Here is a 57671-nt window from a genome sequence, read left to right as displayed (position 1 = left end):
AACATTTTAGAAAAGTTTATAAAGTATAATAAAAGAAAAATATTTTAAGAAAAATGGGTTCAAAAGTAATACTTTTTTAAACTAATAAAATCAACAGTATAATAAAACAAACCATCATCTAATAGTAATTATTCTTTAAAACAAATATAAGTATGATTAAGTAAAAAAATATGAAATTTTAATAATTAATATTAAAAATAAAGAAAAATTATAAATTATTACTTTTACCCCTATATGTTAATAAATAATACTAAAAGTAATAAAAAAATTTGGTTTGAAAATTCATACTTCATTTATAAATAAAATGAATTAAAGAATAATATAATATGCAAGTTGTAGCAGATGTTGGAGGAATACCTGGTAAAGATTGTAACGGTTTTTGCAAATACTGTTACTTCAGAAAGGTTAAAGATATTAAAGTATTTGGCTGTGCTCACTGTTTACCTAATAAAATTGGCTGTGAAAGATGTAGTAAAGGAGTAGCTGAATCCCAAGGAGCATTTAAAACCCCATTTGAAGTTATGAATCAGGTTCAAAGTGCTCTGATGATGAATAGGGGAGGCGGTGAAATTTCCGCATATATAAGCGGTGGAGGAGACATAAGCTGTTATCCTTACCTTGAAAGCCTTACTGCTAATTTGAATCAATTTTCAATACCGTCAATATTAGGGTATACATGCGGCAAAGGGATAACTGACAGTTCAACTGCTACAAACTTAATAAATAATGGAGTTAAGGAAGTTTCATTTACTATTTTTGCTTCAGATCCTGTGCTTAGAAAACAATGGGTAAAAGACCCAAATCCACAGGAAGCCCTTAAATCCTGTCAAATATTTTGTGAAAACATTGACCTAACAGGTGCTGCAGTAATAATACCTGGAGTCAATGACGGAGACGTATTACGGGAAACATGCAACTCATTAGAACAATGGGGTGCAAAAGGAATGCTTTTAATGAGATTTGCAAATACATTTAATGAAGGTCTGATATTAGGCAACGAACCAATCATAAAAGGCATTGAATCACAACCTGTTGAAGAGTTTTCCGAGTTGGTTAAACAAATCAATAAAGAATATAAATTCAGAGTAAGCGGAACCCCAGTATGCGATCCTGAAACTGGAGGGCCATTTGCAATCGCCAGTCCTGAAAATGAAATATTTCTACAGTTTATTAAACCTATTACCGGTGAGGCCACAATCATTACATCCAAAATTGCTGAACCTTATATCTCAAAAATATTTTCAAAACTGGAAACCGGAGACAATGTCAATGTTGTTGCCTGTGAAAAGGAAATTGCATGTTTAATTACAAAAGAAGACTTGGAAAAATTGGATTTAAGCGACATAAAAGAAGCAGTAATCATACCTGGACGTTCATTTGTCCATCAATTAGATGCTGAGAGAATTTTAAGCTCAGACGGCGTTGAAAGAATTGTTGGTCGTGGCCCTGACACATTAACAGTTGATGGTGAACTAAGTATTGATATGACTGACGAAAATGTTATAGAAAGAGAGTTAGAACAATTCAACGATTTAGTGGATGCCGTGAATTTCTTTGGAATGAGAATAATGAAATAAAAAAAAGATTAGTTTGAATCCTCTACAAGAGAACTCTCACTGTTAATTTTAACTAAGATATAATCATACATGAATGATTTTTTTATCTCAGCAAGTTCAGATAGTTTTTTGCCGTCAATAATGACATTTCCAATTACATCTGCATATTTGTCATAATTTAGTTTTACACGAACACCATCCAGTTGTGAAGTTACTGGTGTCGGAGAAATTACATCTTTAATTTCTTTAACTTGATTTTCAATTGCATTTTTTACAACAATAGATGGGACTAACGGTGGGTCAAGAGCCATTTCACGTTTTTTGTCATTTAATATTTGTTCTATAGTTTCAACCAAATTATCTAATGCACGTATATCCGGACCTCTTCTAAGTCTTCTAGGAATCCTGCCGAGACCTCCGACATATGCATCTGCGCCTGGAAGTTCATCTGAAGACATGTAAGGTGATCCGGTAACAATTACAGGTATGTCAATAGTATCATATAAGAACGCTTTTTCTTTAATGCAATTTTCAAAACTGCCTAATGCAAAAATAGCTATGTCATGTTCTTCTATTAAACTTTTTTCTTCTTCAGTGATACCTGCTGTACCTTTACCATCTCCCCTTGCAAGACCAATCATGTTATCTTTTGCACCGAATTCACGCAGATATTCGGAAATATCGCATGCCGCATGAGGCAAATGGTGTCTTGCAAGAGTTGGTGAAACAATAGCTATTTCAGAACCGGCCATAGGAGCAACAGATATTTTACCTAATAATTCAGAAGATTTCTTTTCAATTTTATCAACATCTTCCAGTGGAACAGCCATATTTAAAACTAATTCCATTTGTTGAATGCTGTCCTGGAGAATAAAACCTCCCAAATCTTCAATTAACTCTTTAATCTCTTCACTTTTGTGAACTCCGCCAGTAAATATTAATGTTTCATACATATAAACAACTCTTTAAAAATGCAATTTTATTATGATTAAAGTTTTAAATCCTATATTATATTAAACTTTCTAAAATGGCATATCTGACTTCCACTTTTTCAAATGGATTTTTAGAAATGCAGTTATGAGAAGATATTTCTACAAGATTTTCACTTTCTTTAACATCCTCTTTTAAATAATCAGGATAGATTACATAGTCATAGTTTTCTTGCACTATATTGAACCCAACATCTTCAACTATGTCTCTTAAAAATTTAGAATAAACCTTAACATTCACATCCCTTTTAAAATTAAAATTCAAATATTTTTTTGAAAGTTCATAATCATTAAAAAAAGCCAGCACATCCTCATCTGACAGCTCTTTTTCATTAATTTTAGAAACTTTTTTAATGCTTTCAAAAATCTGTGATGGAGTGTTGATTTTTATAGGCACACAATCCATTTCCACATTGCTTTCAGATAGTGCAATAGCCAAATCCCCTTCTTCTTCATCAGGAAACTTATTAACAATATACTCTGAGATTCCTGCCAGTTTTACGATTTCTTCACACATAGGTGTTGTGATAATTTTCATACTATATATTATATATTAACATATAATATAAATTACATCATGAAGGTCACATTAAGTTTAGAGACAACTGTCAGTGAAGACATTTCCATAATGGTTGATGCACTCAGGGCAAGTACAACAATAACATTGGCACTTAACAATTTTGAAAAAATCGTACCATGTTTCACACCAGAACAGGCTTTTAATCTAAAAAAAGAATTAGGTGGTGTTTTGGCCGGAGAAAGAAACGGCATGAAAATTGAAGGCTTTGATATTGGAAACTCCCCGATACTTGCCGAGGAATATGAAAGTGATGAAAACACCATGATTTTAACAACAAGCAACGGCACTAGAATTTTAGAAAATATGAATTCTACAGTTCTTGTGGGATCACTTGTAAACGCAAAATCCGTTGGTGAAAAATCCGTAAAAATGTCTAAAAATCATATTGATGTGGTCATGGCTGGTGTAAAAGGAGAATTTGCCCTTGAAGATTTTTTGGCATCCGGTGAAATTCTCTATTGGATTTGTGAAAATTTAGAGGAATATGAACTAAACGACATTGCAAAAGCGGCAATAATGGCCAGCAGAGACGAGGAATATGTAAAAAAAGGATTTCATAATTCCCGCTCTGGAAAACGCCTGACTTCATTAGGATATGTGCAGGATATCGATTGCTGCTGTAAAAAAAATATTACTGATAATGTGGCTTTGTATTCAAATAACCAATTAACCTTAATTAAAGATTAAATTTATATATTTAGATTTCATAATAATTAGATAATATAATAATAAAAGAAGTGTTTTTATTGAAAAGAGAATGTTTAACTATAATAGGTACTGCACATGTATCATCAGACAGTGTTGATGAAGTTAAGGATGCTATTTATGAACAACACCCGGAAGTAGTAGCTATTGAACTGGATAGAGGACGATACATACGCCTTAAAAACGAAATGGCAGGAATTGTAGAAGACGATAAAATTTCAGTTACACAGATAATTAAAGACAATAAAGTAGGATTATTTTTCACAACAACACTTCTTAGTTACTTCCAATCCAAAATTGGAGAAGATGTTGATGTAAAGCCGGGCTCTGAAATGGTGGGAGCTATCGAAGCATGCGAAGACTTACAGATTCCAATTGCACTTATAGACAGAGACATATCCACCACATTGCAAAGAGCATTAAACAAAATGGGCTTTATGGAAAAAGCTAAATTCATGTTTGGATTGCTGGCTTCAGTTTTAGGATTTGGTGATGAAGAAGATGTGGACATTGAAGAGTTAAAAAATCCCGAAAATCTTGACGATTTAATGGAAATGTTTAAAGACGAAGCCCCAAGCGTCCATGAAGTATTAGTTCATGAAAGAGACGCTTATCTTGCAGGAAAAATACTTCAAATACCCCAAGATCATGTAATTGCTGTTGTGGGTGCAGGTCACAGGCCAGGAATTGAAAGATACTTGGATAATCCTGAAACATTACCTCCACTAAGCGAATTGGAAAAAATTGAAGGAAAAAAAGGAATTCCATGGCTTAAAATTATTTTGGCTTTAATTCCGATAATGTTTGTGGTGATATTTTTTCTGGCATATATTAATGGGATAAATATTGTCGGAAACTTCTATGACTTTATTATCATCAGTATGATAATGGGATTCCTAGGGTCAATACTTTCAGGTTCAAAAATTCAATCTGCAATTGTTGGAGGAGTAGTTGCACCATTAACCATTATCCACCCATTGCTTGCTGCAGGATGGTTTTCAGGACTGACCGAAGCAAAATACAGGAAAGTAAGGCAAAGTGACATAAAGAATTTAGCTAAAATCGAAGGATTTAGAGATTTATGGAACAATAACATATTCAGGATACTTTTAGTGGTTGTTGGAACTAATTTAGGCGTCAGCATAGCTACTTTAGTAATTTTACCGTCACAGGTTTTCATGCCGTTAATCTTTAAATTATTTGGTGCATAGTGAAAATTTTATATAACATATTGATAATATAATAATTACTTATTAATTTTAAATGGAAAAAATATCATGTATCTTATATTTCGATGCGACTGCGGTCGTGTATTGTATGCAAAAAAAGGAGTGGCAACTCGTAAATGTGTTTGTGGAAAAACACTGAAAGTCAAATCAAGAAGAATATTTAAACGAGTTGAGACCAGAGAAGATGCATCCTATGCCGTCCAGCAAATGCAAGATGAGATATATGGAAACACTGACTTTAAACGAGCCAGTGAATTATAAGTTTTAATTGGTTTGTTAAAAATGATTGGAACGACACTCGAGATAATTATAATATTAATTTTAATAATATTTACAGGATACCTGTCAATGGCCGAACTGGCTGTTGTATCCATAAGAAAAGCAAAAATGCAAAAATACTTAGACGAAGGAAATAAAAATGCACAAATTGTTTTTGATTTATTAGAAGACCCTAATGAATTTTTATCCACAGTTCAAATTGGAATATCCTTAATTGGTGTTTTAACTGGGGCTTTTGGAGGAGTAACTTTAGCAGAACCCCTTTCCAAATTAATTTCTTTTGTACCTTACAGCGAACCGATAAGTGTAGCAATCGTTGTTATCGTTACAACTTATTTGACATTAGTTGTGGGAGAAATCGTGCCAAAAGTAATTGCTTTAAATGAACCGGAAAAAGTTTCTCTTAAAGTTGCAAAAAGTATGGTGATTCTTTCAAAAGTTTGTAAACCAGTCAGTTTCATTCTCGCAAAATCAAGTAGTTTTCTTTTATGGGTGCTGAGAATTGAAAACAAAAACGATGATTTGGTTACTGAAGAAGAAATCGAATTGATGATTAGAGAAGGAAGAGAAGACGGAACTATTGAAAAAGAAGAAGAAGACATTATCAAAAGGGTTTTCAAACTAGATGATCAAAAAGTCGAAAGTATAATGACCCCTCGTAACGAAATCATCTGGATTGATTTGGAAGATGAAAGAGAAATCAACAAAATAAAAATCATTGAAAGTAAAAGATCAATCTTCCCAATAGCTAAAGGAGAATTAGATGATTTCATAGGAGTTGTCCAAGCAAAGGACATTCTTTCAGTACTGTTTAGTGATGAAAAATTTGATGTGCATAAAATTGTAAAAGAACCTTTGGTTGTCTCTGAACATATGGAAACATTAGAATTATTAAGAGAATTCAAAGAAAATCAAGGATATGTTCACATGTCTCTCGTTGTGGATGAATTCGGATGTGTTGAAGGATTAATTACTTTAAACGATTTACTTGAAGGAATTGTAGGAGACATTCCAGGCATAGATGAGGAAGATGAACCTCAAGCAATCCAAAGGGATGACGGAACCTGGCTAATTGACGGCAGATACAATATTGATGAATTTAAAAAGTTATTTGATTTTAAAGGAAATCTGCCTGATGAAGAGGAAGACAACTACACCACTTTAGCAGGATTTATATTAAGTATAAGTGGTAAAATCCCTGATGAAGAAGACAAATATGAATGTGGAAGATTCATTTTTGAAATCGTGGATATTGACGGTCACCAAATTGATAAGGTTCTTGTTACAGACTTAGGACCTCAAGAAGAATTTTTGGAGGAATAAAATGGACGCTTCGATAATAATCCAAGTAGTGTTATTAATCATAGGATTTGTATTTTTAATTAAAGGGTCTGACTTTTTTGTTGATGGTGCAAGCAGTATTGCATCCCTTTTAAAAATTCCTACCATAATTGTTGGTTTAACAATTGTTGCATTTGGAACAAGTGCCCCTGAAGCCGCTGTTTCAATCACATCTTCATTAACCGGAAATAATGCAATGGCAGTAAGTAACGTAATTGGAAGTAACTTATTTAACATTTTAATGGTTATTGGAGTTTCAGCATTACTCGGCGATTTATTAATGGAAAAAAGTGTTTTGAATAAAGATTTGCCTTTTTTAGTTGCAATAACAATATTATTTGCAGCATTTATATTGATTGGATGGAATATTACAAACATCGAAGGTATAATTCTGTTAATTATTTTAATAGCATACGTATTATACCTCATTCGTTCATCTAAAAAATCAGCTAATGCAAATAAAGTTGAAAAAGCAAAATTATCTCTTCCAAAAAGTATAATTTTCATAGTTGTCGGACTTGCTGGAATCATACTCGGTGGAGATTTGGTTGTAAATAGTGCATCAGATATAGCAATGGCACTTGGAATGAGTGAAACATTGGTAGGTTTAACCATTGTAGCAATAGGTACCTCTTTACCAGAACTTGTAACTTCACTTACTGCTTTAAAGAAAGGAGAAAATCAGTTAGTTATAGGTAATGTTATTGGATCAAACATCTTTAACATATTATTCGTATTGGGTGCAAGCAGTGCAATTAGTGCAATACCATTGGACTCAAGTTTGTTAATTGATGTAGTATTTATGCTTGCAGTAACAATATTATGTTTCATATTCGGAAAAACACAAGAAAAATATGATAAGAAAGAAGGAATTATACTTGTTGCATTATTCATCGTGTATATGGCCTTCGCAATTTTGAGAAATTAAATCTTTTAACTCACAGGCCTTGCAAACCTTTGATGAAGTAGGCTCACCGCAAACTTCACATTCATTAAGGCTTGTGACAATATCATTTTCAAAAGTCAATATCTTTTGGAATGATTCCATCACATTATTTTTTATTCCAGGATATTTATCCTCATTAACATTTAAAAACTCTTTAATTTTAGCTCTCAATGACAAATGAGAATATGGACATTCATCAAGATGAATATTAATGTCGTTTAATACAGTCCACATTCCAACTTCCTTTTCGGGAGTATTCCACAGTGGTTTAATTCTTGGAACTAACTTGGGATGAATTACATCAAGTTCAGGACCAAATTTTGAAAATTTAATTGTATCTCCCCTTGCAAAACTCATTAAAAATGATTGAATTTCATCATCCAGATTGTGTCCAGTTGCAATTTTAACTGCACCCAATTCATAAGCTGTTTTATTTAAAATATTTCTTCTGAAAACACCACATGGAATGCAAGCGCTTTTAAAATCTTGATAGACATCATCTAAACAGAATCCCTCATCATCTTTAAAGGATTTTTGAACAAGTTCAACACCCAAGTCTTTTGCATTTTGAACAGCGGAATCGATGCCGTGCTGCCTATAACCTTCAATACCTTCATCAACACTGATAGCCACCAAATCAAAATCCACATAATTTTGATAATTTTTTAGCGCATGCAATGTTAACACACTATCCTTACCCCCGGACAATGCAACGGCTATAAGCTCATTTTCCTTAACTAATTGATAATCAGAGATAAGATTATTGATTCTTGTAAAAATCTTTTTATTAAATTCATCTTTGTTTAATTTTACCATTACTAAATTAATTTATACGAAGATAAATAAATAATTTTACTAGGTGAAAAAAAATGATTACATGTGATTTTGCAATATTACCTGTTGGAACTGAAACTACCGAATGTAAAGACTATGTAACCGCTGCAGTTCAATCCATTAAGGATTCAGGATTAAGTTACCAATTAACAGGAATGGGAACACAAATAGAAGCTGAAAATCTAGAAGAATTATATTCTGCAATAGCTGCCGCACAAGAGGCAATTTTTGAACTTGGAATAGGTAGGGTTTATACTGTGATAAAAGTTGATGACCGAAGAGATCTAGAAAATAGGACTTTAGATGCAAAAGTAGATACAGTTAATCAAATGCTTAAATAAACTATTACTTTACACCAATTACATGTACAGTGTAAATATAAAATAAGTTAAACAAAAAAAATAATTAAAAAAATAAAAATAGAATAAAATTATTCTATTTGATTTGAAGCTGTTTTGACTGCTTCAATAACTAAGTCCAAATCTTCTTTGGTAAGTGACGGATGAACTGGAAGTGAAATAACATTATCTGCAGCGAGTTCTGCATTAGGACAATTTCCTTCAATTTCTAATGATTTGTAAACAGGTTGATTATACAGTGGAATTGGATAATGAATACCTGTTCCCACACCGCAATCGTTTATGATATCAACCCAATCATCACGGTCTCCTTTTTCAACTCTAATTGTGTATTGATGATAAACATGTTTTGATCCATCAGCGCAGTAAGGAGTGATTACGCCATCAACATCTTTTAATCCATTGTTTAGATAATCTGCATTTTCAATTCTTTTATCATTGAAACCATCAATTTTATCTAATTGTGCAAGACCTATTGCCGCTGCGATATCGGTCATTCTAAAATTGTATCCGATTTCATCATGGTGATATCTGATACTGGCTCCATGTGCCCTAAATACTCTGGCATTTTCAGCCAGTTCTTCATCATCGGTTGTGATTATTCCACCTTCAGAAGTTGTCATGTTTTTTGTTGGGTAAAAACTAAAACAGGACATGTCTCCTAAGCTTCCTACTTTACCACCATTGGATGTTGCTCCATGAGCTTGAGCTGCATCTTCAATAACAATTAACCCATATTTTTCAGCAATTTCATTAATTCTATCCATATTTGCAGCCTGACCATATAACTGAACAGGTAAAATTGCTTTAGTATTTTCTGAAATCAATTTTTCAATTGAATCCGGATCAATAGTGTAAGTTTTTAAATCGATATCTGCAAAAATAGGTTTAGCACCAGTGTATACAATTGAATTTCCGCTTGCAATAAATGTAAATGGAGTTGTAATGACTTCATCGCCCTCGCCAATTCCACAGGAAAGCAGTGCAGTATGCAATGCAGCAGTTCCTGAGTTCACAGCAATACCGTACTCTGCACCTACCCAATCAGCAAAACGTTGTTCAAACTCTTCCACTTTTGGACCTTGAGCAATCATACCTGATTTTAGCACTTCAACTACATTTTCTATTTCTTCATCTCCAATTATAGGTTTAGCAATCGGAACTTTTATATCTGACACAGTTATCACCAATTAGATTTAAATTTACTATACTAATATTTAAATCTAATAATATTTAAAACATTACTTAATTATTAAAAACAATCAAGAGTGAAATTAATGGATGAATATAAAATAAAAACTATTGAAGAAGGATTAACAAAAATCGAATTTCCAGAATTTGATAAAGTTTCATCTGACGCACCAGTATTTTACAACCCCAATATGGAATTAAACAGAGATTTATCAATACTTGCAATACAGGTATTTCAAAGACAAGAGCAAAGAGAAATAAATATCTGCGACCTATTTGGAGGAAGTGGAATTCGGGGAATTCGTTATAAAAATGAAATTGAAGGTGTTGGAAACGTTTCAATAAACGATATTAGTGAAACTGCAAATTTTTATGAAAAACATAACATTGAATTAAACAATTTGGAAGATATTGAAGTTTTCCAACATGATGCAAGCATGTTTTTAAGGATGAAAAGAGGGGAATTCGATGTTATAGATATTGATCCATTTGGAACACCATCACCCTTTTTAGATTCAGCAGGATACTGTGCCCGTAGAAATTCATTGTTATGCGTAACTGCTACAGATACTTCTGCACTCTGCGGAACATATAAAGAGCCCTGCATACGCAAATACAATGCAAAACCATATAAAAGTGAATATTGTCACGAAACAGGCATTAGAATCCTAGCAGGATTTGTTGCATTAACTCTTGCAAAATACGGAAAATACATTGAAGTGAAGCTATCACACAGCACCGAACATTATATGAGGTTATATTTATATGTCAAAAAAGGTCCGAAAAAAACTGATGAATGTTTAAAAAATATTGGATACATTAGCCATTGTAAACATTGTCTCCACAGACAAACAAGCAAAGGAATTGCCGGACCAATTGATGAAATCTGTCCAGTATGTGGTGAAAAATTAATTCATGCAGGACCGTTATGGTTAGGAAACCTTCAAGATGGAGAATTTATTGAAAACATGATTAAAGAGATTGACAATAAAAAGATCAATAGTGAAAAGAAAGCATTGAAACTTTTAAACAGTTGCCTTGAAGAAGCTGATGCTCCAGCAACATTTTATGAAATCCACAAACTATGCAAATCATTAACCATTAGTGCTCCTAAATTAGATTTAATATTTGATGAAATTAAAAAAGAAGGATTTTTAGCCATCAAAACACATTTTAATCCATTAGGAATCAAAAGTGATGCAACGATTTCAGATATAAAAAATATTTTACTTAAATTATGTAAATAACAATTTAATTAATAAAATCTATTCAAATATACCTAAAATAAACATAAAATGATTTAACGATTGTTAAAAGATATACCTCATTAAAAAAAAATTGGTTAAAATTTACATAAACAATATTCCATTCTTAATTTTTAGAATAAAAATTTAAAAAAAAATATACAAATAATCAATACTTTTAAATATTATAAAAAATTATTATTATAATAATAAGTTTAAATAATATAGATTTTTTCTATATAAAATATTCAAAATAGGAGAATAAATAATGGTAAAAACTAAAGATAATGTTATCAAACTAGATGACACCGATATCAACATCCTTAAAATTATCAATGAGGACGTGAGAACATCCTATAGGCAAATTTCACGAAGTTTAGACGTGTCTGTAGGTACTGTACACAACCGTATTGACAAAATGGTTAAATCAGGAGTAATCAAAAAGTTTTCCCCTGTAATTGACCACGAAAAACTCGGATTTGTTTTAACTACAATTATTGGAGTTAGAGTAAAAGGTGGAAAACTCAAAAATTGGGAAGAAAAAACATTCTTCAATAAAAACGTTGTTGGAATTTACGACGTTACCGGCGAATATGACGCATTTTTAATTGCTAAATTCAGAAATACCAATGAATTAAATTCATTCATTAAAGAACTATTAAAAGACCCAATTATAGAAAGAACCTACACCCAAACCGTTTTAGATGTTATTAAAGAAGACATGGGATCTTCAAACATCTTATAAAAATTTTTAAAAATGCAGTAAAATACTTACTGCACATCACTCTTTTTTTGTTAATTTTCAAAATTAATCTAAAAAAATATATTTCATATAACTTTTTTGACATTGTACAAAAAACGAATATTTGTCTAAATTTTATTACATATTTATATAATTTTAAATAAATTAAACAAAATAACATTGCCTGAACATCACAGAATTATTTTTTAATAAAAAATATGGGAAAATAATAACTTTACAAAAATTAATTTTTAACTATAACTTAAAGATGACCCACATTGTAAGAAAATCCCGAACATTTTAAAAAAAAATAGCGAACATGATACTCATTGATTAAATCAATACCCTCTAAAAAATACAAATCAACAATATTTAATCTGTAAAAATCAGTTTCCATTAAAAAACATGCCTCAATTGTACAATTAATAAATAAATATAAATATATAAATAAAAGGACATGATAAATATATAATGTTCAAACAAAATTTTCGAGGTAATTAAATTGGCTGTATGCTTACCCGACACACAAGATGACACTCCAAAGATACCTATTAAATTAACTAGAGTAGGTGTTACAGGAGTTAAAAAACTATTACAATTAGAAAGAGCAAATAAAAGACCTATAATATTATTGCCTACATTTGATGCATTTGTAGATTTACCAAATGATCAAAAAGGTGTACACATGTCCAGAAATCCAGAAGCAATAAGTGAAGTTCTTGAAACTGTTGCTAATGGAAATACCATAGATGTTGAATCATTATGTGCTGAAATTGTTGAATGCATGATGAAAAAGCACGAATACGCAAAGCGTGTTGAAATATCTATGACTACCGATTTTATGTTTATGAAAGAGTCCCCAGTGACTAAAAATAAAACCCAAGAAATGGCAAAATTAAAAGCCAAAGCAATTGGTTTTAGAGATGATGACGGAAATGTCAGCATCAAAAAAAGTATTGGTGCTGAAGTCATTGGAATGACCGTTTGTCCATGTGCACAAGAATCTGTAAGAGAATCTGATAAAATTAAATTATTAGAATTTTTAGATGAAGAAACTACACAAAAAGTATTAGATACTGTTACTTTTGCTTCACACAACCAAAGGGGAGTTGGAACATTGTTTATTGAAGTTCCGGAAGATAAAGTTGTCAAAGCAGAAGATTTAATTGAAATAATTGAGCAATCAATGAGTTCACCAGTATGTGAATTACTTAAAAGACCTGATGAAAATGCAACCGTAATGAATGCGCACAAAAAACCAGTATTTGTTGAAGATTGCGTTAGAAACATGATGGAAAGCATTGCTAAAAAGTACTCTGATTTCCCTGATGATACATTAATTACATCACGTCAGGAAAACCAGGAAAGTATTCACAGACACAACGCATTTGCGGAAAAAGTTACCACAATGGGCGAACTTAAAGCTGAATTGAATATTAAATAGGATCTGATTTAATGAAAAAAACTTATGAACTTGCAGGTAAAGTAATGGGCTTTTTTGATGCTTTTAAAGGTTCAAGGCCTGCAATTGATAATGAAAGAATATTAATCGTTAGAGGCAGATCAAGAAAAGTCTTGCCGCTTAATGAATTTTCATCAAAACTTAATGAAATTGGGGAAATTTTAGAAGGAACCGAATTAGAACCAACTTCTGAAAAAATTGATGAAATTTTAAAAACTGGAGACAAAAATATCAAAGAAAGTGAAACAACTACAAATGACGTAGATACTAATGGATTCATGAGAATGAAAGAGGAATTGGAATCTATGGGCCTTGTAGTAGAATATAAAGTGTTTGAAGTTCCGAACTTTGATATTATTATAGCTATTTGGGAAGATAAAAATGAAATTCCACCACTTTATGTGGAAGTGACCGTATCTGAACATTAGTAGTGTGAAAAATGAAAATTAAAACCAAAGAGGATATTCTCCAAATATTAAATGCAACTGATAGCGAAATTATTAATTTCATGTTAGAAACTGCAAAATATCGGGAGAATAATCTTATTACTTATTCTAAAAATATTTTTATACCATTGACCGAAATCTGTAGGAATGATTGCGGATACTGTAATTTTAAAAAGAATCCGGATGATCCTCAAGCAATTATTCTCAAAACCAAAGAAGAAATTTTAGCAGATTTAAAGGAAGCTGAAAAATATGGCTGCAAAGAGGCTTTATTTACCTTTGGTGAAGATGCAGATGAAGAAGAAATAGTCAAACTAAAACTTAAGGAATACGGTTACTCAAAAATGAGTGATTATGTTTATGACATCTGTAAGATGACATTAGATGAAACCACTCTTCTGCCCCATACTAACGGAGGCAACTTTAGCTTTGAAGATTTGAAAAAGTTAAAAGAAGTGAATGCATCCATGGGACTGATGCTTGAAAATTCATCAAAAAGGTTAATGGAACTGCCTGCACACAAGAAAAGCCCTGGAAAAAATCCTGAGTTAAGAATAGAAACTATTTCAAATGCTGGAAAACTGAAAATTCCATATACAACAGGAATATTAATTGGAATTGGAGAAACAAAAGAAGAAATAGCAGATTCTTTGTTAACAATTAAAGATATTTACGATACCTATGGACATATTCAGGAAGTAATTATACAGAATTTTACACCAATTCCTGGAATTGAAATGGAAGATTGGAAAGAACCTAGCTTTTTGGATATGATACGAACAGTTATTGCAGGTACTTTGCTGTTCAAGGATACTGATGTCAGTATTCAAGTTCCTCCAAATCTAAACAATGACACAGCGCAGATATTTTTATTATGCGGTGCTGACGATTGGGGAGGAGTATCACCCGTCAGTCCGGATTATGTTAATATTACATCCCCATGGCCAGGTATTGATGAACTTAGGTCTTTGACTGAAGATGCAGGATTTGAATTAACAGAACGTTTATGTGTTTATGACAAATACATTAACAGTGAATGGTTAAATGACTTGCTTTTAGACAGCATTTCTAATTTATCCTTGCATCAATAACAACATGTTCCACACCAGGAGCATATTTTTTTATTTTATTTATTTTCAATAATTCCACATCACGATTGCCGGCCTGGGCTTGAATTCTTTCAATCGGCCGTGTCTCCATTAATTTTTCAGGAACTGTTTCATGATAATGAATAACTCCTCCTTTGTTTAAGCTGTCAATAGCTACATTCAGATAATGATGAGTTGTCTTTACATACCCCATAATAATTCTGTCTGCTTTTAGTTTTGGTGTTTCAACCATACAATCACCTAAAATTGGAGTTATATTGTTAACCTTGTTTAATTTAATATTTTCACATAGATAATAGTATGAATTGGGATTGATTTCTATGGAGTAAATTTCTTTAGCATTCGCATGAACACCAATAGGTATTGAAAAATATCCAATGCCTGCAAACATATCGATAACAGTTTCATCATCTTCAACAAGTTTGGCGATTCTTAACCGTTCATTGTTATTTCCTTTTGACCACATTACTTTAGATAAATCTAATTTGAACAAACACCCGTTTTCCTTATTGATTGTTTCGGTTTCATCACCATAAAGAACCTTATAGACAGGTTCCCGTTTTGTGCCCTGGATATGATCTATTTCCATTATTGTTTTAACATTATGTTTTAGGGACAATTCTTCAAAATCACTGCCTGAATATTTTTTATCTATGATTAGGATATCTCCAATTTTTTTATATTTCATTTTCTCACCTTTTGAAAGAAAAGTTTATATATGCAAATAGATAATATTAATATTGTTAGTTTATACTAATTATTGATTCTGATTTTAAATAAAAATTAATAGAGATATTAATTTGAATTTTAATATATTACCTACCAAAGTAGTTGAAATAAGAAAAATATTTTAAATACTTATATGAGGTGTTTTAAATGGATGACAAAATACTAGAAGGTACAACAACCGTCGGAATTACTTGTAAAGATGGAGTTGTATTTGCAAGCGAAAGAAGAGCTAGTATGGGAAATTTAGTAGCTCACAAAGTCGCAGAAAAAATATTTAAAATTGACGATCATATTGTAACAACCATAGCTGGTTCTGTTGGAGATGCACAAAGTTTAATGAAAGTTATTGAAGCTGAAGTATCATTATATCAGATGAGAAACAATGACAAAATTAGTGTTAAAGCTGCAGCATCCCTGACAGCAAATATATTACGTTCAGGACCTATGTATGTGCAAACATTACTTGGTGGAATGGACGGAGATAAACCATCTCTCTACTCTTTAGACCCTGCAGGAGGTATGATTGAAGACACATACATTTCCACAGGTTCAGGATCCATTGTTGCATATGGAGTTCTTGAAGACAGATTTAGAGATGATTTAACAACTGACGAAGGAATTGAAATAGCTATAAGAGCTATCAGAGCCGCTGCTGAACGTGACACTTACTCCGGAAACGGATATTTAGTTGCAAAAGTAGACAAAGATGGCTTTGAAATGTTAGACAATGAAAAAATTAAAGAAGTTTTGGATAAGATATAAAGCAAAAGACTAATTTTTCATAACTAACTATTTTTTTATATAATAATGTGTAGATAGTTTATGAAATTACCTGATTATAGCTTAATGCTTTTCATAAACTATAATAATACACATAACTTTTTTTGAAGGGATTATATGACTTCAGATATTTTAGAAAATATTAAAAAAGAGATTTTGCAAAAACTACCAAACGAAATTCAGGTTTCCAAAGTAGAATTTGAAGGACCTGAAGTAGTAGTTTACACCAAAAATCCAGAAATTATAACTGAAAACGGTGACTTGATAAGGTCACTTGCAAAAGAACTAAGAAAAAGAATAATTATCAGATCTGATAAAAGTGCATTACTCGAACCTGAAAAAACTATAGACAAGGTTCATGAAATAGTTCCAGACGGTGCTGAAATCACAGACATTTATTTTGATACAGTTACTGGAGAAGTTGTAATAACCGCCAAAAAACCAGGACTTGTAATTGGAAAATATGGAGTTACTTCCAGAAATATTGTAAAAAATACAGGATGGGCTCCTAAAATCTTAAGAACTCCTCCAATTAGTTCAGATATTATTGGAAAAATCAGGACTGTGCAAAAAAACAGCAGTAAAGAAAGGAAAAAAATGTTACAACGCCTTGGACGTCAAATTCACCAAGGAAGCAAATATCCAAATGATTGGGCAAGAGTAACTTCCATGGGCGGATTCAAAGAAGTGGGACGTTCATCAATGCTTTTACAAACACCAAATAGCCGTGTTTTATTAGATTGCGGAGTTAATGTAGCAGCATCAGATAATAAAAATGCATTCCCTTATTTAAATGCGCCGGAGTTTTCAATTGAAGAATTGGACGCAGTTATTATTTCTCACGCTCACTTAGATCACTGCGGATTTGTACCATACCTGTTCCATTACGGATATGATGGTCCTGTTTATTGTACAACTCCAACCAGAGATTTAACCACATTACTGCAGTTTGACCACCTGGATATCGCTCACAGAGAAGGCAATCCTTTACCATTTACATCAAAACATGTCAAACAAGCAATTAAAAATACCATCACATTAGATTACGGAGAGGTAACAGACATCTCCCCAGACATTAGATTAACATTACACAATGCAGGACACATTCTTGGGTCTGCAATATCCCATATGCACATAGGTGACGGAGCACACAATCTCGTCTACACAGGTGATTTCAAGTACGAACCATCAAGATTACTTGAACCTGCAACAATCAGATTCCCACGTGCTGAAACAGTAATTATGGAAAGTACTTATGGTGGAAGAGAAGACATTCAGCCATCCAGAAACAATGCTGAAAAAGAAATGATGAAAACCATCTACAAAACACTCAAACGTGGTGGAAAAGTATTAGTTCCAGTATTTGCTGTAGGAAGAGCACAGGAACTTATGGTAGTATTAGAAGAATACATGAGACATGGACTAATCGAAGAAGTTCCTATCTATATTGACGGAATGATTTGGGAAGCAACTGCAATCCATACTGCAAGACCTGAATACTTAAGCAAAGATTTAAGAGACCAAATATTCCACATGGGAAGAAACCCATTTGTATCCGATATGTTTGAAAAAGTTCAAAATATTGATCAAAGAAAAGAAATAGTTGAAAGTAAACAGCCTGCAATAATTTTATCCACTTCAGGAATGTTAACTGGAGGAAACTCCGTTGAATACTTCAAATGGTTATGTGAAGATGAGAAAAATACATTAATCTTTGTAGGATATCAGTCTGAAGGTTCAATGGGAAGAAGAGTTCAAAAAGGTTGGAAAGAAATTCCTCTTGAAGATGATGATGGTAGAACTAGACAATTCTGTGTAAGAATGCAAGTTAAAACCATTAACGGATTCAGTGGACACTCAAACAGAAGACAATTAATGGAATATGTAAAAAGACTCAATCCTAGACCTGAAAAAGTCATTACATGTCACGGAGACCCTTATAAAACAGTTGATTTAGCTTCATCAATCCATAGAAGTTATAAAATTGAAACTAAAACTCCGATTAATTTAGACTGTGTGAGAATTCATTAATATATTATATATAGTAATTAAAACAAAATATTACTATAAACTACAATGTTGTATATATTTACAACATTAATTTATTTTATTTTAATTTAATAGGTGTTAATATGGTTACTTATTCAGAATCTGGTGTTGACATAGACCTTGAAGCTGTTACAGTTTCAAAATTAGCAGATAAACTTAAATCAACATTATCATGTAGAGACATAATTACAGACAGCGGACATTATGCAGCTTTAGTTAAATTAGGTGACAAAGCCATTGCAATGAGTACTGATGGTGTAGGAAGTAAAATTTTAATTGCAGAAATGATGAATAAATATGACACCGTAGGTATTGATTGTATTGCCATGGTTGTTAATGACATCCTATGTGTGGGCGCAGAACCTATTGCATTGGTTGATTATCTCGCTGTTGAAAAGCCAGACCCTGAAAGAGCTTCTGAAATTGCAGAAGGTCTTGTCAAAGGTGCTGAAGAATCTAAAATAGCTATCATTGGTGGTGAAACAGCATCACTTCCAGGAATTATTAAAGATTTTGACCTTGCAGGAACCGGTATTGGATTCGTTGATATTGATAAAATCATTACCGGTGAAAATATAGAACCTGGAAACGTTTTAATAGGTATTGAAAGTAATGGAATCCACTCAAACGGATACAGCTTAGCAAGAAAAGCACTATTTGATGATGCCGGATTTAGTGTTGATGATAAAATGCCAAATTCTGACACTACAATTGGTGAAGAGCTAATTAGACCAACTGAACTTTATGTTAAACCTATTGTGGCATTATTTGAAAAAGAATATAAACTCAATGGACTTGCTCATATTACCGGAGGAGGTTTTACCAATCTCAGACGTTTGAAAAAAGGTGTCGGATATGATATTACCGACCTTCCGGAAGTCCCAGAAATTTTTAAACTAATTTACCAACAAGACGTGGACATCAAAGAGATGTATAAAGTTTTCAATATGGGTGTCGGTTTTGTTGTAATTTGTGAAGAAGATGAAGCTGAAAAAATTATGAATACTTTAAAAGAATACTGTAATTGCCAAATTATCGGTAAAGTAACAGATGACGAAAAAATCACTGTTAAAGCTTTTGAAGGATCTGAAATTGAATACTGATTAGAAAAGTAAGAGGTGTGAATAAATGAAGATAATGAAAGATAACGAAATAGCTCTTGTAAAAGAAATATTAAAAAGATTAGGAGCTAGTGAAGAAGACCAGGAATTAGTAGCGGAAGCTACAATTGATGCGGATTTAAAAGGATTTACCTCTCATGGTCTTGGTAGATTCCCACAATACTTAATTAGTATCGAAGCAGGAACAATTAATTTAGAAGATAACATTACTATTGAAAAAGAAACTCCTGCCATTGCATTAATAAATGGTAATAGTGGATTTGGACAAGCTGTTTCATATAAAGCAATGAAATTAGCAATCAAAAAAGCTAAAGAAGTAGGAATTGCTTGTGTTGGAGTTCACAATTCAAATCACTTTGGAGTTACCGGATTTTACTCTGATTTAGCATTGAGAGAAAATTGTATTGGTCTTGTTTTAGCAAATACCGATCCTGCAATCGCACCACTTGGTGGTAAAGAAGCATTAATCGGAACAAATCCTCTTGCATTAGGTATTCCATCAAAAACCTACATTACTGTAGATATGGCAACATCAGTTACAGCTCGTGGAAAAATTATTGAATCAAAAAGAAAAGGCTTAGATTTACCTGACGGTTGGGCATTAGACAAAGATGGAAATCCAACCAATGACCCAGAAGCTGCATTAAAAGGTTCAATTTTACCATTTGGTGGTTTTAAAGGTTATGCTCTTTCTGCATTAATAGAAATCCTCACAGGCCCATTAGTACAGGCAGGATATGGTCATGGAGTAACAGGTACTGCATCCCCAACCAAAGATTGTACTAAAGGAGACTTATATGTTGTAATCGATCCAAGCAAATTTGTTGATTTTGATGAATTTGTTGAAAATACAGAAGACTTTGTTTCACAAATTAGAGCTACCGGAGAAACTGTTGCAATTCCTGGAGATTTAGAAGTAAAAAGAATTGCTGAAGCAGAGGCTAACGGTATTGAAATTGATGAAAAATTATATGAACAATTAAAAGAAATCTGTGACAATTTAGACATTGACATTGATTCATATTTAGAAGAATAATTCTTCTAATTTTTTCTTTTTTTTACAAAATCGATGATAAAAAAATACATATCGAATTTTATAAAGTACAATTTAATACCAATAAAACAAAAATGATTATATATTAAATGAACAAAAGTATATATGCAAAAAAATACTTAAAGTTATAATACTAGAAAATTTAACTATTTTTTAAAAAAATTTTCTTTTTATAGAAGGAGGAATAAAAAGTTATGAAACTTAAAAACTCTTATATCTTATTGATAGCAATGTCATTATTCCTATTAATAAGTATTGGGTCTGTTTGTGCTAGCGATACTGCAATGGATGCAGATGTCCAATTAGCAGATGACGGATCAATTGATGTCCTTTCAGACAATAGTACAAGCGCAGACGCTACTAAGGACACCACACAACAAAAAATAAGCACAAGCGTAGTTTCTGAAGATACAACAATAAATGAAAAAGAGACTGCGAATATTCCAGTAACAGTAAAAGACAATGAATCTCAAATTATTGATATTAAAGCAGGAGATTTAAATGTTACTGAAAGTAATAAAGCTTTAAAATTTAATTATGCAAATTCCAGCATTATTTTATCTGATATGGCAGCTGGAAAACATAATATTGTAATTACATATTTAGGTAACGGCAATTATACAAATTCATCAACAAAAATGACACTATCTGTTATTGGTGATAAAATCATAGATGCAAGTACTGTAAAAGTAAACAGTACCAAAAAAGCAGTCGTACCTATTAAATTAACAGACAGGGTTAATGAATTTGATATAGATAAAGACAATTTAACATTAATTTTATCATATAAAGACGGAAATGATACTAAAACCGTGAATATTGATGATTTTGAATTCATTAATAAAAAATTATACTTTGATTATAATTTAGACCTTTCAACCTGTAATTTAATCATCAACTATAAAGATGGAAATAACACAATAAGTAAAAATGTTACAGTTAACAGGATTTATAACATTAAAATCAATGTGTTAAGTAATGAAACCGAATATTCAGTCGGCAATTTCACATTCCAAATTTTAGATATCGATAACAATTTAGCTCCTTTAGCTAATAAAAGCATTACAGTATCTGGAAATAAAAATTCAACTCAATTATATTGGATGACAACATCCAGCAGTGGTTCAATCAGTATCAGTTCATCCACAACCCTTAAAAGTGATGAAAACGGCATTGTTACTTTAGTAAATAAAGACTTCTACCCAGGATTAGTTATCTCAACTTATGTTTATGCTCCTGTTGGAGAATATTCCATAACTTTAAAAGGTTCTGGAGACGCTGAAGGAAGCAGCACTGTTAAATTGAACATTATAAAAACCACAATTGACATTGTTGTTAATCCTTACAAAGAATATTACGGATCAACCAAACAGGTCATAATCAATGTTACAAATGCAAAAACTGGAGAACCAATGCCTGGTATAATTCTCCATTTATACATGCCAAGTACTACTGCAAAAGATTTCTATTTCCAAACTGACAATAACGGAACTAGTAAAATTAATGTTAGCGGATTATTCTCTGGAACTTACCAAATGACTGTAAGCAACAATGATACTTCAAACGTTAATGAAAAAAGCATTAACAGTTCCATAACTATCGTTGCAAAACCTGTTCAAATGAAAACTACATTTGCATCCCCAGTTTATTACAATTCCGGAGCACTTGCAACAGTTAAAATTACTGACAAAACAACCGGAAAAGTTATACCTGGTGCAATTGTTTTAGTTCAAGTATTTACCGGATCAAAATCAACTGCATACCTTTACCAAGCAAATGATAAAGGAGTTGTAACTATCAATTATGCTCCAATGGCTATTGGAAAACATAAAATAGTTATAAGTTCAGCAGATTCAAGATACAGTGCATCCTCAATAACTAAAACTATTACAGTTAAAAAAGCCAGTGCAAAGATTACAGCTACTAAAGTGACTGGATATTACAAATCTGGAAAAGTATTTACTATCAAGTTAACTAACACCAAAAATAAAAAAGCAATTTATGGTGCTAAACTTAACATTAAAATATTCATTTCCAGCAATAGATACTACAATTACAATGGTCAGACCGGATTAGACGGTAAATTAAAAATTTCACTTGATTCCTTCAAACCAGGAACCTACAAAGTAGTCGTTTCCAAAGGAGAATCTAAAAACTTTACCGCAAATCAGGTTTCATCCAAGTTTGTAATTAAAAAAGCTCCAGTAAAATTCACTCCTAAGAAATTAACCGCTAAAAAAGGTGCAAGTAAATACTTCCAAATTACTGTTAAAAACACCAAAACCAAAAAAGTAGTTTCATCTGGAGTTAAAGTAAAAGTTAAAGTTTACACTGGAAAAACTTCAAAAACCTACACTGTAAAAACCAATGCAAAAGGAATTGCAAAACTTAATGTAAAATCCTTAAAAGTTGGAACTCACAAGGTTGTTGTAAGCAGAGGCACTACATATATAACAGCAAAATCTGCTACATCCAGTATAAAAATTACAAAATAAAATTAAAAGAGAATTAAATTTCTCTTACTCTTTTTCTTTTTTATATTTCACATAAAAACCATCAGTATCAGCATATATTGTGTAAAAACCAAATTCTTCTGCTTTTTTTATTGATGATTTAATATATTGTCTTCCCCAGGAAGTAATCGCTTTTGCACATTCAAATGAATACCATCTGAAACGGGGAAAACCATAAATTCCATACATTGTATTTGCAAGTCTTTTAATAGCTTGCTGCTGTACATCCAATGCCTTTTTTTGCTGAGGGTCATTTGATGCTTTCATTTCACGTTTAATTCTAAAACGTTCCTGTAAAATTTTATCTATAACGGATGGAATGAATCCCTGAGGAGATTTTTTGAATTTGATTCCATGTTCGGGGGAAATATTGTATTCATCCTCATTTTCCACATCACCCAATTCCATTACATCCGGAGAAATATTTTTTGAAATAATAAGACTTGGATATAGGCTTCTAAAGTCGAATTGAACTAAATTTTCATGAAGGCCGGTTTCAGGTTCTTTAACATAACCTCCCTCATTATCCTCTGCGTTTGCCCTATCTGCAAAGTTTGATCCCTGTTTGTTTGGAACAACTTCATCATCAAAATATGCCTGTTTTACTAAAAACCATTCTGCCTGCTGACCTGTTGCCATACGGGAAACATCAAATAAAGGCTGGCCGATAATACGAGTAAGTTCTAGGTTAAGCGGCAATGTCTGTTCAGCTATTTTTAAAGTTGAAACTACATCATCAAGAGAGTAGTCAAACAGATTGTCAAGCGCCTCTCCGCCATTGTCCCAGAATTCAAAAATTTGTTCTCCCGGAACGTCAATCTTTTCTTCACCAAACAGTTCATAATAAACCCTTTCCAATGTATATCTCTCAAGTGACATATATCGTCTCATCACAAGATATAAATCTACATGAATCAATCCCTTAAGAGATGCGGCATTAGCATATCCTCTTCTAATATACTTCACATCAGATTCATCCATTCCAATATCCAAATCAACACCCAGAAGTTTTGCCCTGTCCTTAAGATATGGGAAATCAAAATTATCTGAATTGTATCCTACAATAATATCAACATTATTGTCTTTGATTATCCTTACAAACTCCTGAATCATTTCACGTTCAGAGTCTACCTGATTTACAAAATCATCCCTGTCATCTGAATTGGTTTTTGTTGAGATAACCTGATTTATGCCAAAGTTACTTGCAACACCAATCATGATTATTTCATCTTCATCAGAGTTCGGCATGCCGTGAGGGTTTCTCACTTCCAAATCGAAACTTAATATTCTGAAATTTTGCGGATATTCCTCCACACGTTTTAGAGGTTCTGTTAATTTAATAATAGTAATATCCTGTTTTGTAGAATCCAATTTTAGAAATGATTCCACTTCTTCACCAACAGCAACCACTTCAGTCATTGGTATTATATCCTTATCCATCAGATATCGTCTGTAGAATGGAATGTCAAACTCCCTTATTTGAATAACATTTTCCAAATCCCTAAGATTATCCCTGTTTTTAGCAAGCTCCTGAGGATGTTTAAAAGTAACTTTTATAAAATCGCTTTCAATTTGAAAATCCTTTTTAATCACATGTTCTGCATTAACAACATCAAGATTGTCTTTAATTTCCTGAATACATTCTTCAATATTATCTGATACAACATATAAATAAGGTTCAAATGTATCATCTAGAAGTATTATGTTTTTATCGCCGTCTTTTGAAAATAATCTGATAACAGGTTTATCTTCAAATGTTACATAATCAATATCTAAAATTACAACATTTCTTTGCATTTACTCCTCTCCAAGAATGTATTCCTTTCTATAATTATCTAAAACAGTATATGTTATTCCTAAAATTAAAGGTCCGACAATGAATCCCACTACACCATATACCAAAGGACCTGACAGGAATCCTACAAGCAGGATTAACGGATGAATTTCCGCATAATGGCTTGACAAGGCAGGTCTTATATACATGTCTATAGTGCTTAAGAAAAAACCAAAAAGCAAGACAACTGCCGCCCTTACGTAATTTCCTGAAAATATGTCGATGAAAAATAATGCCCAGTATATTGGCCAAGGCCCAAATACTGGAATTAACTGTAAAATACCTGTTAAAACACCTAAAAATATTCCGAACGGATAACCTAAAAGTGAATATCCAATACATCCGAAAATACCAATTATTACTGAGGTCAGGAAGTGTCCATAAAATATGCTTCTTAAAACATCTTTAACTGACTCGCAGGTATTGTCAAAAAACTTTTTAGAGTCTTCCGGAACAAAATCCCTGATGAAATTTAAGCATTTATCACCGTCACGGGCAAAATAGAATACTGAACATACCAGAATAAATAAATCCAAACTGATATTTAGGAATTTGCTTAGAAAACTAACGGCATATCCTAAAAGGTATTTTGCAATTTCATTTAATGATGAGTTTATTGATGAATTGATAGAGTTTACATCTACAGGCAATTGTGAAAGGATTTGATCTAAATTCGCATAATAGTTGCTTGCCATCAATGTAGTTATAACTGAAGAAAGTTCATAGGAAATATAAACCACAAGCAGTATCAATGGAATTAAAACAACAACCATTGCCAGTAAAATCGAAACTGTTGAAAATTTTAATTTGGATTGAATTTTATGAGCTACCGGCCTAACCAGATAAGCTAAAATAGCTCCTAAAAGTATCATATTTAAAACTGGGAATATAAACATTAATGAAACTATAACCAAGAAAATTACCAGCAAGACTGGAGGATTTAAATAATTCTTAATGTCTACACCCATCATATCATCCTTAAATTAGTATTTTACGCCAGAAGCATCTCTTCTGTATTTTCCGAATTCAGTTATTTGATAAATTTTATCATTTTCAAAAACGGGACCCTCTACACAGATTCTCCAACCTTCACCGTCAACGCAACATTGACCACACACTCCCAGTGCGCATTTCATATATCTTTCAAGAGAATATTGGGCAGGTATTGATGCATCTTCAAGAATATCAAAGATACCTTTCATCATTATTTCAGGTCCGCAAACAAATGCATAATCATAAGTCGCATCTTCAAGTAAACTTACAGTACAATCTGTTGCAAATCCTTTAAATCCGAAACTTCCATCATCAGTACATGGATAAATGGTTGCACCAAGATTTTCCAGATAATCTGTAAACAGCAGTTCATCCTTTGTTACTGCAGCTGCGACAACATCGACATCATTGTCCTTTTTCAATAAATCAGAGGTTATTGAAGCAATTGGAGCCATTCCAACTCCACCACCAATAACTAAAATCTTTTTACCCTCTAAAGAATTATTAAAACCGTTACCGTAACTGCCTCTGACACCTATCTCATCACCCACTTCAAGGCCATGTAACTGAGAGGTGAACTCACCAATATTTTTTACACTGATTGCCAACTGATTATCATTAATTTGAGAAATGGACATTGGCTTTTCATTTTTAAAGTTCCAGACCATAACAAATTCACCAGGATTTGGACGACCTAATTTCTCCATATCCCAATCAAATTTAAAAGTTTTAATTGTAGGAGTTTCTTCAATAATTTCTGTTATTTCAACAATTTTCGGTTCATTAATCATGTTTACAACTCCCTGTGTGCGAGACCTACCATCTCATCAATGGATGAATATCCTTTTTCAGCCATGAACTTTTCCAATCCCTCATTGATTGTGCTGAATACCTCAACACCTTCATCCATGATTGCTGTTCCTATCTGAACTGCCTTTGCACCTGCAAAAATAAATTCGACTACATCTTCAAAAGTGTATATTCCACCAACACCTATTAATGGAATGTCAACAGCTTCATAAACTGAATAAACATTGCTCACTGCAATCGGTTTTATTGCACGGCCACTCATTCCACCTGATTTATGGAATAAAACCGGTCTTGCAACATCAATATTGATTTTCATACCCGGACCCAATGTATTGATTAAAGACAAAGCGTCAGCCCCTGCATCTTCACAGGTTTTAGCAATTTCAGTAATATCAGTGACATTAGGAGTTAACTTTGCAATAATCGGAACATCTGCAGCATCCTTTGAAGCGGATACGATTGTATGGGACAGATTACAGTCCTGACCAATAGAGGCCCCATAACCTTCCATCGCATGAGGACATGAAATGTTCAATTCTATCATGTCAACATATTCCTGAACTTCACCAACCAGTGTGGAAAATTCATCAGGTGTAGCTCCATAAATTGAAGCTATTACAACATTATCATCTCTTTCAATCTTTTTTAACTCCTCTTTGAAGTTTTCAACTCCAGGATTTGAAAGACCGATTGCATTTAAGATTCCTCCATCAACGGCAACAGTTGTAGGATTTGGATAACCAGGATGTGGATTTAAAGAGAATGATTTACTTACTACACCTCCAGCACCTGACTTTAAAATCCAATTCATAGATGAAGCATTACTTCCCATAATACCTGCAGCCAACATTAATGGATTTCTAAATTCTACCCCGCAAATATTTGTTTTCAACATAATATCAACTTTGTAATTAATTATTTAATTAGTTTTTGTTAATTCATCAATAATATCTTGATATTTTTCATTTTGTAATTTCAAGCTAATAACATTAGTTTTATTAGATTTAATAATTTCTTCATTGGATTTAATTAAATTAGAAATCTGTTCATCTTGTTTTTCTATTATCATGTCCTTTTGCTCGAGCAATTTTTCATATGTTTTTGAGATTTTTCTAAGTTGCACTTCCAAATTTTCAGTATTTGACCTTACTTGCTCCTTGTAATCATCAATCAATGACCTCAAGTACTTTACCTGATCCTGCTTGTCTTCAATAATCAAATCCTTTTCCTTTAATTTTTCAGACAAATCATCCAGTTCATTCATTCTAGCCTTGTCATAATCAATTTTTGTATCCAGCTTATCCTCCAAATTTTTATTTTCATATTTCAGTTTGGTGGAATATAATTTTAACTTGTTAATCTGCTCAGTCTTGTCTTGAAGTTCCATTGAAAGTTCATCAATCTCTGCATTTTTAAGTTCAATTTCATTTTTTAAATCTCTAAAACTTTGTTTTGACATAATAACAATTCCAAAAATAGAAAATTCTATAATTTAATTTAAATTTTAAATAAATTAAATCTTTTCATAATATTTATTAAAAATAAAAAAAATATTTTATTTCATGCAAGCTTATATAACTTACTCAATTAAAGGATTTTTAGCTTTTAATAGTAAAAATGAGCTAATTTGTGAAAAACTATTCCCAGAAGAGGAAATAATAAATAGATTAGCCCAGATTTCAGAAAAACAAATTGTAGCTGAAGAACTTGATATAATTGAAGAAGTTTCAAATGATTATGATGAAATAATAATCGAGTCTAATAAAAGATTATCTGATTATTCAAATGATAAAATCACTATACAGAATCCAAACCAGGGTGGAGAATATCTGCGAAATAATTATGATAAATTTGGTTTAGATAATAAAGAAATTACCGACATTTATCAAAGACTAGCTATTTATAAAATTAAAAAAGAATCTGCAAGCGAAGACAAACATTTAATTCAAGCTATTAATTCAATTGATGAAATAGATGAAACAATTTCAAAATTGATTGAAAGAATCAGGGAATGGTACGCATTATATTTCCCGGAAATGGAAATAATTAAAAATAATGAGACTTATATCAGATTGATTTCACAGAACAAATCAAAAGAAAAGATCATGGAAGCCAAACCTGAAGCATTTCCGGACAATTCCCTAGATTTAGATGAAGACATTAATCCGCAAGACCTGGATATAATGAACAAATATGCCAATTCCATTTTTGAACTCCAACAGACAAGAAAGGACATTGAAGAATACATTGACGAAAAAATGGAATCCATTGCGCCTAATTTAAAACTAATAGTAGGATCATCACTTGGAGCTAAATTGATTTCACATGCAGGTGGCCTTAAACGTCTGGCAACATATCCTTCAAGTACTGTTCAGATAATGGGTGCTGAAAAAGCTCTTTTTAGACATTTAAAAAGTGGAGACAAGCCTCCGAAATACGGATTGATTTACCAGCATCCCCAAGTTAGGGGCGCTAAATGGTGGAATCGTGGAAAAATCGCCAGAATGCTGGCTGGCAAAATATCACTAGCTGTTAGAAGAGATGTTTTTACAAAAACATTTGATGAAAAAGCATTTGAAGATTTTATTGAAAAAGTAGAGGAAATTGAGAAAAACAATCCATTCCCAACCAAAACTACTAAAAAAAGAAAAGAAGAGAAAGGCAAATCAAAAAATAAAAAGAGAAAATCTAAAAAAAGAAATAAAAGGAGATAAAGCATGAATGTTTATTTTAAAGATGGAAATATCGCCACAAAAAATTTAACTCCTGGAATTTCAGTTTATGGAGAAGAACTAATAATGGAAGATGCAGAATATAGAATATGGAATCCAAGACGTTCAAAATTAGCAGCCGCTTTTTTAAACGGTTTAAAAAATTTAGAGATTCTGGACACTTCAAAAGTTCTCTACCTAGGTGCATCAACCGGAACTACAGTTTCACATATTTCTGACATTGCAATCAATGGAAGAATATATGCCGTGGAATTTTCACCCACTACAGCAAAAAAATTAGTTCGCCTTTCACACCAAAGGCTTAATATTGCTCCGATTTTAGGTGATGCAACCAAACCCAAAGAATACTTGAACATTGTCGAAAAAGCTGATTTAGTGTACTGTGATGTCGCCCAACCAACACAAAGTGAATTGTTTATGAAAAATATGAATTTATTTGCGAAAGATGATGGTGTTGGCCTTTTGATGATAAAAGCTAGAAGTATTGATGTAGTACAAAAGCCTAAAAAGATTTTTAAGGAACAAGAGAAGAAATTGAAAGAGAAAGGTTTTAAGATTATAGAAAAAGTAAAACTGGAACCATACGAAAAAGACCATATTGCATTGTTAGTAGAAAAAAATTTTTAAAAAAAAATAAGAATTTTTGAGTGAAATTTAAGCAAAAAAATAGATATAAGAAATATAAAAAATTACTACAAAAAACACTAAAAAGTATTACTCCAATAGCTTTTTATACTATGAAATAAAATATAAAATATGCTAATGCAAATAAAATAAAAGTTCATTGAAACGTCCTTTAGGTGGATTCACTCTATTAATCACTCCATTTAACTAAAGCCTAAAGGCATGAACTTATTTTATTGAAATAACTGTTTTTTGATGAAAAATTTTAAAAGATTGATTTACTTATTTTATTCGAAAAAGTATTACTAAAAAATGCTTAATTTTTAATAATAATATACCTATCTGACTAAAAAAATAATTGATTAAAAAATATAAATTTAAAACAATATTGAACCTGACATGAAAACATATTGGAAAAATCAAATTTATAAATAGAAATACACTAAAATTAAAAACCATATAATCTAATTTAGGTATGCTTAAATTTTTTTTAGATTAGGAGAATCTTCACGTGAATCAAGCACCATTTTAATTAAATTTAGATAAAAATAAAATATAAGAAATTAATCCAACTATGAAAATAAATTAAGATTACATTAATATCTTGATAATATGAAATAAAAATATAAAATAATTAGTGACTGATATATATTAAACTATATTTTTTTAGAAATTACATCCAAAATAGTTTTAGCAATCTCTTTTTTTGATGCCAAAGGAACAGCCAACACATCCTCATCAACAATCAAAACCTCATTATTGTCAGATCCAAAATGACAGTTATCCTTTGATATATCATTAGCAATTACCAAGTCTGTGCCCGCATCATTAATCTGTTTTCTTGCACAGGCAATAATATCATCACGAGATATGTTGAATTCAGCTTTAAACCCAACTAGGAAAATATCTGGATTGATTGTTTTAATTTGACGTATAATCTTTGTTGTAGGTTCAAGATACAAATATAAAGAACTGCTGGAATCAATCTTTTTATCAGATTTTTGTCTGAATTCAAAATCGGACACGGCAGCGGTGGAAATGAATATATCATAATCTGAAATTAAATCTAGAATAACATCATTCATCTCACTACTTGTTTCCACATGAACAACATCAAAAACAGAAGGAATTTCAACACTGACATTAGCTACAACTAATTTTAAATCAGCACCTCTAATGTAAGCTTCTTTTGCAAGCTCCAAACCCATTTTTCCAGAGGATTTATTGGTAATTCCCCTTACAGAATCAATAGGTTCATAAGTTCCGCCCAAACTTATTAAAACTTTTTTTCCTTTAATAATATCAATCCTTATGTAAATTAATAGTTCTTAAAGATTCTAAAACAATATCTTCTTTAGATGGGAATTTGGCTTTACCTTCATCCATTCTAGGTTTAATGAAAGTTGCAGATCCCTCTTTTTTAATCATTTCAATATTTCCCTTAATTGCCTTGTACATTGAATCATGCATTGAAGGAACAAAAATTATAGGAGTATCATGACCATAAGCAGTAATCAATAAAGTAGAAATAGGATTGTCAGCTATCTTATATGCAAATTTGGATATAGTATTTGCGGTAGCCGGAGCAACTAAAATCAAATCTTCCTGAGAGTATTTGACATGCTCAATTTTACCGGTTAATTCAGTTACCACTTCATTGCCTGTTGCAAATTCCATTGCATTAGGATGAATGATTTCACATGCAGATTCGCTCATGAAACATTTCACTTCCAAATCATTTCTTCGAAGCTCACGAGCTAATTTAATTGATTCTGTTGCAGCAATACTGCCAGTAACACATAAAATAATCATAAAAACACCTTAAAAAAAAATAAAATTAAGTAATTTTAATATTTGATAAAATATAATCAAACACATACAAATTATCTTCAAATTTGTCTAATGGAGCACTATACATAATAACATAAGCCTGTCCTCCTTTTTCAAACCAGACTGCCTTATGTTCCTTTTGAGCACCATTTTGAGTAGAAGAATAAATATATTCTACAGCTTCCTTACCTGAAATTGCAACATTTCCGGAGGAAACTAACTGGAATGAACTATCCTTTTGCATAGACTCATAGGTTTCATTCAAAAATGTATTAAAATCTCCATCAAGAGGTTTCTTTTCAATATTGACATTAACCTGACCAATACCGAATGCATCAATAGAATCAAGTTTAGATATAGCCATAACAGAATAATTGGATATAGCACGAGAACTACCCCAATCTGAAGGATATTGCATGGTTATACCTCCTTTAGATAAAGTCAATATATTCACATTAGTATCATTATTCGCACTGGCCACAGCAGAAACTGAAATTAAGAATAAACAAAGTATTAAAATAATTATACTTCCTTTAAAAATATTTTCTTTCATAATATCACCTATAATGGAATAATTTTATCCATTGCCATCATCCTGACTTCCAGATTGACTACTTGATCCCGAATCTGACGAACTTTGAGATTGAGAGGATTGACTGCCTTGCTGTTGTGACTGCTGACTATCATATGAGCTGTCATAAGTATCACTGGAGTCATCCGTAGTAGTTTCTATATCATCATTCGTATTATCATAAGTACTATAACTGTTATTATATGTGGTTTGGACAGTTGTTGTGTTATTCAGCTTAACATCTGCTTTAAATTCAGGGAATGCAGTATCATCAACAACAGCAACTGTTTCTGAATCAGTTATAGCTCCAAAATCCAAATTAAAAATTCCATAAGCAGTACCTGCAGTGAAACCTATTACCAATATTAACAACAATAGCAATTTAAAAGTTCCACTGTCCATTGAAGACTTATCCTTTTTATTATATTTTGAATCGGATTTTTTAGGATTGATAATATATTTCTGAACTAAATCTTGTTCTTCTTTTTTCTTGTTTTTGGTAGGTTTTTTCCTTCTTTTCTTCTGAGTATTAGAGGATTTACCTTGCATTGATCTAATTCTTCTAGTAGCAGCCTTAGCATCAATGGAGTTTAGTTTATCTTCATATTTAGATCTGAAATAACTGTATTTTTCAGCAGAAATTTTACCAGATTTATAATCAGATTCCAAACTACTCATAACTTTTAGAAGTTTTTCTCTATCTTCTGACATGCCTACCCTCCCCTGAATTATACATACTTAATTTTATATAAACATTAATTTAAAGTTTACTTAAAATTCAGGATAAGAACCTAAAATCTTTAAATAATATGTATTGTCTTCAATTTCCTTCAATATATCTTGAACCACTTCATCTTCATGATGGCCAATAAAATCAACAAAGAACAAATATTTGCCCAAACCTCGTTTAGATGGTCGGGATTCAATTTTTGTTAAGTTAATGTTATTCTTTTCAAAAATTCCAAGAATTTTATACAATCCACCAGGTTTATCCTCATAAATAGAAAATATAATTGAAGTTTTATCTCTGCCTGTTTTTTTATGGTCCTCTTTTGAAATAACAACAAAACGTGTAGCGTTATTGTCCACATCCTGAATATTGGATTTCAAAATTTCAAGGCCATATAATTCTACAATTTTGGAATTTCCTATTGCCGCTTTAGTTTTATGTCCAATTATATCTTTTGCTGCCCTTGCAGTACTTATGGCATAATGAGGCTGAATATTGTTTTTACTGACAAACTCCTGACACTGTGCCAGTGCCTGAGCATGAGAATATACATCTTCAATATCCTCCAACTTACAACCCGGATTAACTATTAAATTTTGATTTATTGGAATAATAATTTCTTTAAATATCTTTAAATCAAATTTATGGGCTAATGAATCTAATGTAATACCGACTGGTCCTTCAATAGAATTTTCTATAGGAACAACACCCATTGAACATTCATCATTAAATACACTTTCCAAAACAGCAGGAATTGTACAATATGGGATTAAATCGTCACTGACCATACTGGCAGCTTCGTGAGTGAATGTTCCTTTAGGACCTAAAAATGATGTTAGAGTAATTTTTAAACCCCCTAAAATAAAAAAAAGTAGTATAGTTAAAAACTATACTTAATCTAAGATTCTAATTTTTCAATTAGTTTTAAAATATCTGTTTGTGTAATGATACCTACTACTTCACCATCTTCAACAACAGGCAAACCATTGTATCCGGTTTCCATAATCAATTCAGATACTTCAGTAATAGACATATCTTTTGATACAAAAGTTGGTTTAGTAGACATGATGTCTTCAACTAAAAGCTCTTTAATTTGAGATTTTTGGTATTTTTCCGGAACTTTTTTCCTAAAGTCAATGAATGCTCTCATCAAATCTTTAGAAGTAATCATTCCAACAAGTTCATCATCATCTACAACAGGCACCCTTCCAACATGAGCTTCAAGCATTTGTCTTCTTGCATGAACTATCCTTTCTGTTGGGGACACTGTGACTAACTTTTTAGACATTATTTCTTTTACAGTTATCTTATCAAATGCAATTCCGGTAGCAAGGGTAACAAAATCTGCTTTTGAAACAATACCTACCATTTTTTCATCATCCATGACAGGAACAGATCCTATTCCATTATCCAACATTAATTTTGCAACATCTTCTAATTGCATTGTTTTTGGAACTGTAAATACATCTTTAACCATTACAGATGAAATATGAAGTCTTGATGCAGGCATACTTTCATATTTTGAAGAACCGAGCTTGTTAGCTATGTCCCTTTCAGAAATAATACCGACTAATTCTTTATTATTAGTTACTGGTAAACGTGAAACATTATGTTTACGTAACAATTTTAAAGCATCAGAAAGATTTTGATCTTTGTCTACAGTAATTAAATCCTCAGACATCAAATTCTTAATTTGCATATTATCATCTCCTTTAAGTTTTTTTAATATCTTTTAACTGCGTTTAAAATATCTCTTTCAGTAATGATTCCCATTACTTTGTCATCTTTAACAACTGGTACTCCACCAATATTCTTTTCAGCAAAGAGTTCACATAACTCACCAATTGTCATTGTTGGTTCAACAGTTACTGGTTCTTTAACCATGATATCAGAAATAACAGTTTTTAAAACGTCAGTTGCTAAATTGGAATTTAAATTATCGAATAATTCTTTTGCATTTAAGTATCTGATAACATCAGTGGAAGTTAAGATACCTAATAATTTTTTAGCTGCTTTAGAAATGTCAGCTTCACCACCAACAATAGGAATTCTTCTTAGACTATTCCTAACCATGATTTTACATGCACCTTCCAATGGTGTACCTGGAGTAGTAGTGAAAACTTTTGTACTCATATAATCTTGTACAGTGTCTTTACCTGCCATACCTGCTAAAGATAAAGCAATATCCCTTTCTGTTACAATACCTGCGAGTTTTTCATCAGCATCAATAAGAGGAATAGCTCCTAATTGATTTGATAACATAGCATCGATAGTTTCAGCAATTGAAGCTTTAGTAGATAATGTAATCAAATCACGAGTCATGATTTCTTTAACAGGTTCGTTGATTGCAGCTAAGAAGTTATCTTCGTATTTTTTCTCAATAATGTTGAATTTTTTTCCTCCACCAAAGAAATCTAATATATCCATTACTGTTACAATACCTAATAACTTACCAGAACCCGGATCAGTGATTGGTAACCTTCTGAATTCGTGTTCCATCATTACTTTAGCAGTGTCTTTAATACTTTTTGAAGGAGGAATTGAAACTACATCTCTAGTTGCAATAGCCATGATGTCTCCTTCTTTATCATGAACTTTTGTCTCACGTTCAACTGCACCTGTATTTGATTTTCTGTTAACGGATGTTTTATCTTTCATTTTCACACCTCAATTTACAATTGCACTTCAAAAATCATATAAAATCAATATTAAAAACAAAATTACTCAATATCCAAAATTTTATGGATTTGAGGAATGGTGGAAACATCAAAATATTGCCCAACAATTTCAGAAAAACTAAATAATCTAAAATTAATATCTCTCCAGTCTTCTAATGGACTAGATGGTTGGATAATTATTTTAAGGTTGCTTTTGTTTGAAATATTTTGCGATAATTTTTCAACTACCTCTTTAAATGACTTTATTTTTGTTGAAGGCAATATAACTACTTTACAATATACATTTATGGACTTCGCTATTAATAAATTTAGTGATTTAATCTCATTAATAAAAATACTTTCATCAAATTCTTCATTAAAATGTTCCGGTAGTTTAATATCCAAAGAAACAATATCCAAATCGTCGATTAAATCAATATTATCCGGCAAAGTCCCATTAGTTTCAAGCATTATACTTAAATTAAAATTCTTACTAACCTCATTAATAAATTCTGGATAAAGGCTAGGCTCACCTCCAGTAAATGATATGGTCTTACAGTCAGGAGTTATAATTTTTCTTATTTCCTCTGAAACTTCATTCGGAGTCATTAACTTTCCTGATGATTCTGATTTACTGTCATTGGTGTCGCAATAGTTACAATTTAAGTTACAGCCAGCAAATCTAACAAATATCTGCCTTTCACCAATTAATAATCCTTCACCTTGAAAAGAGGAGAAGATTTCAATTACAGGGGCTTTCATTCTAAATCTTTCCTGTACATAGCCCCTTGACCAATTCCTTCATTAACACAAACTGAAACATACTCCAAATTATCATAACTTTCAGAGAGTTTTTTTGCTAAAGTTTCAGCAAAGAATTTTGACAACTCTTCTGCTGAAGTATAAGGAAGAGGTAAAAATATACAATCCTCGGAAGGAATGGAATATCCCTTTCCATCAATTTTAAAATGAACTGAACCTTCCTTTTTCAAATCAAAAATAGAATCTGACTTTTTGTCAAAATCTTTGAAATCGATTAACTTATTATAAACTGGAATTAACAATCTGTGGTCGAGTTCATCACAAATTGCCTTTGTATATTTTTTCACATCTTTAAAATCCACTACAAATTCAAATTCACCAGCTCTTTCACCTTCAATTTCGATATCTACGAAATATGAATGCCCATGAATAAATCCGCAGGATTCATGACCTGGAATTATATGAGCTGATGAGAATCTTAAATTTGATTGAATACCATTAATTAAAATTTTCATCCTAACACCTTGGTTTTACTTATATCGTTTTCTATTGTTTCAAGCTCATCAACAAATCTGGTTACAGTTTTGTTTATTAATTCTAAAAGATTATCCTGATTGAATACCTGTTTTTCATTTACTTCAATATCATACAATCCTATGGTTTCAACATCATTTGGAGTTCCTTTATCTTCCAAATTAAGTGCAAAATGAATTTTTGCAGAACTTAGGGAAATACTTGCAATGGAAATGGAAAGTTTTCTATCCTCAACAAATATGTCATCACCTTCCCTTTTTGTTGCAATACCATATTCAGTTAGAATTTCTCTAAATATCATTACAAGAAGCCTTTGCCTTAAATAAGCAATTCTCATATTTGGAGGCTGCTGGTCAAAAAACTCACAAATGAAATTTACCATATAATTTGACTTGATTTCAAGGCCGACATCAGCAAAGTCTTTTAGATTATCCGGAGTTATGTTTACAGGCCCTATCCATGTTACAACAGATGATCCATAAATTCCAAACTCCTGAAAAGCCCATGACGGATTGATTTGACTACCGTCATATTCAAAAATTTCATCAACATGTCTATGAGTAATATTCATGATAAAAACCTAAAATTATTAAATTACTATTAATATTTAGTTAAAGATATTAAAAAAAGTATCGTATTTGAATTAATATAAAAAACCGTGAAAATTTAATCCCAAATATTCAATTGTTGATTTTGCCTTTTTGGACATCATAGCTGAATTGCACACATTTTGAATTTCATCATATAATTCAGTGAATGTTTCCTTATCCCCTATTGTTATTTCCAATTATTTGTTTTACCAACTATGGCGCTCATCATTGAAAATTTTAATAACTAAAAAATCAAAATTAAAATAAGGGGCAAATATTATGAAGCAAGTAAGAACTAGAGATTTTATTTACACAAGTGACGATTTATATTTCGCATCAACAAATTACATTCATCCAGAAAACAGAGTAATTTCATTTTTAAGATATGTTCCTGACCCTGATGGTGACCGTGAAAAGGACGGTAAACGCTATCGAAAAGTAGGTTCAGAAGAGGCATATAGTTATTTAAGGGAAAACCATCCAGATTATTTATATTTCAGCGATGTGACCAATGTTGAAATGATGGGTGTTCCTTTGGACAAAGTTGAAAAAGTAATTAAACCAGAAGAAAGACTTTTAGGTCTTAAAAAGACTTTTGAAAGTGGCGGCGAAGTCAAAAATCCAGAATTGATTGCCAAATTAATGGACGTTGCTGACTTTTTCCATTTCATGGCGGACATCCCTTATGACCATTTAGGAATTTCAGGATCAATATTGCCTGGCCTTCAAAAAAGTGATGTATCTGATTTGGACTTTGTTGTATATGGTCTTGACAACCACAGAAGAGCAATTGCCGCTTTTAAAGAACATCGCGGAAAAGAAGTCTACATCCCAGAAGTTGACAAACACATTACCGTTGAAGGAATTACCAATGACTACTGGGATTTTGTATATGACAAAAGAATGTTTGATGAAAGCCTGACCAAAGAAGAATTCAGATGGTATGAAAACAGAAAAGCAAACAGAGGAACAATCAACGGAACTTTATTTGATATCTTAGCCACTAAGGATTATGATGAAATTGAAGGAACCTGGGGAGATACAGTTTACGAACCTCAGGGAATAGCTCAAATCGAATGTGACATCGTAAGTGCCCTTGGAGCCTTCGACAATCCTTCCCTATACACCATTGAAAACGTTGAAATCATTGACGGCGTGAATGTTCCTTTAGACGAGGTTGTTTCATTTACACACACCTATGCCGGAGAGGTTGTTGACGGAGAGCACGTGGTTGCAAAAGGCAAAGTTGAAAAGGTCATTGTAAATGGCGAGTTTTCACATTACCGCATTGTCGTCGGAACTACCCGTGAAGCAATTGATGAATACTTAAAGCTTAAGGAAAGTCCAGCTTAAAACTAAATGAGAGTTAACACTCTCATGTCTTATTTTTTAAACAAACCTTTAAAAACCATATCAGATATTATTAACTTTTCACTATTTTTATAAAACGAATATTATTCATTTAAAAAAATAAGAAATATCTATTTTATTCAAGGATTTTTAGGAAAAAATAACACGAGTTAATCAAAATTAAACAAATAATATATAAACTTCAAACGCCTAAAATAATAATATTCAATTAAATGTGATAATATGACAGAGACAAAAAAATCAGAATGGAACAGTAATCTTGCATTCATGATGGCAATGATTGGTTCTGCTGTTGGTCTTGGAAACATCTGGCGTTTCCCTAACGTTTTATACTCCAACGGTGGAGGATCATTCATGATTCCATATATTGTTTCTTTATTCCTGCTTGGAATTTCATTTGTTTTAGTGGAATATGCAGTGGGATTCAAGTTCAAGAAATCATTGGCAAGAATATTGTTTTCAGTAAGTAAAAAACTGGAACCAGTAGCATGGTTCATATTATTAATCGTATTTCTAATTACAACCTATTACGTCTGCGTAGTGGGATGGGACTTCATTTATATTATATTGAGTTTAACAAAAGCATGGGGAGCAAATCCGGATTTATACTTTGCAAATAACGTTTTACATGCAACAGATTCAATGTCCGGAATATTTACTATCGTACCGAATGTTCTCGTATCAGTATTTGTCATTTGGTTCATGGCATGGTTCATTATCAAAAGAGACTTGAATGACGGTATCGGTAATGTCAGTAAAATTTTACTCCCGTTACTTTGTATAATAGTTGTAATTATTGTTGCATTCTCATTAACTTTACCAGGTGCTTCAATTGGATATACGCAGATTTTCACTCCAGATTGGTCCGCATTAACTAATTTGAATGTATGGTTAGCGGCATTTGGACAAATCGTATTTTCCTTAAGTTTAGGTATGGCAATTGCAATGACTTATGCAAGTTACTTGCCTGAAGGTTCAAAACTAGTTGACAATGCAGTCATCGTTGCATTTTCAAATTCCGGTTTTGAAGTGTTTAACTCAATTGGAATATTCTCAATTTTAGGATTCATGACATTATCCACAGGAATTCCATTCAATGAACTTGTAACCGAAGGAACAGGTCTCGCATTCGTTGTTTTCCCACAAGTATTCAATACAATGGGAGGCGTTGCATATATTATCGGACCATTATTCTTCTTGTGTATTCTCTTTGCAGGAATCACATCAGTCATTGCACTTCTTGAGGGAGTATGTTATTCAATTTCAGAAAAATTCCTTATTGAACGTAAAAAGACTGCAACAGTTGTTTGTATCGTGGGATTTTTAATTTCATGTATCTTTGCAACCGGTGCTGGAAGTACAATCCTCGGAGTATTTGACGCATACTTAAACAATTTCGCATTGTTATTCGCAATACTTCTCGAATGTATAATCTTTGGTTGGGTTTACAAATTTGACGACTTGATTGATACATTGAACAGTAACTCATCAATCAAAGTGGGAAAAACCTGGAAAGCTGTTATCAAATACATTCTACCTATTTGTATCTTCGGTCTTTGGGCTCAAGGAGTTTACTCAACAGCAATTACTGCTGATAGCATAAGTATTATCATCATGGCAATACTTACTGTAGTATTAATAGTAGTTCCATTTATTTTTGCAAAATTGCCTGCAATCAATAAAGACTACTATAACGTATAAAATTGACTTCAAATAGCTAAATTATTAGCTATTTACTTTTTTTATTTTAATTAAACTAATTTAATTCATTTATAACTTCTTATTTTTTATATTAGAAAGTTCTATGTAATATTACACAATTTAAGAGGTTATATTATGATGACAATATCTTCCATAAAAACACACATGTACTGTCCAATGAAACTTTATATCAAAAATCATGTAGATACCTGTGAAAATAAGGATTATCAGCTTGCAATAGAAATAAAAAAGCTTAAAATTGATGTTCATGATTTAATTCAGAAAAATATGAGGAAAATAAAAAAAGACATGTGTCTTGTTGAAATCGAACGCCTTTTATCAGAAAATATCGATTCATACATTAGAAACACTGCAGATTCAATTAAATCAATGGATTTAAAACTTGAAACAGCCCAAATTAATGAAATAATTGACGATACTTATTTCAACATCAAGATTACAGCGCTGAAAATAAAACAAAGCATGATGATTTTTGACAAACATGCATTTGAAATAATTGACATGTTTTTTCCAAACTCAATGTATTCCTACCTTCTAAAAGACCCTCAATTAGAATTAATCGGAATGTGCGATAAAATCGAGATTATTGATGGAAAATATTATCCTGTAATCATAAAAAACTCAAATCCTCCCGTAAAAGGTGTTTGGGACCAGGATGCTGTAGAACTTGTTTCCTGTGCAATACTTCTTGAGGAAGAATTTGAAACAGATGTATATGTTGGTTTTGTAGACTATGAAAAAATTGGAGAAAGACGACCCGTAGTAATGGACGTCAATCTTAGAAAAGGATTATTTGACATTATGCGGGAAGTTAAAGAAATCACAGACAACAAAAAACTCCCAAATGTTAAAAAAAATCCTAGAAAATGTGAAAAATGCGAATATCATGAAGTTTGCATGAATGATGCTTAAAAAAAAAAGATTAATCAAGTAAATAAGGATGATTAATCCTTATTCACTTTTAAAGGAGTTAAAAATTAACTCCCCTATATGTCCATAAACATGAATTTAAAATTTAATATTATCTCCAAGCCTTTCAATATTGAAAACAGCAGTATCTGCAACGGCCATAACAGCCAGGACCCCCGCCTGAATAGGATCAGTAATTATTAAATCAGCATGTTCAGTAACACTTCCAGGCATATTTAGAGATATAACTATTAAATTACTTTGTTTTTTAACCTTTTTAACTGCTTTGGTAATATCTCCACCCATAAGTGAACCTGCCAAAACTAAAGCGCTTACACGAGGCAATCTGGAAATGGCTTCAACAGCTTCAGATATATTTTTTTCACCTACCAATGGAATAGTATCGACACTTATACGTTCTCCACGTATATTATGCCTGTCTGCCTCGGTTATTGCGCCCATAGCAACTTGAGATACCTGTGCTCCGCCACCAACAATAATTATACGTTTACCATAAATGTCCAATTGAGAGCCATGTAATTCAACAGACCTTACTTCATGAATATTTTCCAAATCAGACAGTAAAGATTCAATATCTCCTACATGCTCCAATTCCAAATTTATAGAACCTACATTATTTTTTTCGACAAAAAGATGAACATAACTAATATTAGCACCATGACTAGTGATAACATCAGTAATATCATCCAAAACCCCTTTCTTTTCAAAAGTTTTAATGGTTAATGTACAATCACTCATTTTTTGGCCTTACTTTATCAAGTTCTGCATGTGCTCTTTTCCACATGCTTAAAAAATTATCATCTTTTGATACAGGAATTACGTCAAGTCCCAATTGCCTATGTTCTTCAATCCATTCTTCATGGAACACAGGAATTTCTATTTTTATTGGTTCAGAGGTTTTATTTACAATTATAAGATTCCTGTAAGGAAAATCCCATTCTACAATGTATCCTGCAAGACTTACTATATGATATGGTCTCATAACGAATTTCAAATAAATCACCTCATAATAATCCAAGTACAATAGATAAAATTCCCAGCAATGTTGTACCAAGTATTGTTGGTAATAACTGCCTGTTTGTAAATACCGGACTGAATGCTGAAAATATTCCCATCATAACTACAAATATTAAAGCTACTGCTATATTAACTAAAATTCCCCATGAAAATACATTTGGAGGTATTCCAATAAACAATACTGAAAATACTACACCAAGTACAAACATGAAAAATCCTCTGGTTAAATACACAACAGATCTATATTTAGCCGCATATTCCATGTAAGGTCCTTCAATAACATCTGATTTTGCTTTAATTATTGAAAATGGATATTCATTTAAAATAATCATATAACCAATGAAAAAGACGATTGCTGCAATTCCACCAGCTACAGTGAATAGGAATGGGCCGTGTGCATGCTGAAATGCTACAATATCTGGTAAGAATATGCTTCTAGCAGCAGTTACCGGAGCAAATAATGCCAAATATAATGGGAAAGAACCATAAGTAATCATCCTAAGAGATCTTTTTGAACTGATGTCCTCTATAAATGATCTGTTTGCATTATTGTGAACTGCTCCTTTAATTTGATCCGGAAATGGCATATTAACAGACATTACAGATTTTGATAATGCACCCATAAGCACATAACATATTTCTTCTACTTTTAAAAATCCAACAATAGCCACTAAACTTGCAAGAGAAGGTATTCTGTAAGCTTGAGGAGTTAAAGCAATTAAGATACACAATACAACAATGAAACATATGATTGGCAAGGATTTGTATAATCCTGGAACAGGGGATGAAACATCAACATTTTTTTTAAACATGAATTTGATTGGTGCCATTATCCCCGGAGCAATTACCGCAGGTCCGATTCTCTGTTGAATTCTTGCATGAATATATTTACGTTCAATTCCGGGAAGCAATGTTGAAATTACAAAACATACAAGTACAGTTGCAAGTACTGCAATAACTGAATCAATAATTGTATTTTCAAACATTTTCTACCTCCTAATAATTTCTATTGCTCTGTCAGTACATGTAAAACAAGGGTCACATTGTACAATACACAATTGAGCATCAGTAATTTGATCTCCAATACAGGCATACTGCATCGCACCAATATTTGCCATTGATGGAGTTCTAATAATACTGTGCCTTACTCTTCCGCTTTCCAATGCATAAGAATGATATAAAGTTCCCCTTGGAACTTCAATATAACTTTCAATAATATCAGTGTCAAACATTTCCCAATCCCTGTTGACTACTTTACCTTCAGGAATATTGGCAATTGCTTGGCGAATAAGTTTAATTGATTCAAATGATTCCAATGCTCTCATAATTAAGTTTGATTTTACATCACCGTCAGGTTGGGTTATTACATTAAAATCAAAATCATCATATTCGAACATTGTTGTTCTTAAATCTCTTGCAACACCAGTTGCTCTTAATGTTGGTCCGGTTACAGCCAGTTCAATAGCCTGTTTTTGAGGAAGTACACCGATACCGGTAATCCTTGAAAGCAGGATTGAATCTGCCAAAAATCTGTCAACAAATCCTGTAAGACCTTCTTCAAGTGCATCCATATCATTTTTGAGTCTTAATAACTTAGCTTCATCCAAATCACATCTTGGTCTTACTCCACCCAATACAGAACATCCGTATTGAACTCTGTTACCTCCAATCATTGCAAGCAATTCCATTACGATTTCTCTTAAATAGAATACTCTCATTGAGAAAGTTTCATGGGACAATACTTCACAACCATGCGCCAGATACAAGAAGTGTGAATGTAAACGTTCAAGTTCACCCATTATGACACGAATATATTTAGCTCTTTCAGGAATTTCAATACCTAAACCCATTTCAGCGGTTCTGCATGAATTCCATACATGTGCATTTGAACAAATTCCACAAATTTTTTCTGTAAGAGCATTCGCTTTTTCAACAGGAAGACCTTCCATAATCCTTTCAATTCCCCTATGGTTAACACCAATAGTGATTTCTGCTTCCTGAACTATTTCATCTTCAACGAAAAATCTTACCCTGTATGGTTCCAATGCAGCAGGGTGAACTGTACCCATTGGAATTTCAGTTTCAATAATATTACTTCTCGGTACTTTTTCATCCATTTAATCCCCTCTTTAATCCGCATCCAATAATGTTGGTAACAAGGAAACTACCCCTGCTAAAACATCTTGTGGCCTTACTGCACAACCAGGAACTTTCGCAGCTACTGGTATGATATTTTCGACTGGTCCTTCAATTTCTTCTGATGGAATATCACCATAACAATTTTTGTATACTCCACCCATTAAAGCACAACTTCCTGCAGCTACAACTAATTTAGGATTAGGAATAGCTTCATAAATCTCTTCTAACGGTTTTCTATTTAAATGAGTTACAGGTCCTGTGACAACCAACACGTCAGCTTCACGAGGATTCCATGTTAAAAACACATTATATTGTTCAGCATCAAATCTTGGTGATAATATTGAGTTAACTATTTCAATATCGCATCCATTACATCCGCCAGTATAAACTAACATGACATGTATTGCCCTTGCCCTTGAAAATGATTTAAGACCCATCTAATCACCATCCTCTCTATTTTTCAATACTGTTTGATCAGATAAATATTGTGCAATAAATTTGAGTTTATCATCAGATATTTTAAATGGTTTTTCAATAGCCTCGCTAATGTCAACTTCCTGATCCCCGACACAGCTTGGATGAATTGTTCCTTTTTCACCATACAGTGAAAATACAGGGCAGAAATCATGACAATAGTAACATACAACACATTTTTCAAGATTAATTTCAGGTACTTCAGTTTTAACCCAGCCATCTGTTATTTTTACAGGACTTGCTAATTTTTTCATCTCAACTGCACCTGTTGGACAGACATTGGCGCATCCCGCACATCCAATGCAGGCTTTTTCATCAACCCTGTCATCGACTTCGACAGAAAGTGTTGATATTTGCCTTCTCATTTCCATGTCTGTAACTCTATCAGCTGCAAAAAAGATTCTTTTAAAGTTAGTAAATGCTCCTTCTAAAGCTATTCTTAGTATACTGCTCATTTAAATACCCTCTATTGAATCTTTAAAATTTCTTTCGAATAAAAATGCTTTTGCAGGGCATGCATTCTTACAGGCTCCACAGTATGTACATTTTTCTTCATTAACTACATAATTACCATCAATTTCATCGATTGCATCATAAGAACAAATTCCGTGACATACTCCACAATGCATACATAATTTTTGTTCAATGAAGTTGAATCCACCAACAATTTCATTTTTATACATTGTAGATTTTGGAATTGCATCAACCGGACAGTGAACAGCACAATTTTCACATAAAATACATTTATCCAATTTTACAGATATTGTGCCCCTGTGCAATGTAATTGCATCTTCCTGACATACTTCTACACATATTCCACAGGATATGCAATCATCTGAAACATTTCCATCCCATGTATGAGTCATATATTGACGTGCATGCGCATCATCACAAACCTGTACACATTTACCGCAGCTTACACAGAATCCGGACAATGCAGGCAATTCCACATCCTCATACTCATCATAAATAAACATTTCGTCATCTTCAGTTAATGTATGAACTGGACATGAAGCAATAGCTACCTCATGAGAAATGTTTTCAGTATCTGATGTTGGATCATATCTTAATTTACCATCAACATTTTTAAGTGATTCATTTTCGCATAAATCAGCACATAATCCACAATTGAGACAGGAAATGATTTTTCCAGTTGCTTTCTGATTAATTTTATTAACAATAATAGTAAAGTCATCAACGGAAATCGCATTATGAGGACATGCCTTCATACAATTCAGACAAAGTGTACAGGTAGATTTGTTTACCATTTGATGCTTGTTCATTGATTCGTTAGGACAGACATCACTACATAATCTACATTCACGGCAAATTCCTTCATCCCTATCAATCCTGACATGAATGGCTCCAGTTGGACAATATTCTTCACATCTTCCGCATAAAATACATTTATCAGTGTCTGTTCCGAAGTAACTTCTTGATACTTCAGTTACCAGATATTCTGATTTATGAGGAACGTCCTTCAATGGAGGATTTAATATGTTCATTGATTTTATTAAAGTAATCTGCTTGTCTCTTTCCATTTCAAAGCCGTCTACACGACATTCAGGATATGCTTCTGCACAAACTCCACAACGTGAGCAGATTCCATAAACAATACCGTCTTCAATTGAAATATTGTTTGTTGGACAGTTGTACATACACATTCCACAGCCGTTACATTTAGCTCTGTCTACAACATATCCGCCATAGCTATTCTGGAATATAGCTCCATTAGGACAGTTTTTATAACATATTCCGCAAGTTAAACAGCTGAATGGTTTTCCGTTAATTAATCTTATAGATTTTGTAGGACATGATTTAATACAATCTCCATTTTCACATGTATTAGTCGATAAAAACATTATAAAAACCCCTTATTTACTCCTTGCAAATAGTAGTTTGCCTACAAAAATTCCAATCATTGCAGATAGAAATGCAGTGGAAATAGGTAAGTCATTGTAAAATGGATAATTACCTGATTGCCATGCTACAATAATTCCTGCAATTAAAATTACTACAAATGAACCGAGAGTGAAATTTGCATCTGACATTGCGGTTTTAATTTGAGATCCTATAATTAAACCTAATATCAAACCCATTATTATTGGACCAATAGATAACATTATTCACCCTCCTCAACTAATTTCTTAAATCCTGCAAATGCAATTACAATTGAGGATAATCCTACAAATACCTTTAAACCTACAAATACATTAAGATAAGGAATGATACCTGCATTTGTAACATCCGGATAATGGAACACGTTTTGAATTGCAGCAGGAACTATATTGAATAAATCAGTACCTACATTGTATAGGAAAAATCCTCCTACAAACAAACCGATTAACCCGAAAATTACGAATCCTAATGCACCTACAGATTCCAATACTTCAATATAAGCGTGAGATAATTCTAATGGAGAATTACCTAAACCATAAACAAGAATAGATAATATAATTCCACTAGCTATCATTGCACCACCTTGGAAACCTCCACCAGGAGTGATGTGACCTCCAAGAATAGTCATTATACCTAAACAGATTAGAATAATGGAAATCGGCAAAGATATAAGTTTTAAAATCATACTGCCCTGACTCATTGTTTATCCCCCAATAATCCTCTACCGAATATAAGTAAAACAACTAATCCAGCAGTTAATAATATAATTGACTCACCCAGTGTATCATATGCTCTAAAATCAAAAATTACTACAGTAACTAAATTTGGAGCAATCTGGGTTCCTAAAGCGTTATAAACATTACTGATACCAGGTTGGATCATGCTACTTAAATGGAATACTGCATCCAGTAAAGTAACAGAGAATACTGCTGTCAATACAGCTGCAAATAAATTACGAATAGTAGTATTAGACAAGACTACCACCCCAGTATAAGAATATGCCTAAGATTGCAAGTGTCATCACCGCATAGAATACCATTTTCTCCAAGGAATCCTCTTGTTCAATTTTAAACTTAGGTATAAGTGGAATATTTGCAATTAATACAACTGCCAATATTAATGTCACTAAACCTGCAAGCAATAAATTAACATGCCTTAATAATATCGCTGATAACACTAATGAAACAATTAAAAATATTTCCGCAGTAATACTTCCTGAAACATCTGCATTTGTTACAGGACCTGGTGAAAACAATTTTCTAAATTGTTTTACAACATCGAATATTTGATCATATAGTTTCATAATAGCCCTCCTACAAAGCTAGAAATTCCATTTGTTACTACATCCGGGTAAACACCTAATAATACAACAATGATTAATAATATTGCCATGGCAAATATCATTGTTCTTGGAACTTCTTTTCCTTCAAGTTCTAAGTCTCTTGGTTTTGGTTTTAAAAACATTGTGTAATATGTTTTTACAAATACTACAAATGTAGCTATACTCACCATAATTGCCAAAATAGAGATTTCCGGGAATCCACAACTTAAAGAAGCTTGAACAAGCATTAATTTGGATTGGAAACCGCTTAATGGAGGAACACCTGCCATCGCCAAACCGGCAATTAAAAGCATTATACTTACTTTTGGATGTTCTGCAAGAAGCCCTCCGAGTTTACGAGTATCCACTTCATTTGTTGCGTTTACAATTGCACCAAATCCTATGAATAGAAGTGCAGTAATAATGATTTCATTTAATGCTTGGAAAAGTCCGGCGGTAATTGCATACTGGGTTCCAAGCCCAATACCTAAACCAATAAATCCTAATTCACCAACAGCTAAAAATCCAATCATTCTTCTGAAGTCTGTTTGAGTTAATGCAAGAGAGACACCCAATATCATAGCTAAGATAGAGAAGAACACTATGAGAACTTCAAATATTGGTAATGATGAATATATTCTAAACATTATCAGTACTATGGAAACCATTGAAACTACTGTAAATGACTGAAGCAATGCTGCACCATGAGGTTCTGCTTTTGAATAAATTCCAGATTTTATTGTATGGAATGGTGGTAAACCTGATGCGTATAACCAACCAAAGAATATTAAAGCGAGTGATAATAAAAATACTGGAGAAGTAGCGCTGACTAATCCGCTGTGAACCGCAACTGCAATATCTGTTACATTTACACTACCAGTCATCGCAAGTAAAAATCCAATTCCCAAAAGCATCATCGGAGATCCTATTGACCCTAAAATCATATATTTTAAAGCCATCTCATAACTGTAATCTATTGAAGATGCCGCTACAATACCTACTTGCGCAAGAGCCAATATTTCAAAGAATACGAACATGTGGAATATATCGTCTGTTAAAAGCATTGCAGTAACAGCAGCAGTACCTAAGAACAGCAAGAATAAATAAGGTCCTGAAACTTCTTTGTATTTAGTTAAATAAATGAATACAACTAAGAATGTTAAAAGACCAAGCATTCCTATAAATATCTGTTGTAAGAATGTGAATGAATAGGTAATTGCCGGATGATACATTACATTTGTTACATTATCCAGTATCGGTGCATAACCTCCGAAGTAATGAAGACCATAATTTGAAGCCAATGGTATTATAGGAAGACAAATCGCAACAACAAATGCAAATATTTTAGTTGCAGTGTTAAATCTTGAAAATGCACTAATAATTAATGCTGCCATAAGAGGAACAATAACCATAAGTGGAATTAATTCATTCATCGTATTCCTCCTGTTTTGATGTGTCAGCCAACATGACTTTAGTACTTAATGTACCGTATCTTCTGTATAAAACCATTACCAATGCAAGCATTACTGCCAAAGTACTTGCACCAATTACTATACTTGTGAGTACTAACCCGAAAGGCAAAGGATATGCTGCATTTGATGCGAACCAGGATGTATCCATTCCAGGCATTAAAATTGGTACGACACCACCTGGCTTATAACCAATAGCAACAATGAATAGATTAGCTCCCTCTTCAATAAAACTAATACCAATTATCTTTTTAATGATATTATCAATGAATATTGCTGAATAAAGTCCGATTATGACCAATGCAGCAGAAGTCAATAATATCGCAAGTTGTGTTTGTGCCATTAGCTATCCTCCCTTTGAGTTTTTTTAACAGCTAAAGCAATAAATACAGGGACAATTGCTGCACCAACAATCGCTTGAGTTAATGCAACATCAGGAGCAAGCAAAATTTGGAATAAAACAGCTAAAGCTCCACCTGAAAATCCTGTTAGGATTGCTGCCTTCAATAAGTCTTTTTGAATAAGGGCAAGAATTGCACTCAATATAATTATAACCATTAATACAAATTCTATCATTTTACTCCCCCTCATCAATTTCCAACATAGTAACTGAGAATCTTTCATCCACCTTAAGTTTTTCTGAATCTTTGCTCTCTAAAGCTTGTATTTTTTCTTTAGGATGTATGAAAGGATTATTATCTTCTACGACTTCTTCTTCAACAGTTACTGACTCTAAATTATTATCTCTATCTTCTTTTTTCCAATAAGCATTGGCTATTGCGTGAGCTGTAAACGGTGCAAGAATAAAGTATACACCTGCAAGCAAGTATTGGCCAATAGCAATCATAGCAATAATACAAGCAATATCAAATACCCCAAAAATGTGAATTCTTGCATAAACAACATTTTTAGTGTCTTTTCCAACGGTTAAAACACCGACAGCCGCTATAATCATCAATATTGCAGATATAATGAGAAGAGCAGATTGAATATATTCTATCATTCGTCATCCCCTCCCAAAACAATAGCGAAAGCAACAGTGCCTACAAAACCAAAGAATATTAAAGCTAATGATATATCTCTAAAGAATTCAAGATTATATAAACCTCCAACAATCAACAATGCCACTGCAAAAGCATTGACAATTACGGAACTTCCTAAAAGCCCCATTGATGTGGATTTATATGCACTTGCTCTTAGAGCTGCCAACATTATTATGCATAATGCAATAACCAGCAGTATTTTTGAAATAAACAATATATCCATACTTCTCACTCGACTATTTTATAAGAATATCATTCTAACATTTTTTTAATATACGGTTCAAATGGAATAATATCCTCTTTTTTTCTAGGAGAAATAGCAGCTACTTTAATAATGTTATTCTCACTGTCTAAATCAACAGACAAAGTACCAGGAGTTAAAGAAATACTATTAGCTAAAATTGTTTGTGAAACAGGTCTCTCTAATACTGTTTCAACATCAACAATTACAGGATCAATATTTCTCCTCATAATTGAATTAAAGCTAACGTCAATTGTTGCTTTAATTACTTCGTAAATAAGAACTACGAAATAAGCAATTCCATAGCCAATTCTAGTTAAAAACATTAAACAAGCTCCATTTCATTAATTTATTAAAATATCAAATTGACATTAAATAATAATATTATTATTTATCATGATTATTTATTATAAATGTATGCATTTATAAAAAAAATCTTATAAAACAAGATTACCATATAAAAAAATTTTTAAAAAAATATAATTACTGAATAAAATAGCATAAATTAAAAAAATAAGACAAAATAAGCACTTAAATTAAAATTTAAATAAAATACTTAAAATAAAAAATTATAAATATTAACACCAATAAATTTAGTCACACCTAAAAGTGATAGCATGGAACTGATTGAAAAACTTGAACCAATAATAATTTTTTCAGCGATAATATTGGGATTACTCTTTTCAAACATAGGTATTATAGCGGAAAATACTGATTACCTGATAAACATTTTCCTCTGCCTGATGTTATACGGATTATTTTTAGAAGTGCCTATATCAGAGCTGAAAAACAGTTTTAAAAATTTAAAATTTACATCAACAAGTTTAATAATCAATTTCATCTGGACACCATTATTCGGATATTTTCTGGGAACATTATTCCTAAAAGGAAATATAGACATAATAATAGGATTTTTCATGTTAATATTAACTCCATGTACTGACTGGTATCTAGTATTTACAAAAATGGCAAAAGGAGACGTTAAACTTAGTTTATCAATATTGCCAATCAATTTAGTTCTGCAAATCATATTGCTGCCTATATACCTCGCCATATTTTTCTCAACAGCAAACAGCATGGATTTCACACAAATCGGATATTCACTTTTAATCGTTATTGTAATTCCATTTATTGCAGCTCAAATTACCAAATTAATAATGAAAAAGAATCTTGAAAGAGCCAGTGAACTATTCAGTTCCCTTCAGATATGGTTTTTATCACTTGCAGTATTTTGCATATTTTCAAGTCAGGGAGAATTGTTGTTTTCAAATTTAAATTCAATTGTGACAATCTTCATCCCGTTAATCATTTTCTTCTGTGCAAATGCAATAATAGATCTGTTGGTATCTGAAAAAATTAATTTCACATATTCTGAGTATGCAAGCCTGACAATGACAACTTTAGCGCGAAATTCACCGTTAGCCCTTGCTATCGCCATTAATTCTTTCCCAGGTCATGAATTAATCTCCATTGCACTAGTAATTGGGCCTTTAATAGAACTGCCAATACTTTACATCATGTCAAAATTCGTATTATGGATTAAAAATTCCGGACTGTTTTTTGTTTGTCAAAACAATTTATTTTAAAGAAGAAGTGAACTTTCTTAAAGGCTTTGTAATCTTCCAGCTTTTTGATTCTTCAAGAGTTTTGACTTTGCGGTTACAGTCATATAACTTAACTGCAAGACGAGCTTCATTCAATGTATCACAATCCAATATTAACTTTGCCTTATCAATGTCCTTTTGTAAAATCAAAGAATTGTTTTCAAAATCAATGGAATTTAATGTGTTTTTTGATTTTACGTAATATTCCTCTGAATCGGTGAATCCCATATAATAAACTATTTTAACAACCTGAAAAGCTTCAAATTCCTGTTCAAATTCATCATAATACCCATTATCTTTCAGATAACCTTCAATAATATCGGACAATGTGAAAAAATTAATTGTATTTGATGATGAATGAACCAATGAATCATCATTTTCACGATAGTAGTATAAATATTCCGGAACGAATGAAATTCTTTGAGCTTTTAGAATAGTCATTACATGAAACGGCGCATCAGAATAGGATTTTATATCAGGAAATCTAAATTCATTATTCTTTAAATAATCTGCCCTATACAATTTAAGCCAAGGAGCAAACAAATCATTTAAAACGTGACTTTTAATGTCCTTATATGTAAATGTGAATCTGTTAAAGTTTACCTTGTCAAATTCCTTATCCAAATCAAATGCAGGGAATTTATGTTGCTGTGAATTTTTTACAAAAATAGTTTTTAGAATACATAAATCGGAATTATTTGAAGTTATATTTTCATGCAGCTTTTTAAAAGCATTTGAATCAAGGTAATCATCGGCATCCATAAAATAAACATAGTTTCCATGAACCAAATCCAAAGCCTTATTTCGAGTTTTAGCTACACCCATATTTTCCTGGTCAATAACAGTTATTCGATTGTCTGTTTTTTCATATTCCCTGAGAATTTGAATAGAATTATCCTCAGATCCATCATTAATGCACAATATTTCAATATCTTTAAATGACTGACCAATTAGACTGTCCAAACATTCTCTTAAATAATCTTCACTGTTGTAAACAGGCAATATAACTGAAATTTCCACCATGATATTAATTATATATTACTCATTATTAAAATCAATACCTAAAAATTACTAAACATTTGTAAAAACATATTGCTCAAAAAGACCGTATAAATAGGGAGCATGGTAAAATAAAGCCATAGCTATTAAAACAAATATGGAAACCTTTCCAAAGTTACTGTGAACTTTTTTTGAAGATAATGGGGCGAATATTTTAATTCCTGCAGGAGTAAATGAATCAAGAACAATATGTGAAAATAAACCTAAAAATGTGGCTAAGACTAATTCAATATAATTAATATCCCCAGTATTGAAAATGAATAATGAAAGGAAAAATAACGGTAAAAATATCATCAACACATTTTTATTTAAAAATAAAAAGCTTAAAAGTGCAATTAAGATTGCCATTAGCAAATAATAATTTTGCAAATCAGTGATAGATATTACCAGCTGAAATGACCAAATTAGTATTAAACCAATAGCGGAGGTCAATATAATTGCACCAAAAATGGAGTGAGTGAAGCTCCTGTGTTCTGAAAAGTAAAAACATGCTCCCAGAAACACAATGATTAAACCAATCATGTAAGGTAATTTAAGGATGTAAAGTGAAATGAACACAATTAATCCCAATATAATCAACTTATAGACATGGTCTTTTTTGAATTTGTGATCAAAGTCAGGAATATTTGCACCTATCAGAGTTAAAGCAATTAACAGAGGACTATGAAAAAACATCAATGAAAGTATCAATGCAAATATCGAATGCCCTTTATAAGTTGACACAACATCACCTTAAATGAATATAGATTATATTATAAAAAGTAGTTTTTCCGAGAGCATTTGATAAGTAATATTTGAAAAATGAAGTTTAATAGGATATGCCAAAATAAGACAAAAAGCTTTTCATCTGTGCAAATGACTTATCAACACTGCCCCTGGCAACATTGCAAAACGGACATAAAACTTCACCAGTAATGGCAGGAGTTCCTCTTAAATTACAGACATCCTCAACTGCACCTTTATAGGACATTCCTGCAAAATCAAATGATATTGTCTCAGAGCCCATATCATTTGAAATATAATTGGCTATTAAAAAACTTTCAGGAGACGGGGATTTAGATGAAAATATAGACTCAAAACCTGGATTGGCGTTGGATGAAGTTGAGTGAAAATCACCGACAAAATCGATTTTTAAAGATGCAACTGCCTTAACAATAAGATTACTAACAGAATTCTTAATATGGGCAGACCTATTCAAATCCATTGAATTAAAAGTTCTTTCATTATTCATTGATGCCTTAGGGGCTGCAAATGGGATGAAATAAACCGTATGGGACAATTCTTTAGAAACTAACTCATTCATTAATCTTAAATTTGCAATTTGTGAAGGCAATTCATTACCGTGAATGCCTGATAATACCAATATTTTATTGCTGCCGTCACCACATTTGAAAATTGGTGTTCCAAAAACAGATTTTTCTAAAATAAATTGATTCAATTTGTTTAACTCGATGTTTTCAAAGAGCTGTTTATTTCTTGAAACATATCCTCCTGAAAAATTACAGATATAACCCATTTCAAGATTTTCAAATTCATCAATTTTTTTAAAATGCATAATTAATTATACAGTAACGCTCTTATTTAAAATTAGGGATTAGATGAAAAAATATATAAAAAACTTAATAAGATTGGTCAACTATGAAAGAGATGCTGAAATTGAACTAATGCGTTTTGAAATAGCACATATGTCCGGTCAAAAAAGAGAAGAACTTGGCCGTGCCATCAATAAAGTTAAAGGAAAATATATCGGTGAAGAATTAGGTCTTAAAATTGTCCAATTCGGAAGGTCTGAAAAAATAGAAACTGAAATATCCGTTGGAGATATGGTTTTAGTAAGTACTGATAATCCCCTAAAAAGTGATTTTACAGGAACAGTAACAGAAAAGGGAGCCCGATTTATTAAAGTTGCCTTTGATAAAAGAATTCCAAGATGGGTGGTAAAAAAGAAAGTCCGATTGGATTTATATGCAAACGACATTACTTTTAGAAGAATGGAAGACAACCTAAAGCACTTAAGTCTAAAAGGTAAAAATGCATTAGAATATATATTAAGTGAAAGAAATCCTAAAAAAAATCGTTCAGTCCCCTACATTAGTTATATTGATGAAAACTTAAATGAATCCCAGAAAAATGCTATTGAAAATGCCCTTTCATGTGAAAACTTCTTTTTAATTCATGGTCCTTTTGGAACCGGAAAAACAAGAACATTAGTTGAACTGATTTCACAGGAAACCAGACAAAATCACAAAGTTCTGGCGACAGCGGAAAGTAACGCTGCAGTTGACAACATATTAGAACGATTGATGGAGAATAAAAAGTTAAATCTGACAAGACTTGGGCATCCTCAAAGGGTATCCAAGCATAACATTACCCAGACACTGGCATATAAAGTTGAAAATCACAAGTTGAATAAGAAAATAAAAAAAATTCATAAAAAAATCGATAATTTAATTGAAAAAAGAAAAGTATACACCAAACCAACACCACAATATCGCAGAGGTTTTGGTGATTATGACATACTTTATAATGCCTCAAAAGGTAAAGGCGGACGTGGAATCAGTGCTGAAAAAATGAAATCAATGGCACAATGGATTGAATACAATCAGCAAATTGATGAATTGCATGATGACATTAAAAGAATAGAAAATAAAATGATTAGAGACATTATAGAAACAAGTGATGTTATTTTATCTACAAACTCATCAGCAGCACTGGAGTCAATTTCAAGAACCAAATTTGATGTTGCAATCATTGATGAAGCCTCACAGGCCACAATCCCAAGTGTCCTGATTCCAATTGCTAAAGCCCACAGATTCATTCTGGCAGGTGACCATAAGCAGCTCCCACCAACAATAATAAGTGATAAAGCTCAAAAATTAGAAAAAACATTGTTTGAAGAGCTGATAAAAATATATCCATTCAAATCACAACTGCTGGATGTTCAGTATCGTATGAATTCACTGTTAATGAAGTTTCCGAATGCCGAATTTTACAATAACAATCTGAAAAGTGATTCTTCAGTCGATGACATTACCATCAACGACATACTGACAACTACTGAAAAAGAAGATCCGATGCTTTTTGTTGATACATCTTCTGTTGATGAAGATGGGGAAAGGCATTTAAAAGATTCAAAATCCATAATCAATGAAATAGAAGCTGAAATTGCCATAAAACTTGCCAACGATTATCTCAAAATTGGATTAACAGAAGACGACATAGGAATAATCAGCCCATATGCCGATCAGGTGAAAATCATCCAGGAAAAAACCCCCGTTGAAGTCAAAACAGTTGACGGTTTTCAGGGAAGAGAAAAAGAAATTATCATCATATCAACAGTTAGAAGCAATGAAAATGGAAATATTGGATTTTTAAGAGACTTACGAAGGTTGAATGTTGCAATAACACGTGCAAAACGTAAACTGATAATTATCGGCAACATCAATACCCTTAAAAC

The 57671-nt window shown here is 32.1% G+C and carries 64 protein-coding genes (1 of these 64 cut by a window edge); 24 read left to right on the top strand and 40 right to left on the bottom strand.

The annotated features are described in order from the left end of the window. Positions 1-326: 326 nt before the first annotated feature. Positions 327-1577, top strand: coding sequence for a methyl coenzyme M reductase-arginine methyltransferase Mmp10 (mmp10, locus tag E7Z81_RS00820; protein ID WP_292742946.1), 1251 nt, complete (start codon positions 327-329; stop codon positions 1575-1577). 8 nt (positions 1578-1585) lie between these two features. Here mmp10 and E7Z81_RS00815 read toward each other — a convergent pair whose 3' ends face one another. Then, the gene (locus tag E7Z81_RS00815) at positions 1586-2509 is read right to left on the bottom strand and encodes a methanogenesis marker 7 protein (RefSeq protein ID WP_292742944.1); all 924 of its coding nucleotides are present in this window, start codon (positions 2507-2509) and stop codon (positions 1586-1588) included. 55 nt (positions 2510-2564) lie between these two features. Then, positions 2565-3083, bottom strand: coding sequence for a hypothetical protein (locus E7Z81_RS00810; RefSeq protein ID WP_292742942.1), 519 nt, complete (start codon positions 3081-3083; stop codon positions 2565-2567). A gap of 39 nt (positions 3084-3122) precedes the next feature. Here E7Z81_RS00810 and comB point away from each other — a divergent pair, with 39 nt between their 5' ends. The 5 genes from comB (at position 3123) to E7Z81_RS00785 (ending at position 7607) form a co-directional block, all read left to right on the top strand. Next, positions 3123-3812, top strand: a complete 690-nt coding sequence (gene comB / locus E7Z81_RS00805) for a 2-phosphosulfolactate phosphatase (RefSeq protein ID WP_292742940.1) — start codon at positions 3123-3125, stop codon at positions 3810-3812. A gap of 50 nt (positions 3813-3862) precedes the next feature. After that, positions 3863-5041 carry a TraB/GumN family protein gene (locus E7Z81_RS00800; RefSeq protein ID WP_292742938.1) on the top strand — a complete coding sequence of 393 codons (1179 nt, stop codon included), beginning with the start codon at positions 3863-3865 and terminating at the stop codon, positions 5039-5041. A 66-nt stretch (positions 5042-5107) separates the two neighbouring features. Then, entirely contained in the window at positions 5108-5320 is a 213-nt protein-coding gene (locus E7Z81_RS00795) for a DUF1922 domain-containing protein (protein ID WP_292742936.1), read from the top strand. Between the two features lie 21 nt (positions 5321-5341). Then, complete coding sequence (locus E7Z81_RS00790; RefSeq protein WP_292742933.1) at positions 5342-6661, top strand: hemolysin family protein; 1320 nt, start codon at positions 5342-5344, stop codon at positions 6659-6661. Position 6662: 1 nt separating this feature from the next. Then, the gene (locus E7Z81_RS00785; RefSeq protein ID WP_292742931.1) at positions 6663-7607 is read left to right on the top strand and encodes a calcium/sodium antiporter; all 945 of its coding nucleotides are present in this window, start codon (positions 6663-6665) and stop codon (positions 7605-7607) included. Here E7Z81_RS00785 and E7Z81_RS00780 read toward each other — a convergent pair. Next, a complete protein-coding gene (locus E7Z81_RS00780; protein ID WP_292742929.1) occupies positions 7566-8441 on the bottom strand; it encodes a TIGR00269 family protein in 876 nt (291 codons plus the stop codon). The genes E7Z81_RS00785 and E7Z81_RS00780 overlap by 42 nt on opposite strands. A gap of 53 nt (positions 8442-8494) precedes the next feature. Between E7Z81_RS00780 and E7Z81_RS00775 the strand changes: the two genes are divergently transcribed. Beyond that, positions 8495-8800: an MTH1187 family thiamine-binding protein gene (locus tag E7Z81_RS00775; RefSeq protein ID WP_292742926.1), complete on the top strand. Its 306-nt coding sequence runs from the start codon at positions 8495-8497 to the stop codon at positions 8798-8800. 89 nt (positions 8801-8889) lie between these two features. Here the strand turns inward: E7Z81_RS00775 and E7Z81_RS00770 are convergent, their stop codons facing one another. After that, a complete protein-coding gene (locus E7Z81_RS00770; protein WP_292742924.1) occupies positions 8890-9996 on the bottom strand; it encodes a DegT/DnrJ/EryC1/StrS aminotransferase family protein in 1107 nt (368 codons plus the stop codon). Positions 9997-10095: 99 nt separating this feature from the next. On the opposite strand from E7Z81_RS00770, the gene E7Z81_RS00765 reads away from it, so the two are divergent. The 5 genes from E7Z81_RS00765 to cofG all read left to right on the top strand — a co-directional run bounded on the left by E7Z81_RS00765 (position 10096) and on the right by cofG (position 14994). Further along, a complete protein-coding gene (locus E7Z81_RS00765; RefSeq protein WP_292742922.1) occupies positions 10096-11256 on the top strand; it encodes a tRNA (guanine(10)-N(2))-dimethyltransferase in 1161 nt (386 codons plus the stop codon). Positions 11257-11521: 265 nt separating this feature from the next. After that, on the top strand, positions 11522-11998 hold the full coding sequence (locus E7Z81_RS00760; RefSeq protein ID WP_292742920.1) for an Lrp/AsnC family transcriptional regulator: 477 nt from the start codon (positions 11522-11524) through the stop codon (positions 11996-11998). 499 nt (positions 11999-12497) lie between these two features. After that, positions 12498-13439, top strand: a complete 942-nt coding sequence (gene mptA, locus E7Z81_RS00755; RefSeq protein WP_292742918.1) for a GTP cyclohydrolase MptA — start codon at positions 12498-12500, stop codon at positions 13437-13439. An 11-nt stretch (positions 13440-13450) separates the two neighbouring features. Continuing rightward, entirely contained in the window at positions 13451-13885 is a 435-nt protein-coding gene (locus E7Z81_RS00750; protein WP_292742916.1) for a DUF2120 family protein, read from the top strand. 17 nt (positions 13886-13902) lie between these two features. Then, entirely contained in the window at positions 13903-14994 is a 1092-nt protein-coding gene (cofG, locus tag E7Z81_RS00745; RefSeq protein ID WP_292742960.1) for a 7,8-didemethyl-8-hydroxy-5-deazariboflavin synthase subunit CofG, read from the top strand. Here the strand turns inward: cofG and E7Z81_RS00740 are convergent. Further along, positions 14972-15700, bottom strand: a complete 729-nt coding sequence (locus E7Z81_RS00740) for a class I SAM-dependent methyltransferase family protein (RefSeq protein ID WP_292742914.1) — start codon at positions 15698-15700, stop codon at positions 14972-14974. The two genes, cofG and E7Z81_RS00740, sit on opposite strands and share 23 nt — an antisense overlap. A 188-nt stretch (positions 15701-15888) precedes the next feature. On the opposite strand from E7Z81_RS00740, the gene psmB reads away from it, so the two are divergent. The 5 genes from psmB (at position 15889) to E7Z81_RS00715 (ending at position 23240) form a co-directional block, all read left to right on the top strand. Further along, complete coding sequence (gene psmB / locus E7Z81_RS00735) at positions 15889-16503, top strand: archaeal proteasome endopeptidase complex subunit beta (protein WP_292742912.1); 615 nt, start codon at positions 15889-15891, stop codon at positions 16501-16503. Positions 16504-16638: 135 nt separating this feature from the next. Then, the gene (locus tag E7Z81_RS00730) at positions 16639-18552 is read left to right on the top strand and encodes a beta-CASP ribonuclease aCPSF1 (RefSeq protein WP_292742910.1); all 1914 of its coding nucleotides are present in this window, start codon (positions 16639-16641) and stop codon (positions 18550-18552) included. 101 nt (positions 18553-18653) lie between these two features. Further along, positions 18654-19673 (top strand): phosphoribosylformylglycinamidine cyclo-ligase, encoded by a 1020-nt coding sequence (purM, locus tag E7Z81_RS00725; protein WP_292742908.1) that lies wholly within the window; start codon positions 18654-18656, stop codon positions 19671-19673. 25 nt (positions 19674-19698) lie between these two features. Next, on the top strand, positions 19699-20727 hold the full coding sequence (comC, locus tag E7Z81_RS00720; RefSeq protein WP_292742906.1) for an L-sulfolactate dehydrogenase: 1029 nt from the start codon (positions 19699-19701) through the stop codon (positions 20725-20727). Between the two features lie 212 nt (positions 20728-20939). Continuing rightward, positions 20940-23240: a hypothetical protein gene (locus tag E7Z81_RS00715; RefSeq protein ID WP_292742904.1), complete on the top strand. Its 2301-nt coding sequence runs from the start codon at positions 20940-20942 to the stop codon at positions 23238-23240. Between the two features lie 24 nt (positions 23241-23264). Here the strand turns inward: E7Z81_RS00715 and E7Z81_RS00710 are convergent, their stop codons facing one another. Genes E7Z81_RS00710 through E7Z81_RS00690 form a run of 5 tightly spaced genes read right to left on the bottom strand, consistent with a single transcriptional unit; the run spans position 23265 to position 28354 of the window. Next, positions 23265-25055, bottom strand: a complete 1791-nt coding sequence (locus E7Z81_RS00710) for a DNA-directed DNA polymerase (protein ID WP_292742902.1) — start codon at positions 25053-25055, stop codon at positions 23265-23267. Then, complete coding sequence (locus E7Z81_RS00705) at positions 25056-26060, bottom strand: AI-2E family transporter (protein ID WP_292742900.1); 1005 nt, start codon at positions 26058-26060, stop codon at positions 25056-25058. Between the two features lie 15 nt (positions 26061-26075). Further along, complete coding sequence (locus tag E7Z81_RS00700; protein WP_292742898.1) at positions 26076-26876, bottom strand: dihydroorotate dehydrogenase electron transfer subunit; 801 nt, start codon at positions 26874-26876, stop codon at positions 26076-26078. Between the two features lie 2 nt (positions 26877-26878). Beyond that, positions 26879-27790 (bottom strand): dihydroorotate dehydrogenase, encoded by a 912-nt coding sequence (locus E7Z81_RS00695; protein ID WP_292742896.1) that lies wholly within the window; start codon positions 27788-27790, stop codon positions 26879-26881. A 24-nt stretch (positions 27791-27814) separates the two neighbouring features. Further along, positions 27815-28354: a glycosyl transferase gene (locus E7Z81_RS00690; RefSeq protein WP_292742894.1), complete on the bottom strand. Its 540-nt coding sequence runs from the start codon at positions 28352-28354 to the stop codon at positions 27815-27817. A gap of 103 nt (positions 28355-28457) precedes the next feature. Between E7Z81_RS00690 and E7Z81_RS00685 the strand changes: the two genes are divergently transcribed. Further along, complete coding sequence (locus E7Z81_RS00685) at positions 28458-29609, top strand: NOP5/NOP56 family protein (RefSeq protein ID WP_292742892.1); 1152 nt, start codon at positions 28458-28460, stop codon at positions 29607-29609. 3 nt (positions 29610-29612) lie between these two features. Continuing rightward, entirely contained in the window at positions 29613-30254 is a 642-nt protein-coding gene (locus E7Z81_RS00680) for a fibrillarin-like rRNA/tRNA 2'-O-methyltransferase (RefSeq protein WP_292742890.1), read from the top strand. Between the two features lie 653 nt (positions 30255-30907). On the opposite strand, the gene E7Z81_RS00675 is transcribed toward E7Z81_RS00680, so the two are convergent. The 10 genes from E7Z81_RS00675 to E7Z81_RS00630 form a co-directional block, all read right to left on the bottom strand. Then, positions 30908-31522: a phosphopantothenoylcysteine decarboxylase gene (locus tag E7Z81_RS00675; protein WP_292742888.1), complete on the bottom strand. Its 615-nt coding sequence runs from the start codon at positions 31520-31522 to the stop codon at positions 30908-30910. Positions 31523-31553: 31 nt separating this feature from the next. Further along, entirely contained in the window at positions 31554-32063 is a 510-nt protein-coding gene (locus E7Z81_RS00670; protein ID WP_292742886.1) for a flavoprotein, read from the bottom strand. A 25-nt stretch (positions 32064-32088) separates the two neighbouring features. Continuing rightward, on the bottom strand, positions 32089-32634 hold the full coding sequence (locus tag E7Z81_RS00665) for a PsbP-related protein (RefSeq protein ID WP_292742884.1): 546 nt from the start codon (positions 32632-32634) through the stop codon (positions 32089-32091). A gap of 24 nt (positions 32635-32658) precedes the next feature. Next, complete coding sequence (locus tag E7Z81_RS00660; protein WP_292742882.1) at positions 32659-33363, bottom strand: endoglucanase; 705 nt, start codon at positions 33361-33363, stop codon at positions 32659-32661. 60 nt (positions 33364-33423) lie between these two features. Beyond that, a complete protein-coding gene (pheA, locus tag E7Z81_RS00655) occupies positions 33424-34245 on the bottom strand; it encodes a prephenate dehydratase (RefSeq protein WP_292742958.1) in 822 nt (273 codons plus the stop codon). 35 nt (positions 34246-34280) lie between these two features. Further along, complete coding sequence (locus E7Z81_RS00650) at positions 34281-35081, bottom strand: CBS domain-containing protein (RefSeq protein ID WP_292742880.1); 801 nt, start codon at positions 35079-35081, stop codon at positions 34281-34283. 23 nt (positions 35082-35104) lie between these two features. Then, complete coding sequence (locus E7Z81_RS00645) at positions 35105-36040, bottom strand: CBS domain-containing protein (protein ID WP_292742878.1); 936 nt, start codon at positions 36038-36040, stop codon at positions 35105-35107. Between the two features lie 62 nt (positions 36041-36102). Next, positions 36103-36801 carry a 7-carboxy-7-deazaguanine synthase QueE gene (locus E7Z81_RS00640; RefSeq protein WP_292742876.1) on the bottom strand — a complete coding sequence of 233 codons (699 nt, stop codon included), beginning with the start codon at positions 36799-36801 and terminating at the stop codon, positions 36103-36105. Continuing rightward, positions 36798-37316 (bottom strand): 6-pyruvoyl tetrahydropterin synthase family protein, encoded by a 519-nt coding sequence (locus E7Z81_RS00635; protein ID WP_292742874.1) that lies wholly within the window; start codon positions 37314-37316, stop codon positions 36798-36800. The genes E7Z81_RS00640 and E7Z81_RS00635 overlap by 4 nt, the downstream gene beginning before the upstream one ends. After that, positions 37313-37906 carry a DUF366 family protein gene (locus tag E7Z81_RS00630; protein WP_292742872.1) on the bottom strand — a complete coding sequence of 198 codons (594 nt, stop codon included), beginning with the start codon at positions 37904-37906 and terminating at the stop codon, positions 37313-37315. Before E7Z81_RS00630 ends, E7Z81_RS00635 begins: the two co-directional genes overlap by 4 nt. A gap of 298 nt (positions 37907-38204) precedes the next feature. Here E7Z81_RS00630 and E7Z81_RS00625 point away from each other — a divergent pair, with 298 nt between their 5' ends. The 3 genes from E7Z81_RS00625 to E7Z81_RS00615 all read left to right on the top strand — a co-directional run bounded on the left by E7Z81_RS00625 (position 38205) and on the right by E7Z81_RS00615 (position 41930). Then, positions 38205-39278: a DNA polymerase subunit beta gene (locus E7Z81_RS00625; RefSeq protein WP_292742870.1), complete on the top strand. Its 1074-nt coding sequence runs from the start codon at positions 38205-38207 to the stop codon at positions 39276-39278. 240 nt (positions 39279-39518) lie between these two features. Then, a complete protein-coding gene (locus E7Z81_RS00620; RefSeq protein WP_292742868.1) occupies positions 39519-40997 on the top strand; it encodes a sodium-dependent transporter in 1479 nt (492 codons plus the stop codon). 135 nt (positions 40998-41132) lie between these two features. Continuing rightward, the gene (locus E7Z81_RS00615) at positions 41133-41930 is read left to right on the top strand and encodes a Dna2/Cas4 domain-containing protein (RefSeq protein ID WP_292742866.1); all 798 of its coding nucleotides are present in this window, start codon (positions 41133-41135) and stop codon (positions 41928-41930) included. Positions 41931-42026: 96 nt separating this feature from the next. Here E7Z81_RS00615 and E7Z81_RS00610 read toward each other — a convergent pair whose 3' ends face one another. Genes E7Z81_RS00610 through E7Z81_RS00530 form a run of 17 tightly spaced genes read right to left on the bottom strand, consistent with a single transcriptional unit; the run spans position 42027 to position 51877 of the window. Continuing rightward, entirely contained in the window at positions 42027-42686 is a 660-nt protein-coding gene (locus E7Z81_RS00610; RefSeq protein WP_292742864.1) for a DUF5612 domain-containing protein, read from the bottom strand. Then, positions 42679-42942 carry an energy-converting hydrogenase B subunit P gene (locus tag E7Z81_RS00605; RefSeq protein ID WP_292742862.1) on the bottom strand — a complete coding sequence of 88 codons (264 nt, stop codon included), beginning with the start codon at positions 42940-42942 and terminating at the stop codon, positions 42679-42681. The genes E7Z81_RS00610 and E7Z81_RS00605 overlap by 8 nt, the downstream gene beginning before the upstream one ends. Before the next feature lie 10 nt (positions 42943-42952). Continuing rightward, positions 42953-43951 carry an NADH-quinone oxidoreductase subunit H gene (locus E7Z81_RS00600; RefSeq protein WP_292742860.1) on the bottom strand — a complete coding sequence of 333 codons (999 nt, stop codon included), beginning with the start codon at positions 43949-43951 and terminating at the stop codon, positions 42953-42955. 3 nt (positions 43952-43954) lie between these two features. Then, positions 43955-45082: a nickel-dependent hydrogenase large subunit gene (locus tag E7Z81_RS00595; protein ID WP_292742858.1), complete on the bottom strand. Its 1128-nt coding sequence runs from the start codon at positions 45080-45082 to the stop codon at positions 43955-43957. A 12-nt stretch (positions 45083-45094) separates the two neighbouring features. After that, the gene (locus tag E7Z81_RS00590; RefSeq protein WP_292742856.1) at positions 45095-45541 is read right to left on the bottom strand and encodes an NADH-quinone oxidoreductase subunit B family protein; all 447 of its coding nucleotides are present in this window, start codon (positions 45539-45541) and stop codon (positions 45095-45097) included. Next, complete coding sequence (locus tag E7Z81_RS00585; RefSeq protein ID WP_292742854.1) at positions 45542-46033, bottom strand: 4Fe-4S binding protein; 492 nt, start codon at positions 46031-46033, stop codon at positions 45542-45544. Further along, entirely contained in the window at positions 46034-47440 is a 1407-nt protein-coding gene (locus tag E7Z81_RS00580) for a 4Fe-4S binding protein (protein WP_292742852.1), read from the bottom strand. A gap of 12 nt (positions 47441-47452) precedes the next feature. After that, on the bottom strand, positions 47453-47701 hold the full coding sequence (locus E7Z81_RS00575; protein WP_292742850.1) for an energy-converting hydrogenase B subunit J: 249 nt from the start codon (positions 47699-47701) through the stop codon (positions 47453-47455). Next, positions 47701-48177, bottom strand: coding sequence for an MnhB domain-containing protein (locus tag E7Z81_RS00570; RefSeq protein ID WP_292742848.1), 477 nt, complete (start codon positions 48175-48177; stop codon positions 47701-47703). Before E7Z81_RS00570 ends, E7Z81_RS00575 begins: the two co-directional genes overlap by 1 nt. Beyond that, positions 48174-48452: a hydrogen gas-evolving membrane-bound hydrogenase subunit E gene (mbhE, locus tag E7Z81_RS00565; protein ID WP_292742846.1), complete on the bottom strand. Its 279-nt coding sequence runs from the start codon at positions 48450-48452 to the stop codon at positions 48174-48176. The genes E7Z81_RS00570 and mbhE overlap by 4 nt, the downstream gene beginning before the upstream one ends. Beyond that, positions 48445-48780, bottom strand: coding sequence for a hydrogenase (locus E7Z81_RS00560; RefSeq protein WP_292742844.1), 336 nt, complete (start codon positions 48778-48780; stop codon positions 48445-48447). The genes mbhE and E7Z81_RS00560 overlap by 8 nt, the downstream gene beginning before the upstream one ends. Next, the gene (gene ehbF / locus E7Z81_RS00555) at positions 48777-50231 is read right to left on the bottom strand and encodes an energy conserving hydrogenase EhbF (protein WP_292742842.1); all 1455 of its coding nucleotides are present in this window, start codon (positions 50229-50231) and stop codon (positions 48777-48779) included. The genes E7Z81_RS00560 and ehbF overlap by 4 nt, the downstream gene beginning before the upstream one ends. Continuing rightward, positions 50224-50610: a cation:proton antiporter subunit C gene (locus E7Z81_RS00550; protein WP_292742840.1), complete on the bottom strand. Its 387-nt coding sequence runs from the start codon at positions 50608-50610 to the stop codon at positions 50224-50226. Before E7Z81_RS00550 ends, ehbF begins: the two co-directional genes overlap by 8 nt. Next, complete coding sequence (locus tag E7Z81_RS00545) at positions 50610-50843, bottom strand: DUF4040 domain-containing protein (protein WP_292742838.1); 234 nt, start codon at positions 50841-50843, stop codon at positions 50610-50612. The genes E7Z81_RS00550 and E7Z81_RS00545 overlap by 1 nt, the downstream gene beginning before the upstream one ends. 1 nt (position 50844) lies before the next feature. Next, entirely contained in the window at positions 50845-51222 is a 378-nt protein-coding gene (locus tag E7Z81_RS00540; protein WP_292742957.1) for a cation:proton antiporter, read from the bottom strand. A gap of 44 nt (positions 51223-51266) precedes the next feature. Beyond that, on the bottom strand, positions 51267-51533 hold the full coding sequence (locus tag E7Z81_RS00535) for a hypothetical protein (protein WP_292742836.1): 267 nt from the start codon (positions 51531-51533) through the stop codon (positions 51267-51269). Between the two features lie 29 nt (positions 51534-51562). After that, positions 51563-51877: a monovalent cation/H+ antiporter subunit E gene (locus E7Z81_RS00530; protein ID WP_292742834.1), complete on the bottom strand. Its 315-nt coding sequence runs from the start codon at positions 51875-51877 to the stop codon at positions 51563-51565. A gap of 291 nt (positions 51878-52168) precedes the next feature. Between E7Z81_RS00530 and E7Z81_RS00525 the strand changes: the two genes are divergently transcribed. Next, positions 52169-53137: a bile acid:sodium symporter gene (locus E7Z81_RS00525; RefSeq protein WP_292742832.1), complete on the top strand. Its 969-nt coding sequence runs from the start codon at positions 52169-52171 to the stop codon at positions 53135-53137. On the opposite strand, the gene E7Z81_RS00520 is transcribed toward E7Z81_RS00525, so the two are convergent. The 3 genes from E7Z81_RS00520 to E7Z81_RS00510 all read right to left on the bottom strand — a co-directional run bounded on the left by E7Z81_RS00520 (position 53129) and on the right by E7Z81_RS00510 (position 55769). Beyond that, positions 53129-54178: a glycosyltransferase gene (locus E7Z81_RS00520; RefSeq protein ID WP_292742830.1), complete on the bottom strand. Its 1050-nt coding sequence runs from the start codon at positions 54176-54178 to the stop codon at positions 53129-53131. The genes E7Z81_RS00525 and E7Z81_RS00520 overlap by 9 nt on opposite strands. A gap of 48 nt (positions 54179-54226) precedes the next feature. Then, complete coding sequence (locus E7Z81_RS00515) at positions 54227-54937, bottom strand: metal-dependent hydrolase (protein ID WP_292742828.1); 711 nt, start codon at positions 54935-54937, stop codon at positions 54227-54229. Positions 54938-55022: 85 nt separating this feature from the next. Beyond that, the gene (locus E7Z81_RS00510; protein WP_292742826.1) at positions 55023-55769 is read right to left on the bottom strand and encodes a succinylglutamate desuccinylase/aspartoacylase family protein; all 747 of its coding nucleotides are present in this window, start codon (positions 55767-55769) and stop codon (positions 55023-55025) included. A 43-nt stretch (positions 55770-55812) separates the two neighbouring features. On the opposite strand from E7Z81_RS00510, the gene E7Z81_RS00505 reads away from it, so the two are divergent. After that, positions 55813-57671, top strand: partial view of an IGHMBP2 family helicase gene (locus E7Z81_RS00505; protein WP_292742824.1) — the 5' portion only. The gene runs 64 nt beyond the window's last position; the window shows 1859 of its 1923 coding nt (coding positions 1-1859); its start codon is at positions 55813-55815; its stop codon lies off the right edge, out of view.

Origin of the sequence: Methanobrevibacter sp. (assembly GCF_015062935.1) — an archaeon.
Lineage (GTDB): Archaea > Methanobacteriota > Methanobacteria > Methanobacteriales > Methanobacteriaceae > Methanocatella.
The sequence above is the reverse complement of the archived record's forward strand: the minus strand, read 5'-3'. Positions and strand labels throughout refer to the sequence as shown.

What these genes read in the sequence shown, in the direction of transcription:
- mmp10 (WP_292742946.1), top strand. Translation starts at nt 327, where the DNA reads ATGCAAGTTGTAGCAGATGTTGGAGGAATACCTGGTAAAGATTGTAAC.
- E7Z81_RS00815 (WP_292742944.1), bottom strand. Translation starts at nt 2,509, where the DNA reads ATGTATGAAACATTAATATTTACTGGCGGAGTTCACAAAAGTGAAGAG.
- E7Z81_RS00810 (WP_292742942.1), bottom strand. Translation starts at nt 3,083, where the DNA reads ATGAAAATTATCACAACACCTATGTGTGAAGAAATCGTAAAACTGGCA.
- comB (WP_292742940.1), top strand. Translation starts at nt 3,123, where the DNA reads ATGAAGGTCACATTAAGTTTAGAGACAACTGTCAGTGAAGACATTTCC.
- E7Z81_RS00795 (WP_292742936.1), top strand. Translation starts at nt 5,108, where the DNA reads ATGTATCTTATATTTCGATGCGACTGCGGTCGTGTATTGTATGCAAAA.
- E7Z81_RS00790 (WP_292742933.1), top strand. Translation starts at nt 5,342, where the DNA reads ATGATTGGAACGACACTCGAGATAATTATAATATTAATTTTAATAATA.
- E7Z81_RS00785 (WP_292742931.1), top strand. Translation starts at nt 6,663, where the DNA reads ATGGACGCTTCGATAATAATCCAAGTAGTGTTATTAATCATAGGATTT.
- E7Z81_RS00780 (WP_292742929.1), bottom strand. Translation starts at nt 8,441, where the DNA reads ATGGTAAAATTAAACAAAGATGAATTTAATAAAAAGATTTTTACAAGA.
- E7Z81_RS00775 (WP_292742926.1), top strand. Translation starts at nt 8,495, where the DNA reads ATGATTACATGTGATTTTGCAATATTACCTGTTGGAACTGAAACTACC.
- E7Z81_RS00765 (WP_292742922.1), top strand. Translation starts at nt 10,096, where the DNA reads ATGGATGAATATAAAATAAAAACTATTGAAGAAGGATTAACAAAAATC.
- E7Z81_RS00760 (WP_292742920.1), top strand. Translation starts at nt 11,522, where the DNA reads ATGGTAAAAACTAAAGATAATGTTATCAAACTAGATGACACCGATATC.
- E7Z81_RS00750 (WP_292742916.1), top strand. Translation starts at nt 13,451, where the DNA reads ATGAAAAAAACTTATGAACTTGCAGGTAAAGTAATGGGCTTTTTTGAT.
- E7Z81_RS00740 (WP_292742914.1), bottom strand. Translation starts at nt 15,700, where the DNA reads ATGAAATATAAAAAAATTGGAGATATCCTAATCATAGATAAAAAATAT.
- psmB (WP_292742912.1), top strand. Translation starts at nt 15,889, where the DNA reads ATGGATGACAAAATACTAGAAGGTACAACAACCGTCGGAATTACTTGT.
- E7Z81_RS00730 (WP_292742910.1), top strand. Translation starts at nt 16,639, where the DNA reads ATGACTTCAGATATTTTAGAAAATATTAAAAAAGAGATTTTGCAAAAA.
- purM (WP_292742908.1), top strand. Translation starts at nt 18,654, where the DNA reads ATGGTTACTTATTCAGAATCTGGTGTTGACATAGACCTTGAAGCTGTT.
- comC (WP_292742906.1), top strand. Translation starts at nt 19,699, where the DNA reads ATGAAGATAATGAAAGATAACGAAATAGCTCTTGTAAAAGAAATATTA.
- E7Z81_RS00715 (WP_292742904.1), top strand. Translation starts at nt 20,940, where the DNA reads ATGAAACTTAAAAACTCTTATATCTTATTGATAGCAATGTCATTATTC.
- E7Z81_RS00710 (WP_292742902.1), bottom strand. Translation starts at nt 25,055, where the DNA reads ATGCAAAGAAATGTTGTAATTTTAGATATTGATTATGTAACATTTGAA.
- E7Z81_RS00705 (WP_292742900.1), bottom strand. Translation starts at nt 26,060, where the DNA reads ATGGGTGTAGACATTAAGAATTATTTAAATCCTCCAGTCTTGCTGGTA.
- E7Z81_RS00700 (WP_292742898.1), bottom strand. Translation starts at nt 26,876, where the DNA reads ATGATTAATGAACCGAAAATTGTTGAAATAACAGAAATTATTGAAGAA.
- E7Z81_RS00695 (WP_292742896.1), bottom strand. Translation starts at nt 27,790, where the DNA reads ATGTTGAAAACAAATATTTGCGGGGTAGAATTTAGAAATCCATTAATG.
- E7Z81_RS00690 (WP_292742894.1), bottom strand. Translation starts at nt 28,354, where the DNA reads ATGTCAAAACAAAGTTTTAGAGATTTAAAAAATGAAATTGAACTTAAA.
- E7Z81_RS00685 (WP_292742892.1), top strand. Translation starts at nt 28,458, where the DNA reads ATGCAAGCTTATATAACTTACTCAATTAAAGGATTTTTAGCTTTTAAT.
- E7Z81_RS00680 (WP_292742890.1), top strand. Translation starts at nt 29,613, where the DNA reads ATGAATGTTTATTTTAAAGATGGAAATATCGCCACAAAAAATTTAACT.
- E7Z81_RS00670 (WP_292742886.1), bottom strand. Translation starts at nt 32,063, where the DNA reads ATGATTATTTTATGTGTTACTGGCAGTATTGCTGCAACAGAATCAATT.
- E7Z81_RS00665 (WP_292742884.1), bottom strand. Translation starts at nt 32,634, where the DNA reads ATGAAAGAAAATATTTTTAAAGGAAGTATAATTATTTTAATACTTTGT.
- E7Z81_RS00660 (WP_292742882.1), bottom strand. Translation starts at nt 33,363, where the DNA reads ATGTCAGAAGATAGAGAAAAACTTCTAAAAGTTATGAGTAGTTTGGAA.
- E7Z81_RS00650 (WP_292742880.1), bottom strand. Translation starts at nt 35,081, where the DNA reads ATGCAAATTAAGAATTTGATGTCTGAGGATTTAATTACTGTAGACAAA.
- E7Z81_RS00645 (WP_292742878.1), bottom strand. Translation starts at nt 36,040, where the DNA reads ATGAAAGATAAAACATCCGTTAACAGAAAATCAAATACAGGTGCAGTT.
- E7Z81_RS00640 (WP_292742876.1), bottom strand. Translation starts at nt 36,801, where the DNA reads ATGAAAGCCCCTGTAATTGAAATCTTCTCCTCTTTTCAAGGTGAAGGA.
- E7Z81_RS00635 (WP_292742874.1), bottom strand. Translation starts at nt 37,316, where the DNA reads ATGAAAATTTTAATTAATGGTATTCAATCAAATTTAAGATTCTCATCA.
- E7Z81_RS00630 (WP_292742872.1), bottom strand. Translation starts at nt 37,906, where the DNA reads ATGAATATTACTCATAGACATGTTGATGAAATTTTTGAATATGACGGT.
- E7Z81_RS00625 (WP_292742870.1), top strand. Translation starts at nt 38,205, where the DNA reads ATGAAGCAAGTAAGAACTAGAGATTTTATTTACACAAGTGACGATTTA.
- E7Z81_RS00620 (WP_292742868.1), top strand. Translation starts at nt 39,519, where the DNA reads ATGACAGAGACAAAAAAATCAGAATGGAACAGTAATCTTGCATTCATG.
- E7Z81_RS00615 (WP_292742866.1), top strand. Translation starts at nt 41,133, where the DNA reads ATGATGACAATATCTTCCATAAAAACACACATGTACTGTCCAATGAAA.
- E7Z81_RS00610 (WP_292742864.1), bottom strand. Translation starts at nt 42,686, where the DNA reads ATGAGTGATTGTACATTAACCATTAAAACTTTTGAAAAGAAAGGGGTT.
- E7Z81_RS00600 (WP_292742860.1), bottom strand. Translation starts at nt 43,951, where the DNA reads ATGTTTGAAAATACAATTATTGATTCAGTTATTGCAGTACTTGCAACT.
- E7Z81_RS00595 (WP_292742858.1), bottom strand. Translation starts at nt 45,082, where the DNA reads ATGGATGAAAAAGTACCGAGAAGTAATATTATTGAAACTGAAATTCCA.
- E7Z81_RS00590 (WP_292742856.1), bottom strand. Translation starts at nt 45,541, where the DNA reads ATGGGTCTTAAATCATTTTCAAGGGCAAGGGCAATACATGTCATGTTA.
- E7Z81_RS00585 (WP_292742854.1), bottom strand. Translation starts at nt 46,033, where the DNA reads ATGAGCAGTATACTAAGAATAGCTTTAGAAGGAGCATTTACTAACTTT.
- E7Z81_RS00580 (WP_292742852.1), bottom strand. Translation starts at nt 47,440, where the DNA reads ATGTTTTTATCGACTAATACATGTGAAAATGGAGATTGTATTAAATCA.
- E7Z81_RS00575 (WP_292742850.1), bottom strand. Translation starts at nt 47,701, where the DNA reads ATGTTATCTATTGGTCCAATAATAATGGGTTTGATATTAGGTTTAATT.
- E7Z81_RS00570 (WP_292742848.1), bottom strand. Translation starts at nt 48,177, where the DNA reads ATGAGTCAGGGCAGTATGATTTTAAAACTTATATCTTTGCCGATTTCC.
- E7Z81_RS00560 (WP_292742844.1), bottom strand. Translation starts at nt 48,780, where the DNA reads ATGAAACTATATGATCAAATATTCGATGTTGTAAAACAATTTAGAAAA.
- ehbF (WP_292742842.1), bottom strand. Translation starts at nt 50,231, where the DNA reads ATGAATGAATTAATTCCACTTATGGTTATTGTTCCTCTTATGGCAGCA.
- E7Z81_RS00550 (WP_292742840.1), bottom strand. Translation starts at nt 50,610, where the DNA reads ATGGCACAAACACAACTTGCGATATTATTGACTTCTGCTGCATTGGTC.
- E7Z81_RS00545 (WP_292742838.1), bottom strand. Translation starts at nt 50,843, where the DNA reads ATGATAGAATTTGTATTAATGGTTATAATTATATTGAGTGCAATTCTT.
- E7Z81_RS00540 (WP_292742957.1), bottom strand. Translation starts at nt 51,222, where the DNA reads ATGATTATAGCGGCTGTCGGTGTTTTAACCGTTGGAAAAGACACTAAA.
- E7Z81_RS00535 (WP_292742836.1), bottom strand. Translation starts at nt 51,533, where the DNA reads ATGGATATATTGTTTATTTCAAAAATACTGCTGGTTATTGCATTATGC.
- E7Z81_RS00530 (WP_292742834.1), bottom strand. Translation starts at nt 51,877, where the DNA reads ATGTTTTTAACTAGAATTGGCTATGGAATTGCTTATTTCGTAGTTCTT.
- E7Z81_RS00525 (WP_292742832.1), top strand. Translation starts at nt 52,169, where the DNA reads ATGGAACTGATTGAAAAACTTGAACCAATAATAATTTTTTCAGCGATA.
- E7Z81_RS00520 (WP_292742830.1), bottom strand. Translation starts at nt 54,178, where the DNA reads ATGGTGGAAATTTCAGTTATATTGCCTGTTTACAACAGTGAAGATTAT.
- E7Z81_RS00510 (WP_292742826.1), bottom strand. Translation starts at nt 55,769, where the DNA reads ATGCATTTTAAAAAAATTGATGAATTTGAAAATCTTGAAATGGGTTAT.